Origin of the sequence: Pseudomonas sp. PKS (genome assembly GCF_051913525.1) — a bacterium.
GTDB lineage: Bacteria > Pseudomonadota > Gammaproteobacteria > Pseudomonadales > Pseudomonadaceae > Aquipseudomonas > Aquipseudomonas guariconensis_D.
Genome location: NZ_JBEGDO010000024.1, coordinates 1 through 56823, shown reverse-complemented (window position 1 = coordinate 56823; position 56823 = coordinate 1). Strand labels below are relative to the sequence as shown.

52 protein-coding genes and 2 pseudogenes (1 of these 54 only partly in view) are annotated in these 56823 nt (G+C 64.0%); 25 read left to right on the top strand and 29 right to left on the bottom strand.

Features of this window, described 5'->3' with window-relative positions:
- Positions 1-1199: the 5' portion of a sensor histidine kinase gene (locus ABOA88_RS20225; protein ID WP_196170617.1), read on the bottom strand. It extends 199 nt beyond the left edge of the window; 1199 of the gene's 1398 nt are visible here — the first part of the coding sequence; it begins with the start codon at positions 1197-1199; its stop codon lies beyond the left edge, outside the window.
- A 190-nt stretch (positions 1200-1389) separates the two neighbouring features.
- Here ABOA88_RS20225 and ABOA88_RS20220 point away from each other — a divergent pair, with 190 nt between their 5' ends.
- The 3 genes from ABOA88_RS20220 to ABOA88_RS20210 all read left to right on the top strand — a co-directional run bounded on the left by ABOA88_RS20220 (position 1390) and on the right by ABOA88_RS20210 (position 5961).
- The gene (locus ABOA88_RS20220; protein WP_043211273.1) at positions 1390-3012 is read left to right on the top strand and encodes an acyl-CoA synthetase; all 1623 of its coding nucleotides are present in this window, start codon (positions 1390-1392) and stop codon (positions 3010-3012) included.
- Positions 3013-3032: 20 nt separating this feature from the next.
- Positions 3033-4802 carry an acyl-CoA dehydrogenase C-terminal domain-containing protein gene (locus ABOA88_RS20215; protein ID WP_367852037.1) on the top strand — a complete coding sequence of 590 codons (1770 nt, stop codon included), beginning with the start codon at positions 3033-3035 and terminating at the stop codon, positions 4800-4802.
- Between the two features lie 157 nt (positions 4803-4959).
- Complete coding sequence (locus ABOA88_RS20210; protein ID WP_196170614.1) at positions 4960-5961, top strand: FecR family protein; 1002 nt, start codon at positions 4960-4962, stop codon at positions 5959-5961.
- A 75-nt stretch (positions 5962-6036) separates the two neighbouring features.
- Here the strand turns inward: ABOA88_RS20210 and ABOA88_RS20205 are convergent, their stop codons facing one another.
- Positions 6037-7356 carry a Na+/H+ antiporter family protein gene (locus ABOA88_RS20205; RefSeq protein ID WP_070574645.1) on the bottom strand — a complete coding sequence of 440 codons (1320 nt, stop codon included), beginning with the start codon at positions 7354-7356 and terminating at the stop codon, positions 6037-6039.
- A gap of 264 nt (positions 7357-7620) precedes the next feature.
- On the opposite strand from ABOA88_RS20205, the pseudogene ABOA88_RS20200 reads away from it, so the two are divergent.
- The 4 genes and pseudogenes from ABOA88_RS20200 to ABOA88_RS20185 all read left to right on the top strand — a co-directional run.
- A pseudogene (locus tag ABOA88_RS20200) lies at positions 7621-8907 on the top strand (PDC sensor domain-containing protein); the annotation flags it as partial.
- Between the two features lie 102 nt (positions 8908-9009).
- Entirely contained in the window at positions 9010-9765 is a 756-nt protein-coding gene (locus ABOA88_RS20195) for a methyl-accepting chemotaxis protein (RefSeq protein WP_371906685.1), read from the top strand.
- Positions 9766-9956: 191 nt separating this feature from the next.
- Positions 9957-10970 (top strand): ABC transporter substrate-binding protein, encoded by a 1014-nt coding sequence (locus ABOA88_RS20190; RefSeq protein ID WP_367852038.1) that lies wholly within the window; start codon positions 9957-9959, stop codon positions 10968-10970.
- On the top strand, positions 10967-11815 hold the full coding sequence (locus ABOA88_RS20185) for an ABC transporter permease (protein WP_367852039.1): 849 nt from the start codon (positions 10967-10969) through the stop codon (positions 11813-11815). Before ABOA88_RS20190 ends, ABOA88_RS20185 begins: the two co-directional genes overlap by 4 nt.
- A gap of 35 nt (positions 11816-11850) precedes the next feature.
- Here ABOA88_RS20185 and ABOA88_RS20180 read toward each other — a convergent pair whose 3' ends face one another.
- From ABOA88_RS20180 to ABOA88_RS20165, 4 genes are all read right to left on the bottom strand, one after another.
- Positions 11851-12942, bottom strand: coding sequence for a DUF1615 domain-containing protein (locus tag ABOA88_RS20180; RefSeq protein WP_419183396.1), 1092 nt, complete (start codon positions 12940-12942; stop codon positions 11851-11853).
- Complete coding sequence (locus ABOA88_RS20175; protein WP_367852040.1) at positions 12939-13490, bottom strand: hydrolase; 552 nt, start codon at positions 13488-13490, stop codon at positions 12939-12941. The genes ABOA88_RS20180 and ABOA88_RS20175 overlap by 4 nt, the downstream gene beginning before the upstream one ends.
- An 84-nt stretch (positions 13491-13574) precedes the next feature.
- Positions 13575-14294 carry a thioesterase II family protein gene (locus ABOA88_RS20170; RefSeq protein WP_367852041.1) on the bottom strand — a complete coding sequence of 240 codons (720 nt, stop codon included), beginning with the start codon at positions 14292-14294 and terminating at the stop codon, positions 13575-13577.
- A gap of 10 nt (positions 14295-14304) precedes the next feature.
- The gene (locus tag ABOA88_RS20165; RefSeq protein WP_043211294.1) at positions 14305-14526 is read right to left on the bottom strand and encodes an MbtH family protein; all 222 of its coding nucleotides are present in this window, start codon (positions 14524-14526) and stop codon (positions 14305-14307) included.
- A gap of 168 nt (positions 14527-14694) precedes the next feature.
- On the opposite strand from ABOA88_RS20165, the gene ABOA88_RS20160 reads away from it, so the two are divergent.
- Positions 14695-15312, top strand: coding sequence for a LysE family transporter (locus ABOA88_RS20160; RefSeq protein WP_367852042.1), 618 nt, complete (start codon positions 14695-14697; stop codon positions 15310-15312).
- A 3-nt stretch (positions 15313-15315) separates the two neighbouring features.
- Here the strand turns inward: ABOA88_RS20160 and ABOA88_RS20155 are convergent, their stop codons facing one another.
- A complete protein-coding gene (locus tag ABOA88_RS20155; protein ID WP_070574632.1) occupies positions 15316-15720 on the bottom strand; it encodes a hypothetical protein in 405 nt (134 codons plus the stop codon).
- Positions 15721-15938: 218 nt separating this feature from the next.
- Between ABOA88_RS20155 and ABOA88_RS20150 the strand changes: the two genes are divergently transcribed.
- On the top strand, positions 15939-16799 hold the full coding sequence (locus ABOA88_RS20150) for a CAP domain-containing protein (RefSeq protein ID WP_367852043.1): 861 nt from the start codon (positions 15939-15941) through the stop codon (positions 16797-16799).
- Between the two features lie 34 nt (positions 16800-16833).
- Here the strand turns inward: ABOA88_RS20150 and ABOA88_RS20145 are convergent, their stop codons facing one another.
- Positions 16834-17811: a GlxA family transcriptional regulator gene (locus tag ABOA88_RS20145; RefSeq protein WP_367852044.1), complete on the bottom strand. Its 978-nt coding sequence runs from the start codon at positions 17809-17811 to the stop codon at positions 16834-16836.
- Between the two features lie 100 nt (positions 17812-17911).
- On the opposite strand from ABOA88_RS20145, the gene ABOA88_RS20140 reads away from it, so the two are divergent.
- Together ABOA88_RS20140 and ABOA88_RS20135 are read left to right on the top strand one after the other, a co-directional pair.
- Entirely contained in the window at positions 17912-18523 is a 612-nt protein-coding gene (locus ABOA88_RS20140) for a LysE family translocator (protein WP_196170605.1), read from the top strand.
- A 48-nt stretch (positions 18524-18571) separates the two neighbouring features.
- Positions 18572-18901 carry a cupin gene (locus tag ABOA88_RS20135; protein WP_196170604.1) on the top strand — a complete coding sequence of 110 codons (330 nt, stop codon included), beginning with the start codon at positions 18572-18574 and terminating at the stop codon, positions 18899-18901.
- Here the strand turns inward: ABOA88_RS20135 and ABOA88_RS20130 are convergent.
- Positions 18889-20259, bottom strand: coding sequence for an MATE family efflux transporter (locus ABOA88_RS20130; protein ID WP_367852045.1), 1371 nt, complete (start codon positions 20257-20259; stop codon positions 18889-18891). The genes ABOA88_RS20135 and ABOA88_RS20130 overlap by 13 nt on opposite strands.
- 103 nt (positions 20260-20362) lie before the next feature.
- On the opposite strand from ABOA88_RS20130, the gene ABOA88_RS20125 reads away from it, so the two are divergent.
- The 3 genes from ABOA88_RS20125 to ABOA88_RS20115 all read left to right on the top strand — a co-directional run bounded on the left by ABOA88_RS20125 (position 20363) and on the right by ABOA88_RS20115 (position 24989).
- Positions 20363-20977, top strand: a complete 615-nt coding sequence (locus tag ABOA88_RS20125; RefSeq protein ID WP_196170602.1) for a TetR/AcrR family transcriptional regulator — start codon at positions 20363-20365, stop codon at positions 20975-20977.
- A 181-nt stretch (positions 20978-21158) separates the two neighbouring features.
- Complete coding sequence (locus ABOA88_RS20120; RefSeq protein ID WP_196170601.1) at positions 21159-23576, top strand: glucose/quinate/shikimate family membrane-bound PQQ-dependent dehydrogenase; 2418 nt, start codon at positions 21159-21161, stop codon at positions 23574-23576.
- 144 nt (positions 23577-23720) lie between these two features.
- Positions 23721-24989, top strand: coding sequence for a carbohydrate porin (locus ABOA88_RS20115; protein WP_367852046.1), 1269 nt, complete (start codon positions 23721-23723; stop codon positions 24987-24989).
- A 66-nt stretch (positions 24990-25055) separates the two neighbouring features.
- On the opposite strand, the gene argE is transcribed toward ABOA88_RS20115, so the two are convergent.
- Positions 25056-26219: an acetylornithine deacetylase gene (gene argE, locus ABOA88_RS20110; protein ID WP_196170599.1), complete on the bottom strand. Its 1164-nt coding sequence runs from the start codon at positions 26217-26219 to the stop codon at positions 25056-25058.
- On the bottom strand, positions 26212-26886 hold the full coding sequence (locus ABOA88_RS20105) for a DUF1028 domain-containing protein (protein WP_367852047.1): 675 nt from the start codon (positions 26884-26886) through the stop codon (positions 26212-26214). The genes argE and ABOA88_RS20105 overlap by 8 nt, the downstream gene beginning before the upstream one ends.
- Positions 26887-27186: 300 nt before the next feature.
- On the opposite strand from ABOA88_RS20105, the pseudogene ABOA88_RS20100 reads away from it, so the two are divergent.
- Positions 27187-28543 (top strand): annotated as a pseudogene (locus ABOA88_RS20100) (flavin-containing monooxygenase).
- A complete protein-coding gene (locus tag ABOA88_RS20095) occupies positions 28543-28959 on the top strand; it encodes a RidA family protein (RefSeq protein ID WP_043211317.1) in 417 nt (138 codons plus the stop codon). The pseudogene ABOA88_RS20100 and the gene ABOA88_RS20095 overlap by 1 nt, the downstream one beginning before the upstream one ends.
- A gap of 111 nt (positions 28960-29070) precedes the next feature.
- Here ABOA88_RS20095 and ABOA88_RS20090 read toward each other — a convergent pair whose 3' ends face one another.
- Positions 29071-29976, bottom strand: a complete 906-nt coding sequence (locus ABOA88_RS20090) for a LysR family transcriptional regulator (RefSeq protein ID WP_043211318.1) — start codon at positions 29974-29976, stop codon at positions 29071-29073.
- Positions 29977-30239: 263 nt separating this feature from the next.
- Positions 30240-30755 (bottom strand): superoxide dismutase family protein, encoded by a 516-nt coding sequence (sodC, locus tag ABOA88_RS20085; RefSeq protein ID WP_196170597.1) that lies wholly within the window; start codon positions 30753-30755, stop codon positions 30240-30242.
- A 182-nt stretch (positions 30756-30937) separates the two neighbouring features.
- Here sodC and ABOA88_RS20080 point away from each other — a divergent pair, with 182 nt between their 5' ends.
- Positions 30938-31249, top strand: coding sequence for a hypothetical protein (locus ABOA88_RS20080; protein ID WP_437437108.1), 312 nt, complete (start codon positions 30938-30940; stop codon positions 31247-31249).
- Positions 31250-31269: 20 nt separating this feature from the next.
- Here the strand turns inward: ABOA88_RS20080 and ABOA88_RS20075 are convergent, their stop codons facing one another.
- From ABOA88_RS20075 to ABOA88_RS20035, 9 genes are all read right to left on the bottom strand, one after another.
- A complete protein-coding gene (locus ABOA88_RS20075) occupies positions 31270-31494 on the bottom strand; it encodes a hypothetical protein (protein ID WP_196170595.1) in 225 nt (74 codons plus the stop codon).
- Between the two features lie 302 nt (positions 31495-31796).
- Positions 31797-32423, bottom strand: coding sequence for an urease accessory protein UreG (gene ureG / locus ABOA88_RS20070; protein ID WP_196170594.1), 627 nt, complete (start codon positions 32421-32423; stop codon positions 31797-31799).
- A gap of 11 nt (positions 32424-32434) precedes the next feature.
- The gene (locus ABOA88_RS20065) at positions 32435-33109 is read right to left on the bottom strand and encodes an urease accessory protein UreF (protein WP_196170593.1); all 675 of its coding nucleotides are present in this window, start codon (positions 33107-33109) and stop codon (positions 32435-32437) included.
- Complete coding sequence (locus ABOA88_RS20060; RefSeq protein WP_196170592.1) at positions 33109-33654, bottom strand: HupE/UreJ family protein; 546 nt, start codon at positions 33652-33654, stop codon at positions 33109-33111. Before ABOA88_RS20060 ends, ABOA88_RS20065 begins: the two co-directional genes overlap by 1 nt.
- A 19-nt stretch (positions 33655-33673) precedes the next feature.
- Positions 33674-34153, bottom strand: coding sequence for an urease accessory protein UreE (gene ureE / locus ABOA88_RS20055; RefSeq protein WP_367852049.1), 480 nt, complete (start codon positions 34151-34153; stop codon positions 33674-33676).
- Between the two features lie 9 nt (positions 34154-34162).
- Entirely contained in the window at positions 34163-35866 is a 1704-nt protein-coding gene (gene ureC / locus ABOA88_RS20050; RefSeq protein ID WP_196170590.1) for an urease subunit alpha, read from the bottom strand.
- Positions 35863-36180: an urease subunit beta gene (locus ABOA88_RS20045; protein ID WP_196170657.1), complete on the bottom strand. Its 318-nt coding sequence runs from the start codon at positions 36178-36180 to the stop codon at positions 35863-35865. Before ABOA88_RS20045 ends, ureC begins: the two co-directional genes overlap by 4 nt.
- 10 nt (positions 36181-36190) lie before the next feature.
- Entirely contained in the window at positions 36191-36493 is a 303-nt protein-coding gene (locus tag ABOA88_RS20040) for an urease subunit gamma (protein ID WP_043211330.1), read from the bottom strand.
- A 10-nt stretch (positions 36494-36503) separates the two neighbouring features.
- Positions 36504-37337, bottom strand: a complete 834-nt coding sequence (locus ABOA88_RS20035) for an urease accessory protein UreD (protein ID WP_196170589.1) — start codon at positions 37335-37337, stop codon at positions 36504-36506.
- A 310-nt stretch (positions 37338-37647) separates the two neighbouring features.
- On the opposite strand from ABOA88_RS20035, the gene ABOA88_RS20030 reads away from it, so the two are divergent.
- The 3 genes from ABOA88_RS20030 (at position 37648) to ABOA88_RS20020 (ending at position 40952) form a co-directional block, all read left to right on the top strand.
- On the top strand, positions 37648-38667 hold the full coding sequence (locus tag ABOA88_RS20030) for a branched-chain amino acid aminotransferase (RefSeq protein WP_070574590.1): 1020 nt from the start codon (positions 37648-37650) through the stop codon (positions 38665-38667).
- Positions 38668-38902: 235 nt separating this feature from the next.
- Positions 38903-39583, top strand: coding sequence for a response regulator transcription factor (locus tag ABOA88_RS20025; RefSeq protein WP_070091218.1), 681 nt, complete (start codon positions 38903-38905; stop codon positions 39581-39583).
- Positions 39561-40952 (top strand): sensor histidine kinase, encoded by a 1392-nt coding sequence (locus ABOA88_RS20020; protein ID WP_367852050.1) that lies wholly within the window; start codon positions 39561-39563, stop codon positions 40950-40952. The genes ABOA88_RS20025 and ABOA88_RS20020 overlap by 23 nt, the downstream gene beginning before the upstream one ends.
- Before the next feature lie 76 nt (positions 40953-41028).
- Here ABOA88_RS20020 and cysS read toward each other — a convergent pair whose 3' ends face one another.
- Both cysS and ABOA88_RS20010 read right to left on the bottom strand, forming a co-directional pair.
- A complete protein-coding gene (gene cysS / locus ABOA88_RS20015) occupies positions 41029-42411 on the bottom strand; it encodes a cysteine--tRNA ligase (RefSeq protein WP_043211339.1) in 1383 nt (460 codons plus the stop codon).
- A 9-nt stretch (positions 42412-42420) separates the two neighbouring features.
- A complete protein-coding gene (locus tag ABOA88_RS20010; protein ID WP_367852051.1) occupies positions 42421-44124 on the bottom strand; it encodes a glutamine--tRNA ligase/YqeY domain fusion protein in 1704 nt (567 codons plus the stop codon).
- 236 nt (positions 44125-44360) lie between these two features.
- On the opposite strand from ABOA88_RS20010, the gene ABOA88_RS20005 reads away from it, so the two are divergent.
- Together ABOA88_RS20005 and ABOA88_RS20000 are read left to right on the top strand one after the other, a co-directional pair.
- The gene (locus ABOA88_RS20005; protein ID WP_070574583.1) at positions 44361-44861 is read left to right on the top strand and encodes a peptidylprolyl isomerase; all 501 of its coding nucleotides are present in this window, start codon (positions 44361-44363) and stop codon (positions 44859-44861) included.
- A complete protein-coding gene (locus ABOA88_RS20000; protein ID WP_196170586.1) occupies positions 44858-45580 on the top strand; it encodes a UDP-2,3-diacylglucosamine diphosphatase in 723 nt (240 codons plus the stop codon). The genes ABOA88_RS20005 and ABOA88_RS20000 overlap by 4 nt, the downstream gene beginning before the upstream one ends.
- Positions 45581-45623: 43 nt before the next feature.
- On the opposite strand, the gene pvdQ is transcribed toward ABOA88_RS20000, so the two are convergent.
- On the bottom strand, positions 45624-47918 hold the full coding sequence (gene pvdQ, locus ABOA88_RS19995) for a bifunctional acylase PvdQ (protein ID WP_437437109.1): 2295 nt from the start codon (positions 47916-47918) through the stop codon (positions 45624-45626).
- A 219-nt stretch (positions 47919-48137) separates the two neighbouring features.
- Between pvdQ and ABOA88_RS19990 the strand changes: the two genes are divergently transcribed.
- Complete coding sequence (locus tag ABOA88_RS19990; RefSeq protein ID WP_367852053.1) at positions 48138-48506, top strand: fe2+ zn2+ uptake regulation protein; 369 nt, start codon at positions 48138-48140, stop codon at positions 48504-48506.
- A gap of 36 nt (positions 48507-48542) precedes the next feature.
- On the opposite strand, the gene ABOA88_RS19985 is transcribed toward ABOA88_RS19990, so the two are convergent.
- A complete protein-coding gene (locus tag ABOA88_RS19985; protein WP_070091226.1) occupies positions 48543-48737 on the bottom strand; it encodes a hypothetical protein in 195 nt (64 codons plus the stop codon).
- A gap of 409 nt (positions 48738-49146) precedes the next feature.
- Between ABOA88_RS19985 and ABOA88_RS19980 the strand changes: the two genes are divergently transcribed.
- Positions 49147-49527, top strand: coding sequence for a Mor transcription activator family protein (locus ABOA88_RS19980; protein ID WP_196170583.1), 381 nt, complete (start codon positions 49147-49149; stop codon positions 49525-49527).
- 124 nt (positions 49528-49651) lie between these two features.
- Here ABOA88_RS19980 and ABOA88_RS19975 read toward each other — a convergent pair whose 3' ends face one another.
- The 3 genes from ABOA88_RS19975 to ABOA88_RS19965 are packed head-to-tail and all read right to left on the bottom strand — an operon-like array spanning position 49652 to position 55768.
- A complete protein-coding gene (locus ABOA88_RS19975) occupies positions 49652-53326 on the bottom strand; it encodes a translocation/assembly module TamB domain-containing protein (RefSeq protein ID WP_367852054.1) in 3675 nt (1224 codons plus the stop codon).
- Complete coding sequence (locus ABOA88_RS19970) at positions 53323-55065, bottom strand: autotransporter assembly complex protein TamA (protein WP_196170656.1); 1743 nt, start codon at positions 55063-55065, stop codon at positions 53323-53325. The genes ABOA88_RS19975 and ABOA88_RS19970 overlap by 4 nt, the downstream gene beginning before the upstream one ends.
- Before the next feature lie 52 nt (positions 55066-55117).
- A complete protein-coding gene (locus ABOA88_RS19965) occupies positions 55118-55768 on the bottom strand; it encodes a GNAT family N-acetyltransferase (protein ID WP_196170581.1) in 651 nt (216 codons plus the stop codon).
- A gap of 162 nt (positions 55769-55930) precedes the next feature.
- Here ABOA88_RS19965 and xthA point away from each other — a divergent pair, with 162 nt between their 5' ends.
- Positions 55931-56743 carry an exodeoxyribonuclease III gene (xthA, locus tag ABOA88_RS19960; RefSeq protein ID WP_196170580.1) on the top strand — a complete coding sequence of 271 codons (813 nt, stop codon included), beginning with the start codon at positions 55931-55933 and terminating at the stop codon, positions 56741-56743.
- Positions 56744-56823: the final 80 nt, after the last annotated feature.

Below are 56823 nucleotides of genomic sequence, written 5' to 3'. Positions count from 1 at the left end.
CAGACCTCCACCAGCAGCCCGTCGCCCAGGGCCTTGGCGGTGAGCAGGATACGCGAGGCCTGCGTCCCGTGCTGCTCGCGGTTGGCGTCGATGGCATTGCGCAGCAGGTTGAGCAGCACCTGCTCGAGCAATACCCGGTCGGCGTACACCTTGGGCAACTGCGGCCCCAGGCGCTGTTCGATACGCACCTGGGCCTGCCCGGCTTCCCAGGCGCACAGGCGCAACACCTCACCCACCACATCGGCGATATCCAGCGCCTGAAGGTGACGCGGCCCCTTGCGCAGGAAGGCCCGTAGGCGACGAATCACCTGCGCGGCATGGGTGGCCTGGGCGTTGATGCGTTGCAAGCCCTGAGCGATGCGTTCACGGGCCTGGGGGTCATGGTCGAGGTTGTGCAAGTAGCGCAGGCTGGCGTTGCTGTAGTTGAGCACCGCCGCCAGCGGCTGATTGATTTCGTGGGCAATGCCCGAGGCGAGTTCGCCCAAGGTGGCGACGCGGGCGCTGTGGGCCAGGGTCTCCTGGGCTTCGATGCGCAACGTGATGTCGCGCGAGACGGCGACGACTTCCACCACCGTCCCGGTATAGGTCTCGCGGATCGCCCGACAGGCAATCTCGAACCAGCGGTAACGGCCATCGGCATGGCGCACCCGGCAGGTCAGCGTGTGGTAGCCCTCCACTTCCAGCGCCGCACCGGCCTGCAGCAGCACCTGTCGCCGCTCGCTGGGGTGCAGCAAGGTGTGCACGGCGCTGCCGCGCAGTTGTTCAGGCCACAGGCCGAGCAAGCGGAACGCCGCCGGCGTGGCATCGAGAAAACGCCCGTCCGGGCTGTGCCGGGAAATCAAGTCGGTGGTGTTTTCGGTGATCAGTCGGTACAGACGCCGGGCACGGCTGGCCTCGCGCGCCTCGCGACGTTCATCGCTGGCGTCGCGACAGCGGGCCAGTACCTGCTGGCCGTTGTCGTCGGGAATGAACGTCCAAAGCAGGATGCGCTCCCCAACCTCGGCCTCCACTTCGACGATGGCACGGCGTTGACGCAAACACGCCCGCACCAGCGCCGCCGCATTGGTGGGCAATACCTGCGTGTTCTCGCCGAACAGCGTCTGGAATGCGGGGTTGAATGCCAACGGGCGTGCGTCGGGGGCCAGCAAGAGGCTCGGTTGCGGGTCCTTGGCCAGCAAGGGCGATAGGGTCGTATTCACCGTAGAAGGCTCTTTTTATAGTAGTTTTACTATATTGCTATAGTCGATCTTCCAGCTACCATAGCGGTTCGCGTAAAAATGCGACAGGGGCAGCAGCCAACGGCCTGCTCCCCTTCCCTGATCAGAGCTAACAATCAGCCACCGGGGGCCATGCGCACAGGCTGCGTCTGCCTCCTTACAGGACCACCGCATGTCGATCTATTCCCAGGGCCTGATGCCCACTGCTGTCAATCATGTCGCCCTCACCCCCTTGAGCTTCATCGAGCGAACCGCCGCGGTGTATGGCCGCTATCCGGCGGTGATTCACGGCGCCATCCGTCGTGACTGGGCCCAGACCTACGCCCGTTGCCGACGCCTGGCCAGTGCCTTGGCCGGGCGCGGTATCGGCCGTGGCGACACCGTCGCGGTGATGTTGCCGAACATTCCGGCAATGCTCGAAGCGCACTTTGCCGTGCCGATGATCGGCGCGGTGCTCAACACCCTCAACGTACGTCTGGACGCCGAGGCCATCGCCTTCATGTTGCAGCACGGCGAAGCCAAGGTACTGATCACCGACCGCGAGTTCCACAGCGTGATCGAAGGCGCCCTGGCCCTGCTCGAACACCCTCCCCTGGTGGTCGATGTGGACGATCCTGAGTACGGTGAAGGCCGTGCTGTGAGCGATCTGGATTACGAGGCGTTGCTGGCCGAAGGCGATCCGGCGTTCGCCTGGGAATGGCCCGATGACGAATGGCAGGCGATTTCCCTGAACTACACCTCCGGCACCACCGGCAACCCCAAAGGTGTGGTGTATCACCATCGCGGCGCCTACCTCAACGCCCTGGGCAACCAGATGACCTGGTCCATGGGCCAGCACCCGGTGTACCTGTGGACCCTGCCGATGTTCCACTGCAACGGCTGGTGCTACCCCTGGACCGTCACCGCCTTGGCCGGCACCCACGTGTTCCTGCGGCGGGTCGACCCGCAGAAGATCCTCAACTTGATCCGCGAACACCGGGTCAGTCACCTGTGTGGCGCGCCCATCGTGCTCAACGCCCTGGTGAACGTGCCCGACGCCGACAAAGCCGCCATCGGCCACCCGGTGCAGGCAATGGTCGCGGGCGCTGCGCCACCGGCCAAGGTGATCGGTGCGGTCGAGCAGATGGGCATCCGCGTCACCCACACTTATGGCCTGACCGAGGTCTACGGCCCGGTCACCGTCTGCGCCTGGCACGAGGAGTGGGATGAGCAGCCGCTGGAGCAGCGGGCGCGGATCAAATCCCGCCAGGGTGTGCGTTATCCGACCCTGGATGGGCTGATGGTGGCCGATCCACAGACCCTGCAACCAGTGCCACAGGACGGCACGACCCTGGGTGAGATCTTCATGCGCGGCAACACGGTGATGAAAGGCTATCTGAAGAACCCCGAGGCCACCGCCGAGGCCTTCCGTGGTGGCTGGTTCCATACCGGCGACCTGGCCGTCTGGCATGCCGATGGCTATGTCGAGATCAAGGATCGGCTCAAGGACATCATCATCTCCGGCGGCGAGAACATCTCCACCATCGAAGTCGAAGACACCCTCTACAAGCATCCGGCAGTGCTCGAAGCCGCCGTGGTGGCCCGCCCGGATGAAAAGTGGGGCGAAACGCCCTGCGCGTTCGTCGCCCTCAAGGCAGGGCAAGCCAGTACCCGGGAGGCAGACATCATCCAGTGGTGCCGCGAGCACCTGGCCGGCTTCAAGGTGCCCAAGACCGTGGTCTTCGGCGAGTTGCCCAAGACCTCCACGGGCAAGATCCAGAAATACGTCCTGCGCGACCGGGCCAAGGCCCTCTGACTATCCACGCGAGCCTCGACATGACTGATTACAACGCGCCCCTGCGCGACATGCGTTTCGTCCTGCACGACGTCTTCGACGCGCCAGCCCTGTGGGCACGCCTGCCCGCCCTGGCCGAGCGGGTCGACGCCGACACCGCCGATGCCATCCTCGAAGAGGCGGCAAAGATCACAGGCCAGTTGATCGCCCCGCTCAGCCGTAACGGCGATGAACAAGGCGTACGCTTCGACGACGGCCAGGTGATCACCCCTGACGGCTTCCGTCAGGCCTGGCAGACCTACCGCGAAGGCGGCTGGGTCGGCCTGGGTGGCAACCCTGAACATGGCGGCATGGGCATGCCGAAGATGCTCGCCGTGCTGTTCGAAGAGATGCTCTACGCCGCCGACTGCAGCTTCAGCCTGTACTCGGCGCTGAGCGCCGGCAGTTGCCTGGCGATCGATGCCCATGCCAGCGACGACCTCAAGGCTATCTACCTGCCACCGCTTTACAGCGGCCAGTGGGCGGGCAGCATGTGCCTGACCGAGCCACACGCCGGAACTGACCTGGGGCTGATCCGCACCCGCGCCGAACCCCAGGCCAACGGCACTTACCAGGTCAGCGGCAGCAAAATCTTCATCACCGGAGGCGAACAGGACCTGACCGAGAACATCATCCACCTGGTACTGGCCAGGCTGCCGGATGCGCCGGCCGGGCCAAAGGGGATTTCGCTGTTGCTGGTGCCCAAGTTCCTGGTCAACCCGGACGGCTCGCTCGGTGCGCGCAACGCCGTGCAGTGCGGCTCGATCGAACACAAGATGGGCATCAAGGCTTCGGCGACCTGCGTGATGAACTTCGACGGCGCCACCGGCTACCTGGTTGGCGAGCCGAACAAAGGCCTGGCGGCGATGTTCACGATGATGAACTATGAGCGCCTGTCCATCGGCCTCCAAGGTATCGGTTGCGCCGAAGCCTCGTACCAAAGCGCTGCGCGCTATGCCAAGGACCGCCTGCAAAGTCGGGCCGCCACTGGCCCGCAGGCCAAGGACAAGATCGCCGACCCGATCATTCATCACGGCGACGTACGGCGCATGTTGCTGACCATGCGCGCCTTGACCGAAGGCGGGCGGGCTTTCGCCACCTACGTGGGCCAGCAACTGGACCTGGCCCGCTATGGCGAGGACGCGGGCGAACGGGAGCAGGCCGTGCGTCTGGTGGCGCTGCTGACGCCGGTGGCCAAGGCGTTCTTTACCGACAACGGCCTGGAGAGCTGCGTGCTGGGCCAGCAGGTATTCGGTGGCCATGGCTATATCCGCGAATGGGGCCAGGAACAGCGCGTGCGGGATGTGCGGATCGCGCAAATTTACGAAGGTACCAATGGCATCCAGGCACTGGATCTGCTCGGGCGCAAGGTGCTGGCTGACGATGGCCAGGCTCTGGCCGGTTTCGTGGCAGAAGTGCGGGCCTTCTGTGCCGACGCACCGGCGCACCGGGACGCCTTGCAGGACGCCCTGGACCGCCTGGAACACACCAGCCAATGGCTACGCGCCCAAGCACCCAATGATGCCAATCTGGTCAGTGCCACTGCCGTGGAATACCTGCACCTCTTTGGCCTTACCGCCTACGCCTACATGTGGGCACGCATGGCCGCCGTTTCCCTGCGCAACCTCGAACAAGACCCTACCTTCCATGGGTCCAAGCTGTCCTGTGCGCAGTTCTTCTTCCAACGCCTGCTGCCGCGCAGCCTGGCCCTGGAGGTCAGCATCAAGGCTGGCAGCGCAAGTCTGTACGGCATGACACCTGAGCAGTTCTGAACCGACAAGGGGCGCCACGCGCCCCACTTATCTGCTTATCAGCGCGAGAAGTCGGCTGATGCCGACAAAAAACCCCACAACTGATAGTCATTCGCCATTATCTCGGTTCTCGACACCCCCCCGTGGAGGGTAGAATGCCGCAAAACCGGGAGCCACGATGAACCAAGACCACCTCAACCCAGACGATGCCCTCGCCGATGCCGCCGCGCACTGGTGCATGCGCGTGCATGCCGACGACTGCACGCCAGCCGAGCGCGAGGCGTTCAGACGGTGGCTGGCGGCCGACCCAAGGCACCTGGAGGAATACGAGGCGATGCTGGAGATCTGGCAGACCGCCGAATTGCTGCCTCGCACCGCCACGGTGGTCGACTTCAATCCTGGCGCCCATCGACCGGCGCGGCCGCGCAACTGGCGCCCTCTGGCCTCGGCGGCGGCGATCGTCCTGCTGGCCCTGCCCCTGGCGGGCTGGGTCGGCTGGGAGCAAGGCTGGCTGCCCAATCGCTACCAGCACGTTCAAAGCACCGACCAGATGCGCCAGGTCACGCTCAGCGACGGCAGCGTGGTCGAGCTCAACCTGCACAGCGAACTGCGCTACCTGAATTACAAGGATCAGCGCCAGATCACCCTGGTCAAGGGCGAGGCGTTCTTCAAGGTCACACACGACAGCACCCACCCATTCATCGTTCGGGCGGGCACGGGCCAGACCCGGGTCACCGGCACCCAATTCAACGTCTGGAAGTATGAAGATCAGGTCAAGGTGACCTTGGTGGAAGGCTCGGTGCTGGTCAGCAGCAACGGCAACGATGGTGGCTACCGATTGGGCCCCGGCATGCAGGCCAGCTACCGCGCGGGCGACTTCGAGCCGGCGCTTGCCCAGAGCAACGACTCAGGCAACAGCCTGGCCTGGCGCAGCGGCAAGTTGATTCTCGACAACCTGAGCCTCGCCCAGGCCCTGCCGGTGATCAACCGCTACCTGGACACCCCCCTGCAATTGGCTGACGAGAGCACCGGCACCATTCGCGTCAGTGGCGTCTACAGCATCCATGAGGTCAAGCGATTGGTGGACAGCCTACCCAAGGTTCTGCCGATCTACCTGACCCGCAGCGAGGACGGCAGCACCGTCCTCAATCGTATTTCCCCGCCGCCTGGACGCGGCTGACGCTGCAGCGAGCCAGCGTAGCCCTGTAGGCGCTGGCCAAGCCTGCGATGGGCTGCAAAGCAGCCCCGGGGTTCTTCAAAGCACCATCGCCGCCAGCCAGCCAAAGGCCAGCAACGGCAGGTTGTAATGGATGAAGGTCGGCACCACGGTGTCCCAGATATGGTGATGCTGGCCATCCACGTTGAGGCCCGAGGTCGGGCCCAAAGTCGAGTCCGATGCGGGCGAACCGGCATCGCCCAGCGCACCGGCAGTACCGACGATGCACACCGTGGCGACCGGGTCGAAGCCCAACTGCACGCACAGCGGCACGAAGATCGCTGCCAGGATCGGCACCGTGGAAAACGACGAGCCGATGCCCATGGTCACCAGCAGCCCCACCAACAGCATGAGCAAGGCACCGATGCCCTTGCTGTGGTCGATCCACTGCGCCGAGGTCTCCACCAGGCTCTTCACCTCACCGGTCGCCTTCATCACCTCGGCAAACCCCGAGGCGGCAATCATGATGAAGCCGATCATGGCCATCATCTTCATGCCTTCGGTGAACAGGTCGTCGGTGTCCTTCCAGCGCACGATGCCCGAGAGCGAGAAAATCAAAAAGCCCACCATCGCCCCGATGATCATCGAGTCCAGCCACAGCTGGATGATGAATGCCGCGGCGATGGCCGCACCTGCCACCAGCAAGGTCAAGGGGTTGTAGCTGACGCTGACCTGCTCGACCTGTTCGATACGGTCCAGGTCATAGTCGCGCTTCTTGCGGTAGCTGAAGAACACGGCCAGCAGCAATCCGGCCAGCATGCCGGCGGCCGGGATGGCCATGGCATGGGTGACATTCACCCCACTGACGTCCACCCCCGCACGGCTGACGTTGGCCAGCAGGATCTCGTTGAGGAAGATGTTGCCAAAGCCGACCGGCAGGAACATGTACGGGGTGATCAGGCCAAACGTGATCACACAAGCGATCAACCGGCGGTCGATGCGCAAGCGGGTCAGCACATAGAGCAGCGGCGGCACCAGCAGCGGGATGAAGGCGATATGGATAGGCAGTATGTTCTGCGACGATATCGCCACCACCAGCATCAGGCCGATCAGCAGCCACTTGAGCCCACCAGCGTTGCCATGCCCCTGGCGATCGACCATCGCCAGGGCGCGATCGGCCAGGGCGTGGGCCAGACCGGACTTGGCGATGGCGACGGCGAAGGCCCCCAGCAGCGCGTAGGACAGCGCCACCGTGGCGCCACCGCCCAGGCCACTGTTGAAAGCCTTGAGCGTGCCTTCGGTGCCCAGGCCTCCGACCAGGCCACCGGCCAGGGCACCAATGATCAGGGCGATGACCACATGCACGCGGGACAGGCTCAGGATCAGCATGATGCCGACCGCGGCAATGACAGCATTCATTGTGTGGGTTACCTCGTAACGACGGACAAATAGCGGACGCGCCGGCGACAGGCTGCCTCAAGGCAGTGGCCGGGCCAGGGGATATTGTTATGAAGGGCGCACACTCTGAAGCACGCCCGGTCGCTTGTCAAAGCGCTCAAGGTCGCGCCCTGCGCCAAACGCCTCAGGCAATACGACTTTTTATTGAACGCTTGAATAAAGAAAGCCTGCGAGGCGCCGACACAGAAGGCAGACCCCGATTTATAACAAGGGATTCGCCCGAAAATGCCTCTGCGACAACTCTCCATCCAGTGGAAGATCACCCTGCTGGCCGGGCTCTGCCTGGCAACCATCGTCACGGTACTGATCGGCCTTTCGCTTTACCGCATGGACCATAGCTCGGACCTGGTCAAAGCCAGCAGCATGCAGATGCTCACCGAGTCGGCCCAGGCGCGCATCGAGTCGCAAGGCGAGGTCCAGGCCTTGAACATCCGCCGCCAGTTCATGGACGCGTACCAGTACGGGGCAGGGTTTGCCCGTCAGGTGCTGTTCCTGCGCGAGCAGGCCGAAAAGCGCTTCCTGGACGCCTACGACCTGCGCGAAGACATGACCCGCCAGGTGCGCGCTGCCCTTCAGGCCAACCCCGACCTGCTGGGCCTGTCGCTGGTGTTCGAGCCTGACGCGCTGGATGGCAAGGACAAACTGTTCACCGGTCAGGCCGAACTGGGCAGCAACGAAACCGGCCGCTTCGCCCTGTACTGGTCGCAACCGCGTGCCGGCCAGCTGACCTCCATGGCCCTGCCCGAACAGGACATGGCCAACACCGAGATCGGCCCAAGCGGCGAGCCGAACAACACCTGGTGGGTCTGCCCGCGCAGCACCGGCAAGGTGTGCGTGAGCGAGCCGTACTTCTACACCATCGAAGGCCAGCAGGTGCTGATGACCAGCATCGTGTTCCCGCTGATCGTCGCCAACAAGGTGATCGCCACCTTGTCCATCGACATCAACCTCAACAGCCTGCAGGCCCTCAGCCAGGATGCCAGTCGCAACCTCTATGAAGGCCGCACCACGGTCGGCATTCTGAGCCCTGCGGGCCTGCTGGCCGGCTACAGTGCCGATGCCAGCAAACTGGCCCACCGCTTCGACCAGGTCGACACCGCCCAAGGCGCCAGCCTCGTGGGCAAGCTGCCCGAAGGCAAGCTGCAGATTCTGCGCAACGAGCAGCGTCTGAAGGTGCTGGCCGCGTTCGAACCGATCCCTGGCGGCAAACCTTGGGGCGTGTTGCTCGATGTGCCGGAAAGCGCCCTGACAGGCCCGGCCGAGGCGCTCAAGCAGGAGCTCGACAGCCTCAACACCAGCGGCACCCTGCTGGAGCTGGGCCTGGGCCTGGCCGTGGCGATTGCCGGGCTGTTGCTGGTGTGGCTGATGGCCCGGGGAGTCACCCGGCCGATCCTGGGCGTGGCCGCCATGCTCAAGGACATCGCCAGCGGTGAAGGCGACCTCACCCGTCGCCTGACCTACGACAAACGCGATGAACTGGGCGAGCTGGCCGGCTGGTTCAACCGTTTCCTCGACAAGCTGCAACCTACGATTGCCGACGTCAAAGCATCGGTCCAGGCTGCCCGTGGCACCGCCGACCAGTCCGCGGCCATCGCCGCCGAAACCAGCTCCGGCATGGAACAGCAGTACCGCCAGGTCGACCAGGTGGCCACTGCCTCCCACGAGATGAGCGCCACCGCCCAGGACGTCGCCCGCAGCGCGGCCCAGGCGGCCCAGGCCGCACGCGAGGCCGACCAGGCGACCCGCGAAGGCTTGGCGGTGATCGACCGCACCACCACCAGCATCGACGCCTTGGCCGCCGACATGAGCGGCGCCATGGCCCAGGTCCAGGGCCTTGCGCAGAACAGCGAGAAGATCGGCTCGGTGCTGGAGGTGATCCGCTCGATCGCCGAACAGACCAACCTGCTGGCCCTCAACGCCGCCATCGAGGCGGCCCGTGCCGGCGAGGCCGGGCGTGGCTTTGCCGTGGTCGCCGACGAAGTGCGCAACCTGGCACGCCGCACCCAGGAGTCGGTGGAAGAAACCCGCCAGGTGATCGAAGCCCTGCAGGCCGGGACCCAGGAGGTCGTCGGCGCCATGGACAACAGCCATCGCCAGGCCCAGGGCGGCGTCGAACAGGTCGGCCAGGCAGTCACCGCCTTGCAGCGCATCGGCCAGGCCGTGACCGTGATCACCGACATGAACCTGCAGATCGCCTCGGCGGCTGAGGAGCAAAGCGCGGTGGCCGAAGAGATCAACAACAATGTCGCGACCATTCGCGATGTCACCGAGTCGCTGTCCGGCCAGGCCAACGAGTCGGCGCGGGTGAGCCAGTCGCTCAATGACCTGGCCAACCAGCAGCAGCGACTGATGGACCAGTTCCGCGTCTGAATCCTGCATCGCCGGGGCCGTTTAGCGGCCCCTCGCGAGGCAGCCGCGCCCCGTAACCGCCCTGCTGACTTGCAGGGCCCCGCTGTACCTGTGGGCACGGGTTTACCCGCGAAAAGGCTAGCCACAGGCCCTGGCAACCTCGTCGTCTACACTTGCCCCAAACCCAAGGACCGGCAACCGACGAGGCGCTAATGAAACGAATTCCAACGCTGCTGGCCGGCCTGCTGCTGGCCGTGGGCCTGGCCAGCACAGACAGCGCAGCCGCCGAGGAGCGCGCGCCGATTCACTTCGGCGCCATTGGCTGGGAAAGCGGCGCCCTGACCACCGAGATCCTGCGGCTGATCGTCGAACACGGCTTCGGCTACCCCACCGATACCCTCCCCGGCAGCACCGTCAGCATGGAAGTGGCCTTGGCGCGCAACGACCTGCAGGTAATCGCCGAGGAATGGGCCGGACGCAGCCCCGCCTGGGTCAAGGCCGAACAGGCCGGCCAGGTGTTCGCCCTGGGCGACACGGTGAAAAATGCCGAAGAAGGCTGGTGGGTACCGGCCTATGTGATCAAGGGCGACCCGGCCCGCAACCTGAAGGCACTGGCCCCGGATCTGCGTAGCGTCGAAGACCTCAAACGCTACCCCCAGGTGTTTCGCGATCCGGAAACACCGGAAAAAGGCCGCTTTCTCAACAGCCCCAGCGGCTGGACTTCCGAAACAGTCAACAGCCAGAAGCTCAAGGCCTATGGCCTGGACACCCTCTACAACAATTTCCGCAGTGGCTCCGGCGCCGCCCTGGATGCCGAGATAGGCTCGGCGATCCGTCGCGGCCAACCTGTGCTCTTCTATTACTGGAGCCCTACGCCGCTGATGGGCCGCTATGACCTGGTCCGACTCGAGGAGCCGCCGTTCGACGCCGCAGCCTGGGCGACCCTCACCGACGCGAAAAACCCACACCCCAAAGGCAGCCGTTCGCTGCCCGCCAAATTGTCGATCGGTGTCTCGGCGCCTTTTCGCGAGCACTACCCGGACCTGGTGGCGGTGTTCGAGAAAGTCGACCTGCCCATCGACCGCCTGAACAAAGCCCTGGCCCACATGAGCGAAACCCGTCAGCCGCCGCGTGACGCTGCCTTGATGTTCCTGCGCGACAACCCGGCGGTCTGGAAGGCCTGGCTGCCCGCCGAGGTCGCCGCCAAGGTCGAGGGCGCGCTGTGAGCGCTGGGTTTCCCGACGCCCTGCAATTCTCCTTCGCCGAATGGGTCAACCACCTGGTCGACTGGCTGGTGCTGCGCTATGGCGATCAACTGCGCAACTTGTCCGACCATTTGCTGCAATTGCTGGTGGGCCTGGAAAGCCTGTTGCGCTTGCTGCCCTGGTGGCTGCTGCTCCTGCTGGTCGGCCTGCTCGCCTGGCACGCCAGCCGCAGCCTGACACGCGCGCTGGCGCTCAGCGCCCTGCTGGCGCTGATCGGCATGCTCGGGTTATGGGACAAGCTGCTGCAAACCCTGGCCCTGGTGCTGGTCAGTACCGGTTTGTGCGTGCTGATCGGGGTCCCTCTCGGGGTCGTCCTGGCGACCCGCCCCTTGGCGCGGCGCCTGGTGCTGCCGGTGCTCGACGTGATGCAGACCCTGCCGGCTTTCGTGTACCTGATCCCGGTATTGATGCTGTTCGGCCTGGGCAAGGTCCCGGCCGTGTTCGCCACCTTGGTCTACGCCCTGCCCCCCTTGGTACGCCTGACTGAGCTGGGCCTGGCGCAGATCGACCCAACACTGCTGCAAGCGGCCCACGGCCTGGGCGCCAACCGCTGGCAGCGCCTGCGCCGCATCGCCCTGCCCTTGGCGTTGCCGAGCATCATGGCCGGGCTCAACCAGTCGGTGATGATGGCGCTGTCGATGGTGGTAGTGGCCTCGATGATCGGCGCCCGAGGCCTGGGCGAGGATGTGCTGTCCGGGATCCAGACACTCAATGTAGGCCAAGGTGTTGAGGCAGGGCTTGCGATCGTCGCACTGGCCATGGTCATCGACCGCATCAGCCAGGCCTACGGGCAACCACGGCGTTGAGCAATGAGGCCGCGAGCGGCCCCAAGGCGTGAAACTCAACGCTTCATGCAGCGCTGGTAACGCTCATCGACCCTTCCTGCGAACCATGCAGTGGTCAGCTTGCGAGTGATCTTCGGGCTCTTGAGTTCGATACCCGGCAGCACCGCACGCGGTAACGGCTTGCCCGCCTTGGCATCCGCCAGGGCGAACACGCCTTGGTACAGGTCGGTGTCCTCGAACGCCAGGCTGTCACCCTTCTCCAGCTGGCTGCGGATCTGCGGGTTGCGCAGCCCAAGCTTGACGCCCAGCTTGCGCGCCGCCTGCTCCGTGGTGCCCGGCATGATCGAGCCCGGCGCAATCAGGTCGCCATCGAGCGCCAGCGTCACACCACTCGCCCGGCTGAGCGCCGCTTGGAACGCCGCGTTGCGGCTGGCGTACCAGCCCGCGTTGAAATCCGCGAAGCGATACAACTGGCGTTGATAGTGGCTCGGATACCCCAGCAGGTGGGCGATACCGAAGTACAGGCCGCCACGGCGGGTGAACACTTCCTGGCGAATCGTGCCCTCGTAGCTGTAGGGATAATCCTTGGCATGGCGCTCGGCGAAATCGATGCTGACCTGCATCGGCCCACCGGTACGGACCGGATTCAGACCGCCCAGCAGCGTACGCCCCAGCGGCAGGCCGGCGATGAAGTCATCGAACAGGCCGCTCAGCTGCTTTTCGCTGCGCACGGCCATCAAGCGCTGCTGGTAGGTCTTGCCATTGCCCGACGGGGTTTTCAACGCCCCATCGACCAGCAATTTGGGAATGTGCAGCCGCGCGGCACGCCGATCGATCTCTTCGCGGGCGATGCGGCCCAGGTTCGGCACCTGAGGATCGGCATTGAACGTCGACTCCTGCTCGGTCACCGCCAGCACTGCGCACAGGTTGCTCTTGCTCGGATTAATGCGCTGGGCAGCGAAGGCGGTCTGGATATCCCGGGCCCAGCCGTCCCTGTCCTTGATCGATGCCGGCAGCAGGCGCTTGACCTGAGCCTGCACCTGGGCCGGATCGGCCTCGGAAACTTCAGGCGAGGTCGTACACCCCTGCAATACCCCCAGGACCACCAAGCCCAGTGCGGCCAGCCTGCCGCTCGTCCTGGCAGTCAAGGCTGTTCGCCCACCAGGTAGGTCTTGCTGAGGTGGCGGAACAACGGATGACCGGCACTGCCCATCAACTCGAACAACACCATCTCGCGGGTCACCACCTGCGCGCCGGCATCGCGCATACGGGCCAGGCCCGCCGCCTTGCTGGCGGGGGTTCGGCTGTCGCAGGCATCCTCGACCACGAACACCTGCTTGCCCAGGCCCAAAAGGCCTAGCACGGTCTGCAACACACAGACGTGGGTTTCCATGCCACAGACGATCACCTGCTCACGCGCCATCAGGCTGGCCGGCAGGCACTCGGCGGCCACACAGGAGAAATGCTGTTTTTCCACGATCTGCGCCGCCGGCGATGCGGCCTTGAGTTCGGCCAAGGTCGGGCCAAGGCCCTTGGGGTACTGTTCGGAAATCACCGTCGGCAGCTCCAGCTCGGCGGTCGCCGCCAACAGCCAGCGCGCCCGGGCACGGGTGCCTTCGGGGTCGCTCATGGCGTTGATGAGTTTTTCCTGGATATCGACGACCAGCAGCGTGGCCTTGCGAGGATCGATCAGCATTGTCTGCCCCTAGCCTGGGAAAGTGGGCAGCCCGGCGTGGGCTGCAAAGCCCACTAGGCTGGCCGAGGCAAAGGGCGACGTCAATCAGGCACAGCGTCGAAGCGGCGCCAAGGCATCGGCCAAGAGGCCAAGTACCCGGTCTTCGTGCTGATGAATGAAGAAATGGCCACCAGGGAAGATATCAAGGGTAAACGCGCCCTGCGTCTCTCGCCCCCAGGCCTGCAATTGCTCCTGGCTCGCCCGGTCGTCTTCGCCTCCCAGCACATGCAGCGGGCAGCTCAAGGCCGGACGCTGGCGGTAGACATAGCGCCCACACAGCAGAAAATCCGCACGCAAGATCGGCAAGGTGAGGCTCATCAGTTCCTGGTTGGCCAGCACCTCTTCGGGCGTGCCCTGCAGCTTGCGCAGTTCTTCGATCAGTTCGTCGTCGCGCCGAGGTTCACGCCATTGCACACCGTCATAGTCCTCACGGCGGCTCGGCGCCGCGGTACCGCAGGCAAACAACGCGAGCGGCGGCGGGCAACCCTGGGCCTGCAGCGCATGGGCAAGCTCGAAGGCCAGCAAGGCGCCAAGGCTGTGGCCCAACAAGGCATAGGGGGCACGGGCCGATGCGCAGTGTTCAGCGGCCAGTTGCCGGGCCAGGGCCTGCATGTCAGTCTGCAAGGGCTCGCCCAGGCGCATGCCGCGACCGGGCAGCTCTACCGGGCACACCTGCAGCCAGGCCGGCACCTTGCGACGCCAACGGCTGTAGACCATGGCGCTGGCGCCGGAGTATGGCAAGCACAGCAGATTCACTGCATCCACAGGCAACGCCTCATTGAACCTGGGCTTGGGCCATCTTCTGGCGCAGGCTCAGCGGCCGCATGTCGGTCCAGACTTCATCGATGTAGGCCAGGCAGTCTTTTTTCAGGCCGCTCTTGCCCACCGCACGCCAGCCGTTAGGGATCGCCTTGTAATCAGGCCAGATGGAGTATTGCTCTTCGTGGTTGACCACTACCTGGAACACGATATCGTCGCGGTCGAATACGGACGTCATTGCCTATCTCCTTGAATGATGAAGGCCGCTGCGCGTTACGCAGGGCGGCTATCCATCAGACGAAGGGTCGACTGCGAAAATTAGTCGCTGTCCGTGCTTTGCAAGCAGCGCGCAGGGTGGCATAAATCCAGATCCCCCTTTGGCGATGCCTATTTCGGAGACTCCCCCATGCTAGGCGTGACCGACTACGGTGCTTTCGTTGTTGCGTTCCTCATCCTCCTGGCCATCCCTGGGCCTGGCAACTTCGCGCTGATCACCGCCACCGGCAAGGGCGGCATCAAGGGTGGGCTGACCGCGACCCTGGGCGTGATCCTGGGTGACCAGGTCTTGATGTGGTTGGCGGTGGCCGGCGTCGCCACGCTGCTGGCGGCCTACCCTGCGGCCTTCCATGTGGTGCAGTGGGCGGGGGCGGCCTACCTGGCCTGGCTCGGCCTGCGCATGGTGCTGAGCAAGCCGGGAAGCGCCCCGCGCGAGAGCCGCATGGCCAGCGGGCACTATCTGCGCCAGACGATGATGATCACCCTGCTCAATCCCAAGGCGATCATGTTCTACATGGCGTTCTTCCCGTTGTTTGTCGACCCGGTGCACCACCAAGGCGTGGTGACCTTTGCCTTCATGGCGGTGACCGTAGCCGCGCTGACCTTCCTGTATGGCCTGATCGCGGTGCTGTTGACCCATCACCTGGCCGAGCGCATGCGCGCCAACCCACGGGTGTCCAATCTGCTGGAGCGTCTGGCCGGCGCCTGCCTGGTGGGGTTCGGGATCAAGTTGGCGGCGATGCGCTGAGGATCAGGCGTCGCGCAGCAGGTCGTGGGCATCGAGCAGACGGAAGGCCACCTGCGGGTTGCGCTCAAGGCCTCGGCGGATGGCGGCCGGAATGGCCTGGCGGGTCTTGCGACACAGCCCGGGCTGTTCCTCCAGTTCGATACTGATACCGCGCATGGTGCGGACCTCGTTGTAGCCTGGGGCGATGCGCACGCGGATCCCCAGTTGCTCGTACAGGCGCACCTGTAGACGCTCCAGATCGTCCAGGTCCTTGAGGTGCTCCAAGCGCTCAAGAAGGCGCTTTTCTTCCTGGCGGGTCAACAGCAGGATCCGCTGGGCCTGGGGTGGGCTTTCGTGCAGCCGCTCGCGCCCGCAATCGCAGAGGCCCGGCGGGCAGGGTTGGCGAAGGGGAAGCTCGGTGATGGTCATGGAGCAAGCATAGATCTTTCCCTGTCCAACTTCATGAGTGCGTTGCAATCGGCGGGTCGCACCGACACCGCACTTTTCGGGCAGCCAGGGGTCTACCCCCTCTTTTGCCGTACGCAATCGATTGCCGGCCGTTTTCCCGCCCTGCACAAAGCGGGGCCAAACGCCGTGTGCTTGTGTAGGATGGGCAGCTAGGCGCTGCCAGTCATAGGGAGATTTTCATGCGCGTCCTGTCATCCGTTGCCCGCTTTGCCGCCCTGACGCTGGGCCTTGTCGCCTCCACCGGTGCCTTGGCCTTTACCGGTGAAGAAGGTCAACTGATCGAGTCGATCAATGCCTATCGCAGCCAAGCCCAGCGCTGCGGCGGCGAGGCTTCGCTGGAACTGCCGCCGCTCAACAGCGACACCCGCCTTGCCCTTTCGCCGGAAGGCACCCGCGACCTGCAACAGGCCATGAGCCGCGCCGCCTATCCCATGGTCAACGTCCAGGCCATCAGCCTGTCCGGCCCACGCGATGCCCGGGCGGCGATGAATGCCATCGAGGAAAGCTTCTGCCAGGTGGTCCTTGACCCACAGTTCGTCGACATCGGTGTCAGCCAGGAAGGCCGTGACTGGCGCATCGTCCTGGCCCGCCCCCTGCTCAGCGGACGCCTGGGTGACTGGCAGGCCGAAGGCCAGAAACTGCTGCAGGCGATCAACGCTGCACGCAAGGCGCCGCGCCAATGCGGTGGCCAACCCTTCGCCGCAGCCCCTGCCCTGAGCTGGAACAACACCTTGGCCGGCGTTGCCGCCAACCACACCCGGGCCATGGCCAACCAGAACTTCTTCGACCATATCGACCGCGACGGCCGCACCCCCGGCGACCGGGCGGAACTGGCCGGCTACCTGTACCGGCAGATCGGCGAGAACATCGCCGCCGGCCGTGACACGGCAAACAAGGTGGTCGATGGCTGGATGGCCAGCCCCGGCCACTGCGCTACCCTGATGAACCCCGACTTCACCGAGCTGGGTGCAGCCTATGCGGTGGACCCCAAGAGCGATGCGGGGATCTACTGGACCGGGTTGTTCGGGTCGCCGCAATGATTGCCGTGGGTGTGCTTGCAACGCCGGGGGAGACTCACTCCCCTAGCCTTCCCGAGGCGCGCAGCGCCAACGCGGTACAGCCAAACCTGCGGCGTACACACTTGCCCAGGTAACTGACATCCCCCAACCCCACCTCATCGGCGATCTGCGCCAAGCCGTGACTCGAGTTGAGCAACCGCCAGCGCGCCTGCTGCAGGCGCATCTCGAGCCACCAGGCCTTGGCCGTCATGCCGTGGCTGGCCTGGAACTGGCGGTCCAGCTGACGCCGACTGATGCCCAGTTCTGCCGCCAGTTGGTCAAGGGTCAGGCTCGAACCCAGGTGATGACGCATCAACGCGGTAGCACGCTGCACCGCACGCCCCTGCCCAGGCCCCTGCTCCAGCGAGCGCAAGGCATGGCGACTGTCGCGGGTCTCGTCCACGAGCATGTCAGCCAAGCCCTTGAGTGCCCGCGCCCGGCCACAGGCACGCGACAACAGCTCCACCGCCAGGTCGATGGCCGCCGTGCCCCCAGCACAGGAGATCCGCGCGCCATCGAAGCAATACAGCTGCTCGGGCAGCACCTGCACGGACGGGAACGAGGCGCGAAACTCCGCCTCGTGGCGCCAGTGCACCACCACCTTGTGGTCATCGAGCAAACCACAGGCCGCCAGTAGAAACACCGCATTGTCGACGCCTACCAGCTTCACCCCCGCCCGGACAGCGCGCTTGAGCAAAGCCTGGTAACGCGGAGCCAGCGCGGCCGTCGCCGCGGCGTTGCGCCCGCCGAACAGCACCAGGTAGTCATGGCCCTTGAAGTCCACCGATTGCGCCGTGGCCTGCACCTGAACCACCGCGCCGCTGCTCGAGGGCACGGGATCGGCGGTCAAGCCCAGCAAAGTCCAACTGCAGTAGCGCTGGCGACTGTAGTCCTCGTCGTCGGCGCTAAAGCGCAGTTTGTCGAGGAAGGCCCCGAATGGCAGCAAGGCGAATTCCGGCAGGGGAACGATCAACAGGCGAATGTCAGGGGTCATGCACATACGTCCAGATATAACTTCAGAAAGTCCAGATATTACCTTAGGAATCCCGGCGCTTACCCTAGACTGGCGCTCTTCACACCCAAAGGCTTCCTCCATGGCACTGGATACTTGGCTCATCTACCTGCTGGCCAGCATCGGCTTGTCTCTGACCCCAGGTCCGAACAGCCTGCTGGCCCTGACCCACGGCGCGCTCTATGGCGCCCGTCGCACCCTGTTCACCATCGTGGGAGGCGTGTTCGGTTTCAGCGCACTGATTGCCTTGGCAATGTTCGGCCTCAGTGCTCTGCTGCACACCTCGGCCTCGCTGCTGCAGGTGCTCAAATGGGTGGGTGGGGCCTATCTGCTGTGGCTGGGCATTCAGCTCTGGCGTAGCCCGGCGATGCGCCTGGAGCTTGCCGAGGGCGCCACGCGTCTGGGCAACCGCGGGCTGTTCCGCCAGGGCTTTCTGTCGGCCATGGCCAACCCCAAGGTGTTGTTGTTCTATGGCGCCTTTTTGCCGCAGTTCATCGACCCTCAACGCGGGCTGGCGATGCAGTTCGTGATCATGGCGGCGACCTTTGCCAGCGTGGAGTTCGTGGTCGAATACCTGCTGGCGCGCCTGGCCTTCCGCGTGCGCCCTTGGCTGGCGAAGGGGGGGCGTGGTTTCAATCGCTGCTGCGGGACGCTGTTCGCGCTGATCGGCGTGGCGCTGCCGCTGGGGCGCTGAGCCGATCTACACTCAGGGGCCTCACTGGCTTAGCACGCGAGGCCCCCAATGCCCGACAACCTGTTCACCGCCCTTCCCCCGCTCGCCCCCCAGGCCAGCGAGCAATTCGACGAGCTTCTGCACCGGCCGGGCCTGCGCATCGAGCGCATCGTCTCCAGTGGCCAGGCCAGCCCGCCTGGCTTCTGGTACGACCAGGCCGAAGGTGAATGGGTAGTGTTGCTCAGCGGCAGCGCCGGGCTCAGGCTTGAGCATGAGCCCCACGAGCGGGTGCTACGCCCCGGCGATCACCTGGACCTCCCGCCCCATTGCCGGCACCGGGTAGAGTGGACCGAGGCCGGCGTGGCGACGGTCTGGCTGGCAGTGTTCTACGGCAGTTGAGACTGAACCACACCTGTCGGGCCACCCTGCAACTGGTAGAAGCGCCAAGGCAGCAACACCGCTGCCACCGCCAGGCCGCAGGCAAAACCGACCCAGACCCCGACCGGCCCCAACGGCGAGTGGAACGCCAGGCCATAGCTGAGCGGCAATGCCAGCAGCCAGTAGCTGACCAAGGTCACGCCCACCGGCCAGCGATAATCCTGCAATCCGCGCAAGGCCCCCAGGGCTGTGGACTGCAAACCATCGGCGATCTGCATGGTCGCGACCACCACGAACATCGGCACGGCAATGGCGATCACCTGAGGGTCGTCACTCATGGCCTCGGCGATCGCCCGGCCAAACACCACCAGCAGCAAGGTACTGGCCACCATCCAGGCACTGACACTGATGAAGGTGGCGCTGCCAATGGCCTTGATTCGCGCACGCTCGCCCCGGCCCTGGGCCTGGCTGATGCGGATGCTCACCGCCGCAGCCATGCCCAACGGCAGCATGTACAGCAACGAGCCGATCGACTGCACCACCTGGTTGGCGGCCAGCGCCGCAGTGCCCAGCCAGCCAAGCATCCAGGCCGCAATCACCACGGCGCCAGCCTCGGCCAGGTAGCCCAGCCCCAGCGGCCAGCCCTCTCCCATGAGCGTGCGCCAGGCCAATCGTGGGCCCAGGGAGGCTCGCCGGTAGACCGACAGCGAAGGCGCCAGACGCCAATAGGCAAATGCCAGCAGCACGGCCAGGGACTCGGCCAGCACGCTGGCGATACCGGCGCCCAACAAGCCCAGGGGCGGCAGGCCGAAGTGGCCGTGGATCAGGCCATAGCTCAAGGGAACGTTGAACACGACTGCACTCATCACCACCAGCACCGCAACCCACGGGCGACCGATGGCTTCCAGCACGTCCTTGAACACCACGGCCAGACAGAACGGGATCAAGAACACCGCCATCGCCTGCCAGTACGGTGCCAGCAACTCTACGTCCGGCAACGGCACGCCGGCCCATTGCAGCACCGGCAGGATGCCCAGCATTGCCGAGCAGCCAAGGGTGCCGACCAACAGGCCGTAACCCAGCCCCGCACGCAGTGTGCGCCCCACGGCCTCGGCATCGCCGGCACCGAAGGCATGGCCCACCCGCACACTGAGGGTGGCGAGCATCCCGTAGAGCCCGGCATGGAAGATCAACCCGGCACTGGCCGTGAGCGACACGCAGGCCAGCACCAGCGTCCCCAGCGAGGCCAGCATCAGGGTGTCGGTCAGGCTGATCAGCTCACTGGCCGAGAGCCCCAGCACCAGCGGCAAAGCCAGGCGCAACAAGCCCGGCAGCTCGGCAAACCACGTGCGTTGAGGGTACGGCAGGGACGCGGACATGAGACAAATCTCCATTTAGCATACGCCGCGTATGCTAATACCCCTTATTGACATACGCAACGTATGCTAATTTGCATCCATCGTTATTTCCCAGGAGTTGCCGATGCCCGCCCCTCGTCGAACCCGAGCCGCCATGAGCGCCGAAACCACCGAGCGATTGATCGCTGTCGCCCGCCGCCAGTTCGCGGAGAAAGGCTTCACCGCCGTGGTCATGGACGAACTGTGCGCCGAGGCTGACCTCACCCGGGGCGCCTTGCATCACCATTTCGGCGGCAAGGCCGGACTGTTCACCGCCGTGGTGACACACCTGCTCGACGAGATCAACCAAGCGCTCGATGTGCGTTTCGCCACCCACACCGATCCTTGGGAGGGCTACCTGGACACCTGTCTGCACTACTACGACCTGCTCCATGACCCCGCCCTGCGCCGCATCCTGCTGCAGGATGCCCCGGCCGTGCTCGGCCCCCGCCTGCGCGAACTCGAGGAAGAAAGCTACATCGGCCCCATGGCTGCCGGATTGATGGAGTTGCAGCACGCTGGGGTGCTGCGTGAATTCGACCCGGTGGCGATGGCGCACCTGATCAACGGCGCCATGGGCGACAGCGGCATGTGGGTGATTGCCCAGGACGACCCGCAAACGGCGGCAGAACGGGTCAAGACAGCCCTCAAATGCCTGCTGGAAGGGCTTCGCCGCCCCGAACCAACGGTTTCACAATGAGCAGCCGATACGCCGGAGCAGGTCTTTTTTTAGCGATCTTTGCCTCATGATCTAAGCTTTTCAGCGTTATTGGAGTGTTCAGGCCCTGCGACAATCTGCCCTGAAAAACTATGTACTAACTTGTTAATTAGCTTGCTAAGGGCCTAAACTGCGCGCAGTCCCACCTGCGAGATCCCTGGCAATGACACAAACACCTCGCGCCTCTGGCGCCTCAACCTTCATCCTGGTCGGGCTCGGCGTGATCATCGCCCTGCTCGGCCTGCTCCTGGCCGGCGGCGGCATCAAGCTGGCCATCCTTGGCGGCTCCTGGTACTTCCTGCTCGGCGGCCTGGCCATGGCCATCGCCGGCGGGCTCATCGCCCGGCGCAAGCCCGCCGGCGCCTGGCTGTTCGCCGCTTTCCTGGTCGGTACGGCGATCTGGGCCGTGCTCGATGCGGGCCTGACGTTCTGGCCGCTGTTCTCGCGGTTGTTCATGTTCTCGGCCATCGGTCTGGTGGTGACACTGGTCTATCCGATGCTGGTACGCGCCAGCGGTGGCAGCACCGGTCGTGGCGCCTACGCCGTGGCCGGCGTGCTGGCACTCGCCTTGGCGATTGGCGTTGGCAACATGTTCGTCGCCCACCCCGGCGTCGCCCCTACCGGCAAAGGCCCAGGCATGACCCCGGTCGAACCCGACCAGGCACAGAAGGACTGGGCCCACTACGGCAATACCGAAGGCGGCAGCCGCTTCGCCGCGCTGGACCAGATCAATCGTGACAACGTGAACAAGCTCAAGGTCGCCTGGACCTATCACACCGGCGATGTGGCGCTGAGCGACGGCAACGGTGCCGAAGACCAACTGACCCCGCTGCAGGTCGGCGACAAGGTGTTCATCTGCACCCCGCACAACAATCTCATCGCGCTGGACGCGGACACCGGCAAGGAGCTCTGGAAGAACGCGATCAACGCCCAATCCAAGGTCTGGCAGCGTTGCCGCGGCATGGCCTACTTCGATGCCACTGCCCAGATCGCCCAGCCGACCCAACCCAACAGCTCGCCGATCGCCGCCGTCAAACTGCCCGCAGGCGCCAACTGCCAGCGCCGTCTGCTGACCAACACCATCGATGGCCGCTTGATCGCTGTCGATGCCGACACCGGCGCGTTCTGCGAAGGCTTTGGCAACAATGGCCAAGTCGACCTCAAGGCCGGCCTGGGCGATGTCCCGGATTCCTACTACCAGCTGTCCTCCGCTCCACTGATGGCCGGTACCACCGTGGTGGTCGGCGGTCGAGTGGCCGACAACGTCCAGACCGACATGCCAGGCGGCGTGATCCGTGGCTTCGACGTGATCACCGGGCAAATGCGCTGGGCCTTCGACCCAGGCAATCCAGAGGACCGCAACGCTCCGCAAGGCAACAGCACCTACGTGCGCAGCACCCCCAACAGCTGGGCGCCGATGTCTTATGACCCGGCGATGAACACGGTCTTCCTGCCGATGGGCAGCTCCTCCACCGACATCTATGGTGTCGAGCGCAGCGAACTGGACCACACCTATGGCGCGTCGGTATTGGCCCTGGACGCAACCACCGGCAACCAGAAGTGGGTGTTCCAGACCGTGCACAACGACCTTTGGGACTTCGACCTGCCCATGCAGCCGAGCCTGATCGACTTCACGCGGGACGATGGCAAGACCGTCCCGGCTGTGGTGATCGGCACCAAGGCCGGGCAGATCTACGTGCTCGACCGTGCTACCGGCAAGCCACTGACCCAGGTCGACGAGGTGCCGGTCAAACCGAGCAACATCCCTCACGAGCCGTACTCCCCGACCCAACCCAAATCAGTGGGCATGCCACAGATCGGCGCACAGACCCTGACCGAATCGGATATGTGGGGCGCCACCCCGTATGACCAGCTGCTGTGCCGCATCGACTTCAAGAAAATGCGCTATGACGGCCTGTACACCGCGCCAGGCACCGACCTGTCGCTGAGCTTCCCAGGCTCGCTCGGGGGCATGAACTGGGGCAGCATCTCCACCGATCCAGTGCATGGCTTTATCTTCGTCAACGACATGCGTCTGGGCCTGTGGATTCAGATGATCCCCTCGCAGAACAAGGGCCAGGCCACCTCCGGCGGTGAAGCGCTGAACACGGGCATGGGCGCCGTTCCCCTCAAGGGCACACCCTATGCTGTGAACAAGAACCGCTTCCTGTCCGTGGCCGGCATTCCGTGCCAGGCGCCGCCCTTCGGTACCCTGACCGCCATCGACATGAAGACCCGGCAGATCGCCTGGCAAGTGCCGGTCGGCACCGTCGAGGACACCGGCCCACTCGGTATCCGCATGCACCTGCCGATCAAGATTGGCCTGCCGACCCTGGGCGGCACGCTGTCCACCCAAGGCGGCCTGGTGTTCATCGCCGGTACCCAGGACTTCTACCTGCGCGCCTACGACAGCGGCAACGGCCACGAGATCTGGAAGGCTCGCCTGCCCGTCGGCAGCCAGGGCGGCCCGATGACCTACGTCTCGCCCAAGACTGGCAAGCAGTATGTGGTGGTCACTGCCGGCGGTGCACGGCAATCCCCTGACCGTGGCGACTACGTGATGGCCTATGCCCTGCCGTAAACCGCGCCGTCTTCTTCACGGGTAAACCCGCTCCTACAGAGACCGCGTCGCCCCCTTCGCGGGCCACCGACTCCCACAAAGACTCCGCGCAGCCTTTGTGGGAGCCCGCGAACGGGCCCTCACAGACAACCCCGAGACTTCGTAATGCCCCGCGTTATTCGCATCACCCCCGCTCTTGCGCTGGCCCTGGCCAGCACCACCGCCCTGGCCGACGGCGACCTGATGACCCGCAACACCCTGACCGGCGACTGGGGCGGGTTGCGCCACCAGCTTGAGGAGGATGGCATCAGGTTCACCGGCGACTACAGCGGCGAAACGGCCTACAACGCCCACGGCGGCCTGCACCGTTCGGCACGCTATTCGCAGAACCTCAAGCTCGGCGTGCAGTTCGATCTCTCGAAGCTGTACGGCCTGGACAATGCTGGCAAGGTCCAGCTGACGGTCAACGACCGCCGCGGCAACAGCGCCTCCGAGGACCTGGTAGGCAACCGCCTGCCGATCCAGGAAAACTACGGCGGCCTCTACACCCGCCTGACCGAGCTCAGCTACGAGCGCACCCTGTTCACGCCGGCACTCAACGTCAAGCTGGGCTACATGGCAATGGGCAACGACCTGGGTGGGCTCGACAGCGGCATCCTGTGCAACTTCATGAACGCCGGTTTCTGCGGCCACCCGCTGAACATGTCCGGCGGCAGTGGTTGGACCAACTACCCCAACGCGCATCTGGGCGTGAGGGTCAAATATGACTTGTCGCCAGCCTGGCAGGTGCGTGTGGCAGCGTTCAACGTCGACCCCGAGAGCAACGGCAACGCCAGCCGCGCCTGGCACCTGGGGCCCAAGCACACCACCGGCACCGTGGTCCCGGTCGAGCTGGTGTACAAACTGCAAGGCCAGCTGCCTGGCGAGTACAAGCTCGGCTACTACTACGACAGCTCCGACGCCAAACGCATCGGCCGTAATGACGAAGTGTCCGGGCGCGGCGGCCATTACCTGCTGGTCGACCAGGCGGTGTGGAAGGACCCTGCCCTGCCGGGCCGAAGCTTGCACGCCTTCGGCCAGTACTCGGCCTCGAGCAAAGCGGCCTCGCCATTCACCCAGTGGTATGGCGCAGGCGTCGTGCTGTACAAGCCGTTCGAAGGGCGCCCGCGCGACACCCTGGCGCTGGGCTACGGCCGCGCCGTGCCAAACCCGCGCAGCCGCGATGTACTCGAAGACGCCGCCCAGACTGCCGGCCAGGAGTTCCCAAGCCTGGACAGCGCCGAACAGCTGGTCGAGCTGAGCTACGGCTACCAGGCCACGCCCTGGCTGAACCTGCGACCGGATGTGCAGTACATCATCGAGCCGGGCGCATTCTCCGGGCAACGCATCGACAATGCGTTGGTGGTGGGACTGCAGGTCAAGGCGAGCTTCTGATCGCTTGCTCCTCGGCCCGCAGCAGACACTTGTGTCGCGAAAAGGGGCGCAATGCGCCCCCAGGCTCTATCGAGTCTCGCTCAAGTGCGCCACCAGGCGAAGCAACATGGCATCGCAGGCCTTCAACTGCTCGACACTGACGAACTCATCGGGCTTGTGCCCCTGATCCATGCTGCCAGGCCCACAAACCACTGTCGGAATGCCCGCCTGATCGAACAGCCCACCCTCGGTACCGAAGGCCACGGTGCCAAAATCGTCCGAGCCGCTGAGCATCGCAACCAGCTGCGCCGCCTCGCTGTCGGCCGGGGTCGCCAATCCAGGGTAGGCACTGAGCGGCTGCAGGCGAATGTCGCTGCCTGCGCTGACCGCACGCATGCGTGGCAACAGTTCGGCCTCGGCGTAGGTCTGCAACTGGTCGGCCACGGCCTGGGCCTCGAAGCCCGGCAAGGCGCGCACCTCGAAGTCGAACTCGCACTCGGCCGGGACGATGTTCAGCGCCCGCCCCCCTTTGATCACACCGGTCTGCACCGTGGAAAACGGCGGGTCGAAGCGCTCATCGTGGTGCTCGGGGCGCGCCAGGCCATCGCCGATCTCGCCGAGCTTGCCGATCAGGCGCGCGGCGTATTCGATCGCATTGACCCCATAGGGCGCGTACGCCGAATGGCACGCGGCGCCGTGCACCTGGCAACGCATGGCCAACTTGCCTTTGTGGCCCAGCACTGGCTTGAGCTCGGTAGGCTCGCCGATCAGGCACAGGCGCGGTTTGTGGGGACGTTGCTCAAGGGCAGCCAGCATAGAGCGCACGCCTAGGCAGCCGACCTCCTCATCGTAGGAAAACGCCAGATGCACCGGCCATTTCAACGGCTGCGCGAGAAACGCCGGCACCGCCGCCAGCACCGAAGCGATGAAGCCTTTCATGTCCGCCGTACCGCGCCCGTAAAGACGCCCGTCACGTTCGCTTAACGCGAAAGGCTCGACGGTCCAGGCCTGGCCATCGACCGGCACCACGTCGGTGTGGCCGGACAACACCACCCCACCACGGTCCGAGGGACCAATGGTGGCGAACAGGTTGGCCTTGGTGCCCTCTTCGTTGTGGAACAGCTCAGAGTCCACACCCAGCCCGGCCAGGTAATCACGAATGAAGCCGATCAGCTCCAGGTTGGACTCGCGGCTAACGGTGGCAAACCCCACCAGCCGGGCCAGCAGTTCACGACTGCTCGACTCACTCATCGCCAGGCACCCCATAACTTGGCGCGGCGGTTGGGTTCAACGCGCGCGTCACGTAGTCCTGCATCTGGGGGCGGTAGTCCTGCCACAGTTTATCCAGGGCGCCGATAGGATCCTCGTCCGCCCAGTCCACCCGCAGGTCCACCAGCGGCCAGGTCAGCTCACCGGCAATCTTCATCGCAGCCGAATGCACAGGCCCCGCCTCGCCACCGGCGGCCATGGCCGCGTGCATCGCCGCCAGCAGACGATCAGCCAAGTGCCCGGCCGTTTGCTCGAAGGCCGCGACCATGGCCTCGATCACCTGGATCGAGGACAACAGGTTGCCTGCTGCCGCGCACTGCTCGCCAGCCACTGCGTTGTGCACGCCAAGTGCTTCCTTGCCAGTGAACAATGCCACCTGCCCCTTGCTGTCGATCACCGTCACCTGGCGGTACTCGCTCCAGCCATTGGCCGTGAGCACACGATCCAGCGCCGCCGCCGGCAGTTGCCCTTGCTCCAGGGCATCGAGTATTTGCGGGCCCAACGCGGGCAAGGTGATGTTCTGCGTGGCCACCGCGCCGACACCTGCACGTACCCAAGGACAACGCGCGCCTACCGCGATGCTGGATGAACTGATGGCGATACCGAGCTGGCCGGTTTCCTGGCAACGGCCGATGATGGAAAAGGTCATGTTCTGTGGCTCCTGAGGGTCTGTCCAATGCACAGCGAAAACAACTTTTCGCGCGAATGGGAGCATTCTGGGCAGAAGCCATTGACCCACGAAACCAACTTTTTCCTAGGACCAGAAAAGGAAAAAACTAAGGCCATAAAACATCAATAAAAATGGCACTTAAATAAACAGAAAACATAGCTCAACGCCGCGCCGATCAAGGCCTTCGGTAATTTATAGGCAATCATTAGCTAAATAATATTTTCGCGTTGCAAAGCACATCCCTAGTCTGGCCCCAGGCAAAGGCGGTACCCCACCGACCTGAATAAAACCGCCTTCCAAGAAGGGCTCAGACATGACATTGAACAACATCGAAATCGACACTCTCGTGGTCGGCGCCGGCCAGGCTGGCGTGGCCATGAGCGAACACCTGAGCAAACTCGGCGTGCCGCACCTGGTGCTGGAGCGCAAGCGCATCGCCGAGGCCTGGCGCACCGGACGCTGGGATTCGTTGGTGGCCAACGGCCCGGTCTGGCACGACCGCTTCCCGGGCTTGGAATTCGACCTCGACCCGGATGCCTTCGCCGGCAAGGACCAGGTCGCCGACTACTTCGAGACCTACGTGCGCAAGTACAACCTGCCCGTACGGACCGGCATTGAAGTGAAGAAGGTAGTACGCAACGCCGACTGCCCAGGCTTCACCATCGAAACCAACGAAGGCGTGATCCGCGCCAACCGCGTAGTGGCCGCCACCGGTCCTTTCCAGCGTCCGGTAATTCCGGCCATCGCCCCGAAGGACGAACGCCTGCACCAGATTCACTCGGCCGCCTACTACAACCCCGAGCAACTGCCCGAAGGCGCTGTGCTGGTGGTGGGCGCCGGCTCCTCCGGCGTGCAGATCGCCGAAGAGCTGATGCGCGCCGGGCGCCAGGTGTACCTTTCGGTCGGCGCCCATGACCGTCCGCCACGGGCCTACCGCAACCGCGACTTCTGCTGGTGGCTGGGTGTGCTGGGCGAATGGGACGCCGAGATCGCCAAACCGGGCCGCGAACACGTGACCATCGCCGTCAGTGGTGCCCGCGGTGGCCATACCGTGGACTTCCGCGCCCTCGCCCACCAAGGCATGACCCTGGTCGGCCTGACCCAGTCGTTCGAGAACGGTGTGGTGCGCTTCCAGGACGACCTTGCCGACAACATCCGCCGTGGCGACGAGAACTACCTGGCCCTGCTGGATGCCGCCGATGCCTACATCGAGCGCAACGGCCTGGACCTGCCGCAGGAGCCAGAAGCCCGCAAGCGCCTGCCTGACCCTGAGTGCGTCAGCCATCCGCTGCGCGAGCTCGACCTGGCCAAAGCCGGCGTCAACACCATCATCTGGGCCACCGGCTACGGCGTGGATTTCAGCTGGCTGCAGGTCGACACCTTCGATGCCAACGGCAAGCCGCAGCACCAACGCGGTGTGTCCCGCGAGCCAGGTGTGTACTTCCTCGGCCTCCCTTGGCTGTCGCGCCGCGGCTCGTCGTTCATCTGGGGCGTCTGGCACGACGCCAAGCATGTGGCCGGCCATATCGCCACCCAACGCACTTACCTGGCCTACCGTGATCGCGAGCAGCGTGAAGCGGATGCCGAGCAGTCCCCCACCTCGATCCAGAAAGTCAGCACCCTCGGAGCGCACTGATGCCTACCCATACCCGTATCCGCATGTTCAACACCAAGGCGACCTACCCCAATCAGTCGCTGGACAACGACCTCTGCCAGGCAGTACGCGCCGGCAACACGATCTATGTGCGCGGCCAGGTCGGTACCGACTTCGAAGGTCGCCTCGTAGGCCTGGGCGATCCTCGTGCCCAAGCCGAGCAGGCAATGAAGAACGTCAAGCAGTTGCTTGAGGAAGCCGGTTCGGACATGTCGCACATCGTCAAGACCACCACCTACATCACCGACCCCCGCTTCCGTGAGCCGGTGTATCAGGAAGTCGGCAAATGGCTCAAGGGCGTATTCCCGATCTCCACCGGGCTGGTGGTGGCGGGCCTGGCCCAGGCTGAATGGCTGATGGAGATCGATGTGATCGCCGTGGTGCCTGACCAGGCGTAACATCCTGGCGTTTGCGGGGTTGCTTTGCAGCCCCTTCGCGGGCAAGCCCGCTCCCACTTGGGCGACAAGGCCTTGGGGGAGCGGGCTTGCCCGTTCAGGGCTCATGGAAGTTCATAGCTTGGCCAGCTCCTCCCGGCAGAATTCGACGAACAACTGTGCAGGTTTGGTGAGTTGGACCCGCTTCAACCGCGCCGCCGCCAGCCCCGACAGGGCCACCGGCTCGGCGATGTCCAGCGTCACCAGCCGCTGTCCATCGTAGGTGTATTCGGAATGTGGCCGGGTCACCAGCAACGAAAACCCGAAACCCTGCCCAACCATCCCCCGCACCATCTCGATCGATGGCGAACTGAAGACAATGTTCGGTGTCAGGCCCATCTCATTGAACAGGCTGACGAAATAGGTGCGGCTCGGCGCGACGTCGAGCAGGATCATCGGCTCCGGGCACAAGTCACGCAGTGACACCTGAGCCTGACCTGCGAAGCGGTGCTTCTCAGGAAGCAACACGTAGGGCTTTTGCGGCGGCATCAAGGGTTCGGCCTCGATGGTGCCGTCCAGGTCATGGTCGTAGAGAAAGGCCAGATCGAATGTGCCGGCGGTCAGGCCCTGGATCAGGTCCTGCTGCTCGCCATCGCGCAGACGGATGTCAACGCCCGGATAACGCTCACGAAAGCCTGCGATCAACCTGGGCAAGTACAGCGGCGCCACCGTCTCGAAGCAGCCGATATCGATCTGCCCGGCCACGGTGTCGTTGTCGGCCAAAGCGTTCTGTTCGAACTCGTGGGTCATCTGCAGCAAGGCCTTGGTCTTGGCATAGAAGCGCTTGCCACTGGGGGTCAGCGAAACACCCTGAGCATGATGGCGGATGAACAGCTGGACGCCGAAGCTCTCTTCCAGACTTTTGATGGCCGTGGAGATTGAGGGCTGCGCGATATACAACTGGCGCGATGCCTCGGCAACACTACCGGCCTCCACCGTGGTGACGAAATACTTGAGTTGACGCAAGGTATAGGAAGCCACAGGCACCTCTCTGACGCCGCGCGCGGCGCACCGGATTTTTCCTGCCACCTTACCTTAGCGCTGGCCCCACAGGCGCCTCGGTAAGCAAGGATTTGCCTATGGGCTGAAGATATTTTTCATGGCACGAGCGCAGCCGTGAGTTTCAGCGCTGTGCCTGTGGAAGCCGGTTTACACGCGAAAGGGCCGCATAGCGGCCCCGGCATCCGAACGCCCTGACTGTTCAAGGCGGTTGCGATGTCACATTGCGTACACCCGGAATGTGCTTACTGCACCACCCCGCACGCGACCCGGGCTCCGCCACCGCCCAGTTTTTCAGGATGGTCGCTGTGGTTGTCGCCCCCGGCATGCACCATCAGGGCATGCCCCTTGAAATCCTCCACCTTGAGCCGGGGCGCCAGCACCGGAGTCGTGGCCTGGCCGTCGGCACCGACGTACAACGCCGGCAGGTCGCCGCGATGGCCGCCTGCGTCATACGGGCCCTTGTGAGCGTTGGTCGCCGCCGGGTCCCAGTGGCCTCCAGCGGCGCCGGCCGGCACGGGCTTGCCGTGCTCCTCGACCGGGTCGCACGACGGGCGCTGGTGCAGGTGGAAGCCGTGCACACCGGGCGGCAGGTCGGCAAGATCCGGGGTGAGCAGCGCCCCATAAGGGGTCTGCGCGAAGGTGACCATCCCGATCGACTTGCCGGGGCCATCCGGGCCGGCAAGCTTCAATTCCACCTTTTGGTCGGCCTGGACAAGGCCGGCAGTGACCAGCAAGGCGGTCATTACCAGTGCTTTCATGCGATTTCTCCTTGGTTTGGAACAACGGGCGTCGTACATGCAGGACGCGCCACCTGACAGGTGGACTGCATACGCTGCCAGCGATTCCATCCGATCACAGTCAGAAGTGCTTCTGTCTTGTGTAAGGAACCTCTACGGGGCTTGCGTTTTCTACCCTGCATCCACTCAAGGAGGGCCGCACCATGCTCGATCCTGCAACCGGCATGCAACCGGGCGAACGCTATACCGTCGACAACGAGGAGCGCACCTGGCAATTCTCAGGTTTCTTCCTCGATGGCAAGTACTATCTCGACACCGACCTCAACATCGCGGTCGGCTGGTTGGAGGGTATCCGGTTCTATTACGACGACGTCGACCCGGATGGCCAGCCGATCTTTGCGGATCAACTGGCCGGCACCATCGAGGATCTGGTGTTGACCCTGGTCGATGGCGCGACGCTCAAGCTCGAAGGCTCATTGCAGGGTCATCCGAGCGACGCACGCAAAGGCCTCTGAGCCGCTTGAGGTCTGGAGGATCAGTCGAAGTCCCAGTAAGGCTGGCAGTGCCCGACTTCGGTCCAGCCCGTGCCCTCCGGGCACTCGGGTTGAAACTCCCAGTAGCTGAGCAGGGTATCGCCGACGATGGCGCCGGTCTGGGCAAATGGAGACGGCGCAGAAGCCCTGGAAGCGGACTCGGTGCTGTGGGCGAACTGGGCCAGGCCGGCGGTGAACAACAGCGCGATTAGAGCATTTTTTTTCATATCGTTTTCTCGAGTATTTCTGGCTTGAATGGAGCAGGTGAATCGTTTCAACCCCCTGCAGACCGGTGAGGGACCTTGTCCGCCACGCCCTCACTTTCGCCCGGCAATGATCCGTCCACCATCGGGAAATACTCCCGGTCATCCTGCTGGATTGAGGGTGCGCTCGAACTCCGCCCTACGGCTGCCTTCAAGATATCGCTCAGATTTTTCATACCACCGACTGCACCGAATCGGCGAATTAGCCACGAGATCAGTTGGAGCATTCATCCTTCACCCAGCCTCGTTCGACCGTTGAGCCCCACTCAAGGCGCATCACCTCCCAACATCCCACGCTCTACGATGAAATCGACCACCGCCTGCAACCCCTCCCCCTTCTTAAGATTGCTGAAAGTCCACGGCCGCTCGGGGCGCATGCGTCGGGTATCGCGCTCCATCACCTCCAGCGAGGCGCCGACATAAGGCGCCAGATCAGTCTTGTTGATCACCAGAAAATCCGACTTGGTGATGCCTGGTCCCCCTTTGCGGGGAATCTTCTCGCCTTCAGCGACATCGATGACATAAATCGTCAGGTCAGCGAGCTCGGGACTGAACGTCGCACTGAGGTTGTCGCCTCCGCTTTCGACGAAAATCACATCGAGGTTGCCAAACTTGCGCGCCAGTGCTTCCACGGCAGCCAGGTTCATCGAGGCGTCTTCGCGAATCGCCGTATGCGGACAGCCACCGGTTTCCACCCCGACGATACGCTCAGGCTCCAGGGCGCCGGCCTCGGTGAGAATGCGCTGATCCTCCTTGGTGTAGATGTCGTTGGTCACGACCGCGAGTTGGTAGTGATCGCGCATGGCTTTGCATAGGGCTTCGAGCAATGCGGTCTTGCCAGAGCCGACCGGCCCGCCGACGCCGACGCGCAGGGGGTTTTGATGATTTTGCATGAAGGTCTCCCTCAAGAACGGAACAAACGGGTGTATTGGGTTTCGTGACGGGACGAGGCAATGGCGAGCAAAGGCAGGCTGCCGCCGAGCTGGTCATCGTCCAGCGCCAGTGCGCGGTCGAGCACAGCAGGCAGCGCCGCCCCCAGGTCACGCAGCAGCGTCTGGGCGGCCTGCTGGCCGAACGGCACCAGCTTGACACCGGCCATCACCGCGCTTTCGAGCCAGGCAAAGCCGTGGCCCAAGGCCAACTGACGCAACGGGATGGACCAATGCGCGCCAAGCCAGGCCATGCCGCTCAGTTGGCTCAGTTCGAGGCTGCCCCGCCAGTCCGGGGCCTGCCCCAGCTGCCAGCCATCGAGCAGACGCGCCAGCGCACTGCCACGCTGCTGTTCTTCCAGCCGCAACTCGGCAGTCTCGCGGTTGGCCAGCACGAAGCGGCTCCAACGCGCGAACGCGCCGGCATCATCGGCCTGGCAGGCGTGATAGAGCCGTGCCAATACTGGCCAATCGAGGTAGCCGAGGGTGTCGTTCAATTGCTCGCGCTGCCAGGCCGCGAAGGTTGCAACGTCGCGCACCCAACCGGCCTCCACGGCCCATTCCAACCCCTGGGAGTAGGTGAAACCGCCCACGGGCAGGCCTGGACTGGCCAGTTGCAGTAAGCGCAGCAGCGCCAGGTCGACGTCCATCAACCGGCCAGCACCAAGGCCGCCCCCGCCAGCATCCCGCCACCGACGGCCTTCTGCAGGCCCGAGTGACGACGCAGCAGGCAACCCACGGCAAAGCCCACTGCCAGCAGCAGCGCACTGACAAGGACGAAACCTGAACCGAACAGCCAGAACGCGCTGGGAGTCGCCTCCACGCCATGGGCCCAGCCATGGAACAGCGCGAACATCGGCATGATCACTGCCAGCAGCCTTTGCCGACTGGGCAGCAGCAAGGCGCCCGCGATCACCCCTATCGACACGACGATCATCGCCTCCATGCCCGGCACGTCACCGAACAGATGCCCGCACACCGCACCACCGACCATCGCCGTCAAGGTAGCCAGCGGCAGGGCCAGGCTTCGGCGCGTCAAGGCCGCCAGCACACCGGTCCCCAGCAACATCAGCAAATGATCGAGGCCGGTCAGTGGATGCAACAGGCCGTCGCGCAAAGGGCTGCCGTCGTGGCCAGGGTGGGCGAAGGCCGGCAGGGCCACCAGCAGCAGGACAACGGCTAACGTCTTTTTCATTGAAAACTCCCAGGATGGCTCAGCAATGGGCAGGCAGGCGCACGAACTGATGGTCGTGGCCGTGATGATGGGGCGCGCTCTGGTAGGCCCCGGCTTCGGGTTCGAAAGGTGCCCGCTCGGTCACCACGCTCAAGCCCAGGCCGCGTAGCATCTCGTCCAGGACATGGTCGTGCTGGAAACGCAGCAGGCCAGGTTCGATCTGCAACGGCACATGGCGGTTGCCCAGGTGGTAGGCCGCGCGGGCCAGCAGCAGCGGGTCGGAGCAACGCACCGTAGATACCTGCTCGGGCGCGGCAAGCACCCGCACCACATGGCGACCTTCGGCATCACCGAGCAGCTCGCCGCCTCGCAGCAGGTGACCGCGCTCAAGCATCAGGCCTGCCTCACGGCCGTCGTCCAAGGTGATACGCAGGCGGCTTTTGATGCGGCTATCCACGTCCAGGGTAACGGTGCCGGTCACAACGCCGGCTTCGTTGAGTCGACGGGTCAGGACAATCATGGGTTTTCCTCAGAACAGAAAATAACGCTGGGCCAACGGGAGTTCGCGGGCCGGTTCGCACACCAGCAGCTCGCCGTCGGCGCGCACCTGATAGGTCTGGGCATCCACCTCGATAAGCGGTTGCAGGCTGTTGTGGACCATGTCGGCCTTGCGTACCCGCCGACAGCCGCGGGCCACACCGATCAGACTGCGCAGGCCAAGCGTCTCGGCCAAGCCCCCGTCCATGGCCAATTGCGGCAGGAAGGTCATGCGTGTGGCGTGCCGGGCCGCACCGAGGGCGCCGAACATCGGCCGGTAATGCACAGGTTGCGGCGTGGGAATCGAGCCATTGATATCGCCCATGGGCGCCGTGACGATCATTCCGCCCTTGAGCACCAGGGCTGGCTTGACGGCGAAGAAGGCCGGCGACCAGAGCACCAAGTCAGCAAGCTTGCCCACCTCCACCGATCCCACCTCATGGGCGATACCATGGGTCAGGGCCGGGTTGAGGGTGTACTTGGCGATGTAGCGTTTGACCCGGAAGTTGTCGCTGTAATCGCTGTCAGGCGACAGCGGCCCGCGGCGTAGCTTCATCTGGTGCGCCACCTGCCAGGTGCGCAGCACCACCTCGCCCACCCGCCCCATGGCCTGGGAGTCCGAAGAGGTCATCGCGAAAGCCCCCATGTCGTGGAGGATATCCTCGGCGGCAATGGTCTCGCGGCGTATGCGCGACTCGGCGAAGGCCACGTCCTCGGCAATGCTCGGGTCCAGGTGATGGCAGACCATGAGCATGTCCAGGTGTTCGTCGACGGTGTTCACTGTATAGGGCAGCGTCGGGTTGGTCGAAGATGGCAATACATTGGCCTGCCCGGCTGCGCGGATGATGTCCGGCGCATGACCGCCACCGGCACCTTCGGTGTGGAAGGTGTGGATAGTGCGATCACCGATGGCGGCCAGGGTGTCTTCGATACACCCGGACTCATTGAGCGTGTCGGTGTGGATCGCCACCTGGATGTCCAGCGCCTCGGCCACGCCCAGGCAGCAGTCGATGGCAGCCGGCGTGGAGCCCCAGTCTTCGTGCAGCTTCAGGCCCACCGCTCCGGCGGCGATCTGCTCCTGCAAGGCTTCGGGCCGCGAAGCATTGCCTTTGCCCAGCAGGCCGATGTTGATCGGCAGGCTGTCGGCGGCCTGGAGCATGCGCGCCAAGTACCAGGGGCCGGGCGTGCAGGTGGTGGCATTGGTGCCGGTGGCCGGCCCGGTGCCGCCCCCAATGAACGTGGTGACGCCGCTGGTCAAGGCCTCCTCCACCTGTTGCGGGCAGATGAAGTGGATGTGCGAGTCGATGCCGCCGGCAGTGACGATCTTGCCCTCGGCGGCAATCACTTCAGTGCCCGGCCCGACGGGGACGGTGACCCCCGGCTGGACATCAGGATTGCCCGCCTTGCCGATCGCGGCGATACGCCCATGACGCACGCCGATATCGGCCTTGACGATGCCCCAGTGGTCGATGATCAAGGCGTTGGTCAGCACCAGGTCCATCGCCTCGGCGGCGAGCATCTGGCCCTGGCCCATGCCGTCGCGGATCACCTTGCCGCCACCGAACTTGACCTCCTCGCCATAGACCGTGAAGTCTTTTTCCACCTCGACCCACAGGGCGGTATCGGCCAGGCGTACACGGTCGCCGACCGTCGGACCGAACATGTCGGCATAGGCCTGCCGGGATATCCGACTCATGCCCTACCCTCCAGTGCGCCCATGACCTTGCCCTGGAAGCCGTACACCTCCCGCTTGCCGGCATAGGCCACCAACTGCACGGTGCGGGCCTGCCCGGGTTCGAAGCGCACCGCAGTGCCGGCCGGAATGTCCAAGCGATAGCCCCGGGCCACCTCACGCTCGAAGACCAGGCAATCGTTGACCTCGTAGAAGTGATAGTGCGATCCGACCTGCACCGGGCGGTCGCCGTGGTTGGCCACACTGACGCTGACAGTCGGGCGGCCCTTGTTGAGTTCGATGTCGCCGTCGGCGACCTGGATTTCTCCGGGGATCATGCTCGGCTCCTCAGACGATGGGGTCATGCACGGTCACCAGCTTGGTGCCGTCGGGAAAGGTCGCCTCGACCTGAACGTCATGGAGCATCTCGGCCACGCCCTCCATCACCTGCGCTCGTCCCAGTACCTCACGTCCCAGGCTCATCAGCTCGGCGACACTGCGCCCATCACGGGCACCTTCGAGCACAGCGGCGCTGATCAGCGCCACCGCCTCCGGGTAGTTGAGCCTCAAGCCACGGGCCAGCCGCCGCTCGGCCAGCAACGCTGCGGTGAACAACAGCAGTTTGTCTTTCTCTCTTGGGGTCAGCTCCATGGCCTCTCTCTCAGGTGGCCCAGATGCGCGGCGGGCACGGCGCCAGGCCCAGGACAGCCGGACGCAGCAGGTGCCAGAGGCGCTGCAGGGTGGATTGCAGGTGTTGGTTGTCATGGTCGAGCAGGCGGATCACCAGCAAGGGCCCCAGCAAGGTAGCGCCAGCAGGATTGCCCAAGCCCTCCAGTGCCTGGCGCACGCGCTCGAGCAGGGCCGGGTCGGCGGGTGCTGCGCAAAACGTGGCGACAAGGGGGTGGCCGCCAAGCTTGTCCAAGCCCCCGCCTTCGATGCGCAAACGCTCCTGCAGCCCAGGGTCGTCTGCCAGCTCGATGCGCAGGCTGCTGTCGAGTGCGCCTTGATCGAAGCGTTCGCCCATGACCGGTCGCCCCAGGCACAGGGTCTCCCAGGCCAACAACCGGGCACCGGGCTCGAGCGTGAAGCGGCTGTCCAGCCTGGCACGCGCGCCGTTGAAGAAGATGCTGTCCTGGGGCAGCCATTCCAGCGTGCTGCCCGCCGCGAGGTGGAACCGCTGCGTGAGCCGTGCTGTAGGCCCGATGCTGCGGTAGAACTTGCTCGCCCCCGGCATGGTCAGCAGTGCGTGGCTGCCAGGCTCTAGATGAACCTCCAACTCCAGCCGGTCACCGGCGACGATGCCACCTGGCGGATGCAGGACATAGACATGACAGGGTGCACCTTCGGGATGGAACGGACGCTGCACCAAAAGAGGACCGAAGTGCCGTCGCGCACCAAGGCGGGTCACCCCTTCGCACTGGGTGAAGCGCAGTTGAAGGCAGGCGCTCCAGCCGGGTTGCTGTTCGAGTTGTTCCTTGCGCTGCGCCAACGACATCCACCAGCCCCCGAAAACACACGGCCTTGTGGCCGCGACGCGGGTCAGATGCAGCGCTGGGCGCCCTGCAGGCCTGACCACTTGATCAAATTCTTTGGCAGGGACATAGCAGGTAACGGGCCAACTCTTCGCTTGAGGCTGAATGAAAAGATTCAGCGCACCGCGTCTTCGCAAGGGCTGACCAGCCGGTCGCCCGTCTGGGCAATTCATGACTGGACGTTTCGGATCCGCGGCGGATGTATTATCGTGGCGAGGTGCGCATATAAAAGCAGCCTGAGCGATCAGGCCCTAGGCATTACAAGAGGGTGTCATGAGTAACGAGAGCATTAACTGGGACAAGCTGGGCTTCGACTATATCAAGACCGACAAGCGCTACCTGTCCGTATGGCGCAACGGCGAGTGGGACAAAGGCACCCTGACCGAAGACAACGTGCTGCACATCAGTGAAGGCTCCACCGCCCTGCACTATGGCCAGCAATGCTTCGAAGGCCTGAAGGCCTATCGTTGCAAGGACGGCTCGATCAATCTGTTCCGCCCTGACCAGAACGCCGCCCGCATGCAGCGCAGCTGCGCCCGCCTGCTGATGCCGCAAGTGCCGACCGATGTGTTCATCGAGGCCTGCAAGCAAGTGGTCAAGGCCAACGAGCGCTTCGTGCCTCCGCACGGCAAAGGCGCCCTTTACCTGCGTCCGTTCGTCATCGGCACCGGCGACAACATCGGCGTGCGCACCGCGCCGGAGTTCATCTTCTCGATCTTCGCCATCCCGGTCGGCTCGTACTTCAAGGGCGGCATGAAACCGCACAACTTCACGATCTCCAGCTATGACCGCGCCGCCCCGCAAGGCACCGGCGCCGCCAAAGTCGGTGGCAACTATGCGGCCAGCCTGATGCCAGGCGCCGAAGCGAAGAAGAACAACTTCGCCGATGCCATCTACCTGGACCCGCTGACCCACAGCAAGATCGAGGAAGTCGGTTCGGCCAACTTCTTCGGCATCACCAAGGACAACGAGTTCGTCACCCCGAAATCGGCCTCCGTCCTGCCGGGCATCACCCGTCTGTCGCTGATGGAACTGGCCGCCTCGCGCCTGGGCCTGAAAGTGGTCGAAGGTGACGTCGAGATCAACAACCTCGATCGCTTCGTCGAAGCCGGCGCCTGCGGTACCGCCGCTGTCATCACGCCGATCGGCGGCATCGAGTACAACGGCAAGCTGCACGTCTTCCATGACCTGGAGAAGGTCGGCCCGGTCACCCAGAAGCTCTACAACGAGCTGACCGGCATCCAGAGCGGCGACGTCGAAGCGCCAGCCGGCTGGATCGTCAAGGTCGCCTGAGGCTCCGTCCTCCCCTGAAAACGGGGCATGCCAGCAATGGCATGCCCCGTTTTTCATTGGCCATTCCCTTGTTTACCCGCGAATGCACCCGCCCATTCACCGAAGGTCCAAGGGTGATCTCGGCCCCGTAGACACAGGCCGATCAGGTCTTGATGCAGCAGATGAATTTTTCTTAAATCGCGCAGTGTCTATTCTTTGGCACAATCAAGTCTCCAATCGCTGCCCAGGTACTAGCATGCCCCGCGTACTGACCATCGAAGACGACGCCGTCACCGCCCAGGAGATCGTCGCCGAACTGTCCAGCCATGGCCTGGAAGTGGACTGGGCCGACAATGGCCGGGAAGGCCTGTCCAAGGCCATCGGTGGTGGCTACGACCTGATCACCCTCGATCGCATGTTGCCCGAGGTCGATGGTTTGACCATCGTCACCACCCTGCGCAACCTCAAGATCGCCACCCCCATCCTGATGATCAGCGCCCTCTCCGATGTCGATGAGCGCGTGCGCGGCTTGCGCGCCGGCGGCGACGACTACCTGACCAAGCCGTTCGCCTCCGACGAGATGGCCGCACGGGTCGAGGTGCTGCTGCGCCGCAACAGCGTGCCTATGACCCAGACCCGCCTGCAGGTCGCCGACCTCGAGCTGGACCTGATCAGCCACGAAGCACGCCGCGGCGAGCAGACCCTCAACCTGCTACCGACTGAATACAAGCTGCTGGAATACCTGATGCGCCATGCCGGACAGGTCATCACCCGGATGATGATCTTCGAAGAAGTCTGGGGCTACCACTTCGACCCTGGCACCAACCTGATCGACGTGCACATCGGTCGCCTGCGCAAGAAGATCGACCCGCCTGGCCAGAACCCGCTCATCCGTACCGTGCGGGGCTCCGGCTATGCCATTGCCGAACCCGTCTAAGGGCTGGAGTTCCTCGACCAGCCGCCTGCTGGCGCTGTACAGCTTCCTGTTCGTGGCCTGGAGCAGCATCCTCATGGGGGTGCTGTACTTCGAGGTCTCCAGCTACCTGAACAAGCTCACCCGCCATTCCATGCTGCAACGCCAGCACCTGTTCTCCCACATGAGCGGCAAACAGCTCGACGACGCGCTGATCGCAAGCCAGGCGTTCGAGGAGCGCGGTTTCGACGCCTACGGCCTGTTCGACGCCCAGCTCAACCCCATTGGCGGACGCGTGCGCTTCATCCCGCCGGAGCTCGGGCTCGATGGCGAAGTCCACGAACTCAAGCGATGCCTGGATGCCGACGACCCACTCCTGCCCCGCGACAGCTGCGACGCCGTGGCGATCCACATCAAGGATGGTCGCTGGCTGGTGCTGGTCCGCGACAACGGCTCGCTATTCGTGGTCACACGGATCATCCTGCATGCCTTGCTCTGGGGCATCTCCCTGACCTTGATCCCCGGTTTCGCAGGTTGGTACCTGCTGCGCAGGCGGCCACTCAAGCGTATCCGGGCAATCCAGGCCCAAGCCGAGTTGATTGTTGCGGGCGACCTCACCCATCGCCTGCCGCTTTCGGCGCGGCGTGACGAGCTGGACATGCTGGCGGCCATCGTCAATGCCATGCTCGACCGCATCGAACGGCTGATGCACGAGGTCAAAGGCGTCTGTGACAACATCGCCCATGACCTGCGCACGCCCCTCACTCGCCTGCGTGCGCAGCTTTACCGGATCCGCCAGCAAGGCGGTGACAACGCGCCCGAGGCCCAGGCCCTGGAGCAGGCGATTGCCGAGACCGACACGCTGATGGCGCGCTTTCGCGGCCTTTTGCGCATCAGCGAGCTGGAGGACCGTCAGCGCCGCGCCGGGTTCGTCGAGCTCGATCCCCACGCCTTGCTGCTGGAGCTGTACGACTTCTACCTGCCGCTGGCCGAAGATGGTGGCATCCGCCTGACCCTGGAACAGCCCGCGCAGCTGCCAGCGCTGCACGGGGACCGGGAACTGCTGTTCGAGGCGCTGGCCAATCTGGTGGGTAACGGCATCAAGTTCACACCGGAGGGTGGGCAGGTACGGATCCAGGCGCGTGAGTATGCCAGCGGCCTGTACATCGCCGTCGAGGACAGCGGGCCGGGGATTCCGGAGCAAGAGCGTGCGGCGGTGTTGAAGCGTTTCTATCGCAGCGAGGAAGGCCATCGCCATCCGGGGTTCGGACTGGGGCTGTCGATCGTCGCGGCGATCGTCGACCTGCATGGGTTCCGGCTGGAGGTGGGAAGCAGCGAGCTGGGAGGGGCGAAGCTGATGCTGCATTGCCCATTGGCGGGGCTAGCCAAGTAACAACTGGGGCCGCCTTGCGGCCCTTCGCGGGTTGACTCGCGAAAGGCTGCAAAAGCAGCCCCAATCAGCACATCGATCAGTCGGCCAAGCGCCAGGTGGTACCACCCTTGCCGTCTTCCAGGACCACGCCCATGGCGGTCAGCTGGTCACGGATACGGTCGGACTCGGCCCAGTTCTTGTCCGCACGCGCCTGCAAGCGCGCCTGGATCAGCGCTTCCACTTCAGCGGCGTCGACCTTGCCCTCGGCACCGGCACGCAGGAAATCGTCGGCGTCCAGTTGCAGTACACCCAGCACATCTCCCAGCTCACGCAGACGACCCGCAAGACCGGCAGCGGCCTCAGGGTCGCTGTCACGCAGGCGGTTGATCTCGCGCACCAGGTCGAACAGCACGGCGCAGGCCTCCGGCGTACCGAAATCGTCGTTCATCGCCACGCTGAAACGCTCGACGAACTCCTCGCCCCCCTTGGCTTCGACACGCGGCAGACCGCGCAGCGCGTGGTAGAAGCGTTCCAAGGCACCCTTGGACTCACGCAGGCTGTCCTCGGAGTAGTTGATGGCACTGCGATAGTGGCTGGCCACCAGCAGGTAGCGCACCACCTCAGGGTGATACTTGTCGAGCACATCGCGGATGGTGAAGAAGTTGTTCAACGACTTGGACATTTTCTCGCCGTTGATACGGATCATGCCGCAGTGCATCCAGGCATTGGCGTAAGGCTTGCCGGTGGCCGCCTCGCTCTGGGCGATCTCGTTCTCGTGGTGCGGGAACTCCAGGTCGCTGCCGCCGCCGTGGATGTCGAAGCTCTCGCCCAGGCAGCAAGTGGACATCACCGAGCACTCGATGTGCCAGCCCGGACGGCCCGGGCCCCATGGCGACTCCCAGCTCGGCTCGCCCGGTTTGGCGGCTTTCCACAGGACGAAGTCCAGCGGGTCCTGCTTGGCCTCGCCCACTTCGATCCGCGCGCCGATGCGCAGGTCTTCGATCTTGCGCCGCGACAGCTTGCCGTAGCCGACGAACTTGCCGACCCGGTAGTACACGTCGCCATTGCCCGGTGCGTAGGCATAGCCCTTGTCGATCAGGGTCTGGATCATCGCGTGCATGCCAGGGATATGGTCGGTGGCACGGGGCTCCTGATCCGGTGGCAGGATGTTCAGACGGCGCTCGTCTTCGTGCATGGCATCGATCATGCGCGCGGTTAGCTCATCGAAGCGCTCGCCGTTGTCATTGGCGCGGTTGATGATCTTGTCGTCGATGTCGGTAATGTTGCGCACATAGGTCAGCTCGTAGCCGCTCTTGCGCAGCCAACGGGTGATCAGGTCGAAGGCGACCATGCTGCGGCCGTGGCCCAGGTGGCAATAGTCGTACACGGTCATGCCGCACACGTACATGCGCACCTTGTTGCCGTCCAGGGGCTTGAAGGCTTCCTTGGTCTTGCTCAGGGTGTTGTAGATGGTAAGCACGGCGATTCCTTAGCTGCCCCAGGAGTCACGCAGGGTGACGGTGCGGTTGAACACCGGACGGCCCGGCTGGCTGTCCTTGAGGTCGGCGCAGAAGTAGCCTTCGCGCTCGAACTGGAAGCGGTCCTCAGGCGCGGCCTGGGCCAACGACGGCTCGGCACGGCAGCCGGTCAGCACCTGCAGCGAATCCGGGTTGATGTTGTCCAGGAAGCTGCCACCCTCATCGGTCTTCTCCGGGTTCGGCGAACGGAACAGACGGTCGTACAGGCGCACTTCGCATTCCACACTGCCTTCGGCCGGCACCCAGTGGATCACGCCCTTGACCTTGCGGCCTTCGGGGTTCTTGCCCAGGGTGTCCGGATCATACGAGCAGCGCAGCTCGACGACATTGCCGTCCGAATCCTTGATGGCCTCGTCGGCACGGATCACGTAGCTGCCGCGCAGGCGCACCTCGCCAGCAGGCTCCAGGCGCTTGTAGCCCTTGGGCGGCTCTTCCATGAAGTCGTCGCGGTCGATGTACAGCTCACGGGAGAACGGCAGCACGCGCACGCCCATGTCTTCTTTCGGATGGCGCGGCAGCTCGAGTTGCTCGACCTTGCCTTCCGGGTAGTTGGTGATGACCACCTTCAGCGGACGCAGCACGCACATGGCTCGCGGCGCGGTGCGGTCGAGGTCGTCACGGATGCTGAACTCGAGCATGGACATGTCGACCACGCCGTCGGAGCGGTTGGTGCCGATCATCTCGCAGAAGTTGCGGATCGAGGCCGGCGTGTAGCCGCGGCGGCGGAAGCCCGACAGGGTCGACATGCGCGGGTCGTCCCAGGCGTCGACATGCTTTTCGTCAACCAGTTGCTTGAGCTTGCGCTTGGAAGTGATGGTGTAGTTGAGATTCAGGCGGCTGAACTCGTACTGGCGCGGACGCGCTGGAACCGGCAGTTTGTCCAGGAACCAGTCGTACAACGGACGGTGGCTTTCGAACTCCAGGGTGCAGATCGAATGGGTGATGCCCTCGATGGCGTCCGACTGACCGTGGGTGAAGTCGTAGTTGGGGTAGATGCACCACTTGTCGCCGGTCTGGTGATGGTGGGCATGACGGATGCGGTACAGGATCGGGTCGCGCAGGTTCATGTTAGGCGACGCCATGTCGATCTTGGCGCGCAGCACACGCTCGCCATCCTTGAACTCACCGGCCTTCATACGCGCGAACAGGTCGAGGTTTTCCTCGACGCTGCGGTCGCGGAACGGGCTGTTGCGGCCTGGCTCGGTCAGGCTGCCGCGGTATTCCTTGGCCTGCTCGGGGGTGAGGTCACAGACATAGGCGTTGCCCGACTTGATCAGGTCCACGGCCCAGTCGTGCAATTGGTCGAAGTAATCCGAAGCGTAGCGCACCGGGCCTGCCCACTCGAAGCCCAGCCATTTGACGTCACGCTGGATGGAGTCGATGTACTCCTGGTCTTCCTTGGCCGGGTTGGTGTCGTCGAAACGCAGGTGGCAGACACCACCGAACTCCTGGGCCAGCCCGAAGTTCACGCAAATCGACTTGGCGTGGCCGATGTGCAGGTAACCATTGGGCTCCGGCGGGAAACGGGTGACGATGCTGCTGTGCTTGCCCGAGTCCAGGTCGGCCTGGACGATCGGCCGCAGGAAGTTTGCAGGGACGGCGGGGGCGCCTTTGGCAGCGGCGTTGGGCGCGTTTTCGGCAGTGGGCTTGCTCATAGGATCCTTGAATGCTGGTATCCGGCCTGGGTAGGCCGATTGAATCAAAGGGCCTATCATAGCCGAAGCAGTCAAGCTGCTGACAGCCGGGCACCGACAAACTGGCGCGATTTGTCGCAAGCCATGCAAAATGGCCGACGCGCGCCTTGTGTCGCGGTCGCCCGATCCTGCGTCAGGTGACAGTACGCGCCCTGCGCAGCCCATTTCCCGAATGCCTTTTAAAGAGCGAATTCAGCATGTCCAAAGTCAAACTGAGCACCAACCACGGCGACATCGTCCTGCAACTGGATGGCGAAAAGGCACCGAAAACCGTCGAAAACTTCGTTCAGTACGTCAAGGACGGTCACTACAACGGCACCGTGTTCCACCGCGTTATCAACAACTTCATGATCCAGGGCGGCGGTTTCGAAGCGGGCATGAAGCAAAAGCCAACCCGTTCCCCGATCCAGAACGAAGCCGACAACGGCCTGAAGAACGCCAAGTACAGCATTGCCATGGCCCGCACCATGGAGCCACACTCCGCCTCGGCGCAGTTCTTCATCAACGTCGCCGACAACGATTTCCTCAACCACAGCGGCAAGAACGTCCAAGGCTGGGGCTACGCCGTATTCGGCGAAGTGATCGAAGGCCGTGACGTGGTCGACGCGATCAAAGGCGTCTCCACCGGTTCCAAGGCCGGCCACCAGGACGTGCCGAAGGACGACGTGATCATCGAGAAAGCCGAGATCATTGAGTGATCCTGCTGATCTCCGATCTGCACCTGCAAGAAGAACGCCCGGACATAACCCGGGCGTTTCTTGATCTGCTCGACGGCCGTGCCCGGCATGCCAAGGCGCTGTACATCCTCGGCGACTTCTTCGAAGCCTGGATCGGCGACGATGCCATGACGCCTTTCCAGCAGTCGATCTGCCAAGCCCTGCGCCGGCTGAGCGACAGCGGCACGGCGATCTACCTGATGCACGGCAACCGCGACTTCCTCATCGGCCAGGCCTTCTGCGAAGCGGCAGGCTGCACCCTGCTGGCCGACCCCAGCGTGGTGCAACTCGGTGGCGAGCCGGTGCTGTTGATGCATGGCGACACCCTGTGTACCCGCGACCTGGCCTACATGAAGTTGCGTCGCTACCTGCGCAACCCGCTGAGCCTGTGGATCCTGCGTCATCTGCCGCTGTCCACCCGGCAGAAGCTGGCACGCAAGCTGCGCAGCGAAAGCCGGTCGCAGACACGCATGAAGTCCACCGAGATCGTCGACGTCACGCCCGAGGAAGTCCCCAAGGTGATGGCAGCCCATGACGTGCGCACCTTGGTGCACGGCCATACCCACCGGCCAGCGCTTCACAAACTGGTGGTCGAGGGTCAGCCGGCCCGACGCATCGTGCTGGGTGACTGGGACCGCCGTGGCTGGGCATTGCAGGTCGACGAACAGGGCTTCCAACTGGCCCCGTTCGACTTCCCTTGATTCGGGGCTGCCTTGATTGGGGCGCAAAGCGCCCCTTCTTGGCTCAATGACCTGTGCCGGCCACCACCGCCTTGTCCCCCTCGCGGATCACATACTGCCGATACTGCGGATCAGCCTTGATCTGCGCCTCGGTGAACGGGATCGGCGCCAGTTGCTTTGCAGAGAACGCACGGGTCTGGTCACTGGCATAGGGCGATGCGGCCTCGCTTGACTGCGAAAACGCCAGCAACCCAAACGCCTGCGGCCCCTGCCGGGTGAAGCTGACCAACTGCAGATAGCTGGTGCCACTGACTACCTGCTGTCTGCCCGCACCCGCAGGGACGCTGTACATCGCGTTGTACACCCCAAGCTCCTGAGGCCCGCCCGGCACGGGTGTGCCATCGGCCGCCTGCTGGATCTGTCCCCACTGGCGATCGGCACTCACACCCGCCTCGCCCATCCTTGCCAGCGAAGCCAGCGCTGCTTCATGTACACGCTTGCTCACAGACGCCTGCTCCACCGCCAACCCGCGCGGCGTATGCTGCGGATCAGCCGGGTCGAAGGCCACACGCCAGCTTTCAGGGTGGTCGGCCATCGCCTCGACAATATTGGCAAAGTGCAGCAGGCCCACGCCGCTTTCCAGGTCGGCCTTGCCATTCCAGGCGCCCAGACTTGCGCATACGTCGTGCACATCGGCCGGCGCCGCCTGGCACCAGGCCAGCAGGTCCGGGAGCACGAGGCTTGCGGCGTACACCTCATCATCCAGCACCATGCGTTGCAGCTCGGCCATCCCGAGTTTGCCGGGCCCTTGCAGGCGTTGCAGGGCAAAACGGCTGCGCAGGCCCAGCGGCAGGCCGTCGCGGCTGACCAACGGTGAGTAACCAGTCAACGGTTGCGCAGGGTTGGCCAGCCAGGCCGGGTCGTTGGAGTTCTGCACGAAGTCGCGGCGCTCCAGGCTTGGCAGACGCCGCGCCGGGAAGATACCCGGCTGAGCCGCTTGCGTATCGCTCTTCCATTGGCACACGCTGCGCGAGCCATCCAGCACCACCAGTGGCTCGGTTGCCGCCGGATCGCCACAGTGGGTCAGCAGCGCCTGGTCCACATAGGGCACCACTGACTGGTTCAAATACGCGGCACGCCCTGCGGCATCGACCGCCAGGGTGTTGACCCACGGAATGCCCTGAATCTGCCCCACTGCCTGCTTGAGGCTGTCCAGGCTGTCGGCACGGTTGATCGCATCCCACTGCTGCAACACCCGGGTGTTCTCCAGGTTCGCATCGCGCAGGCTGTAGGCGTGTTGCCGGTCCCAGTCCAGCCGGCCAGGCCACTGCACCACCGGGCCGAAGCTCGAGGCATAGACCTGTCGCTGGACGCGCTGCAGCTGGCCATCTTCACCCTTGACCGTCACGCTCAGGGTCTGGCGGGTCAGCGGCACGGACTTGCCATCGAGCAGATAGCGAGTGGGGTCCTTCGGGTCGAGTTGCAAGCGGTACAAGGTGAAGTGCTTGGAGGTATCGACCGTGTGAGTCCAGGCCAGGCGGCGGTTGAAGCCGATGTTGATCAGTGGCAAGCCCGGCAGCGCGGCTCCCATGACATCCAACTGCCCCGGGATGGTCAGTTGCATCTGATAAAAGCGCATGCCCCCCTCCCACGGGAAGTGTGGATTGGCCAGCAACAGGCCACCGCCAGTGGAGGAACGCTCGGAGCCGACCGCTACCGCATTGCTGCCTCGGGCCGAGGCGAACTGCGCCTGGCGCGCCACAGCGGCGCTGAAGTCCCGCCCCTCCACCCGAGCGGCCGCCTGCGGTGGTGTGGCCGCCACCAGCGCCTCGACAAATTGACCGATGCCCCCCTCTACCAACAGCCGACGGGTGAGCTTGGCCAGGTCCTGGCTGGTGATCGGCCGCACCCAGTCACCATCGCCGCATTCAACCGGCAGCCCCTGGGCCTTGCGCTCGGCAAGGGCGCGGTTGTAGCCCACGGCATACCCCTCCAGCCGTTGGCGCACCGGCGCGGGCTGGGCCTGGAGGAAGGCGTTGACCGCCGAGTCGGTATTGAGCCAGGCGAAGAACGTATCGCTGTCGAGGTTCTCACGCTGCTCGATCGTCTTGCCCTGAGTACCGAAGTAGCGCGCACGCTCACCATTGACGGTAAGCACTTCGTTGGCCAGCAGGCAAAGGTTGTCCTGGGCATAGGCATAGCCGATGCCATACCCCAGGCCTCGTTCGTCCTTGGCCAGGATATGCGGGACGCCAAAAGTGGTCCGGCGGATTTGCGCCGACGCCTCGCCAGTGGCTTCGAGGGCTTGCGCGGCAAGGCCTGAGCTGAGCAGCACGGCTGCCAGACCAAGGTGGGTCAGGTGACGCAGAGGTATGGACACGGGCACTCCTGGGATTGGAAGGGTCATCCCGGTCAGACGAACAGCCCGATGGAAATTTTACGCAAGGCAACCCAGTGCGACGTCTTCAACACAAAGCAGCGATTTTTTTCGCCAAGGGCTGCGGTTTTGCCCGCCTCATTCGTCCTATCAAGTGAGGCACTCATGATTTCGGGACAGCCCACGAAAAGGAGCATTCACATGTACAACCCACAACCTGCGTTGCAGAGCGGCCCTCGCCTGGCCGCGGCCAGAGCGGTTGCCGGCGCCGAGGTGCGTGCCGGCAACGAGCAGATCCGCGAATTGCTGCGAACCTTTGGCCTGCGTACCAGCCTGATCCGCCTCAAAGTCATCGATGCCCTGCACACCGCCGATCGCGACGGACGCAGCATCGGGGTGCGCGGCATCCATGCGCAGCTGGAGCAGTTGGACATCCCTCTGTCGTTTCTCAGTGTGCGCGAGGTGCTCAAGCGGCTGTGCGCCGAAGGCGTGATCAGCCTGGGCAACGACAAGTGCTACAGCCTCACCCCCGAGGCCCGGGCCGTGCTGGAGCAAGCCACCGCCCGTTGAATCCATGGCCGGCCTGAGCTGGCCGGCCCACCTGCTTCAAGGCTTGGGCCCCACCTTGCGACGCAGGATTGCGTTGATCACCACCACGATTACGGCAATGGCGATGGCGATGTACTGGAAGGTCTGCTCGGTAATGGTTCCCTGCTTTTGCAGGTAGGACAGGCCCAGCATGATGCCCAGCACCACCAGGATGATCAGGATCGAGTATTTCAAGCGTTGCACATGTGTCATCGAAGGTTCCTTGCGACATCAGGGACATAAGGCTCGCGACGAGCCGAGGCCATGATACAACGTCCCCCCTCACAGGCGGCGCTTTTGCTTCTGGCCCTTCCCCGGCACCTGCCTTATGGGGCGAAGGTAGGGTCACCCTCCGATGCGCCAAGCAGACCAGAAAACGAGTCATCAAGGCTTCCAGGGCTTTGTTGACGCTACATCCTACGTGATCGACCCTCGCTGCCTGCAAAACCTCGCGCCAGAAGGCTACACCCGCCGATCCGCTTGGCGCCTAGCGACCCCACTTGCGACTGCCGGAGAATCAAGGTCAGGCCGACGACGACTTCGCCCAATGAGGCAAAGCCCGCCCGCCATTCGCCATGGAGCACCATGCCCTGCGCCTGCTTATTTCTTCGAGGAATCACCAATGGAACTGCCAGACCTCAATCGCATCGATATTTCCCAACTGCCCCACTCCCTGCAATCGCTGATCGAATGCATCGGTATAGAGAGCGCCTACCGACTGACATGCGCCTACGGCGGACGCCCCAAATACATCCCCAAACACCTGGAGCGCACCAAACTTGCCGATGTGTTGCCCCCGGAGGCCCTGCAAAGCCTGATCAAACGTTTTGCCGGTGTCGCCCTGGAAATCCCGAAGCCAGATCACTTCCTGCGCCAACTGCGAAACCTGCAGATCAAACAGGAAAGTGCTGATGGTCTTTCGCGTAGTTTGTTGGCGGACAAGTACGGCTTGAGCTTGCGCCAGATCGGCAATATCCGCCGGCAGGAAGATCACGCACGCTGAGACCTGCTGGCGAAAGTGCCACAGCAGCACGAGGCCCAATTGTTTGAGCGCCTCTCCAACGCAAAGCGCCCCACCCCTTGAGGGGATGAGGCACTCGAAACGTTTGCTGAAGGCTGCGAAGCGTTCAGAAATCGCGCTTGTAGAAGATGTCCAGGGAACTGGCCAAGCCGCTGGCCGCTTCCAGGAAAACCTTTCTGCTCAACTTGTAGCGCAACGCGATGGTATTGGCCGGCTCGAACACCCCGACGCCGTAGCGCAAGCTCAGCCGCTCGGTGATGTTACCGCTGGCCACCACGCTGGTGCTGTTGCCCGAGCCTTCGGAGCCTAGTTGGAAATCCTCGATGCCGAGACTCGAGGCCAGGCCACCTGTCAATTCCTCCCCGCCCAGCAGGCCAAGCCCGAGGGCCGCCTGGGCCAGCATGTTGTTGTCCTCGCCCGTGGCAGTCAGAGGCCGGCCCAGTACCAGGTAGGACAGTGCCTGTTCCTGGCTCATGGCGGGCTCGGAAAACACCTTGGTGGTCGGCTGCTCGGCATTGCCACTGAGGCGAATGCCAGCGATGACATCGTCGACCCGACGGATCGCTTCGATATCCAGGTACGGCTGGTCGATCGGACCGGCGAACAGCAGCCGCGCCCGACGGATGATCAAGTTCTGGCCATATTTGCGGTAGCGACCGTCGGCCAGACTGAGTTCACCGCGAGTATCCATGTTGTTGCCGATGTGCACATGCCCGAGCAGGTTGGCTGTCAGACCAAAGCCTTTGAACGACAGTTTGTCCTGCCCCACGTCCACATCGACGTCCATGGCGATCGCCATGGGCGGTGCACCTTCTTCGGTCTGGTGGCCGACGATCACCGTGTCATCCGAAACCTTGACGGTCGATGGCGGCAACTCACGCACAGTGATCTTGCCCTTGGGCACCTTCACCTTGCCAGCGATCGCCAGCTTGTCATCGACCAGCCGGATGGTCAGGTCTGGCGCAACTTCAAGAGCCGCATAGGGCTCGACGTTGACGGGCAATTGTTGGCCCCTCAAACGCAAATCCATGGCTAGGGCCTGGCCCCAGGTCAGGTTGCCCTCCAATTGGCCACGGCCGGCCTCGCCGCTTTGCCAATTGCCGTTCAGCTGTACCTGCTCACCGGCGATCAGCGCCTGCAGCGAAAGGTTCTTGAGGCTGACCGGCAACTGCGCACCACTGACTTCGCCGCCACTGAGCGCCAGGTTGCCATTGACCTGTGGGCTCAACAGGGTGCCGGACAAACGACCGCTGCCATTGAGCTGACCGGTGAGGCGCTCGACCATCGGCACGAAGGGACGCGCCACGGACAAGTCCAGGCCCGTCAGGCGGAAATCCCCTGACAGCGGCTTGTGCTTGCCCAGCGGGTCGATTCGGGTGCTCAGACTCAGCTCGCCCAGGCGCTCGCCACGAAAATCCAGGCGGGTGTCGACCCGACGTGGTGCAAGGGTACTGTCCAGACGCAGCACCTGGTAGGGGAAGTCGATCCAGCGGTCCTGGTCGCGAACCCGCAGGGTGCCGCCACTGGCATCGACGCGAATGTTGCCCTTGGGCCCGGCGTCGGGAATGTCCAGGTTGATGTCTGCATTGAGCAGGCCCTGCCAGGCGAAGTCCTTCGGCAACCACTGGGCCAGGCTGTCCAGCGGAAACTGCTTGAGGTGATAGCGCAGCCGCGGCTCGGGCATCAACCGCTGGTCCTCGCCACACAGGCTCGCCTGCCCGGCGCGCCAGCAATGGGCACCCAGATCAAGCTGACCACTGGCCAGGCGCTGCAGTTTCGCCGGAGCCTGCAAGCGCCAATCCTGGCCACCGGCCTGGATACGCCCCTCTGCCAGACGGCCGCGCCAGTCACCCTTGGCCAGTTGACCGTCCAATGCCAGATTCAGCTTGAGCTGCGGTCCGTCGAGCGCGAGGGTGGCTGCCTGTTGGCGGATATCCCCTTTGCCACTGATGTCGAGATTGCCCAAGGCCGTTTCGTCCAGGCGGATATTGCCAACCTTCAGGTTAACCAGGGCGCGTTGGGCGCTGTCCAGCTTGGCGTCAAGGTCCAGGCGCTGGACCCGGTTCTGCGCCTGGCCAAGTTGCTGGCCTTGCAGGGTCAACGTCCCTTGCGGCGCTTGCAATGTACCGGCGACATCCAGACGGCCATTCACCCGCCCCTGAAGTTGCGGCCAGAGCTGGCCCAGGCGTGGCAGATCGAGATCGATGCGACCGGCCAAGCGTTGTTGCAGGCTACCACTGCCATTGATGCGGTTGTCGCCCAGTTGCACGGCGAGACTTGCGAGCGTCCAGCGCTCGCCCGCGCCGTCGGCCTCCACCTTGAGCACGGCGGGCTGCCCCCGCAAGCGTCCCTTGAGATCCAGCTGAGCCTGCACCTGCAAGCGCTCATTCTTCAACTCGCCTTTGCTGCGCAGGGGCCCGGCCAGGGTACCTGGCATCTCCGCCAGCCAGAACGCAGGGTCCAGCGCTGACAGTTGCAAATCCACATCCCAGGCCAGCGTGTCGGCGAAACGAACGGCAACACTACCGGCGGCTTTGCCCTGCCCGGCCGTCAAGGCCAGCTGTGGCAAGCGCACCTGGCTCAGGTCGCCCTCGAAAGGGCTGGCCACGTTGAACGCCCCGGCGGGGCCGTCGAGGTCGCCCTTGAAGTCACCTTTGTAGTTGCCGTCTCGGTACTGCACCTGGGCGTTGAAGCGTTTGAGGGTAACCTGGGGAGGCTCCCCCAAGGGATAGAGGCGCAGCCAGGGAAAATCCAGCCAGTCAATGCGGGCACCGGCCTCAAGCCCCTTTTGCCAGTCGGCGCTGGCCTGCAGCTTGACCCGTTGGGTCTCGCTGGCGTTGAGGTCCAGCGCATCCAGGCGAGCGCCCTTGGCATCCACTTGCCCGCCCAGTACCAGCCCAATGGGGCCTTGCTCGGCAGGCAGGCTGGCGGAACCTGCCAGACGGTAGCCCTTGAGCAGATCGCCCGAGGCGTCGAGGCGCAGTTGGTTGAGTTGAAGGGTGTCGGGCAATGATGCCGAAGGCTTGAAGCCATCGGCGCGAAGGCTCAGGGTGGCCGGCAGGTGCTCGGCCAGTGCCTGCAACTCGCCGCTAAGCTGGGCATCGAGGTAGCCACTGCTGGTGGCTTCGAGCGTCAAGGTCTTCTGCAATTCGCCCTTGACCGTCAGCGCCAGCTGCCAGGGCTTACCGTCCACGTCGGGCAATTGCACGGTACCGGCCACGTGCAACGGCCAATCGCCTTCAGGCTGCAGATCGCCCTGCAGGTTCAGGTGCAGGTCATCCCGTTTCAGTTGCAAGGTGTCGATGCGCAAGCCACCGACGGTCCAGTGCGCAGCCAGTTGCAGGTCACCCAGCAAGTCGTTGCCGTCCAGGCGCAACTGCCCGACCTTGACCTCACCCAGCTCGATGGCAATCGGCAGGCGCAAGGTGGGCAGTTGCAATGGCCCGCTCTCGGCCGGTGCCTCTGCTGGCGCAAAGGCCATGTCGATACGCTCGGCCTGCAGGCGGTCCACGCACAGGGTGGCGCGCAACAGGCAGGCTGGCGACCACGTCAACCGTGGCGCCTGCAACTCGACCCGGTTGTCGCCGTCGGCCCAGACCAATCGGCTGGCCTGCCAGCGGGTGCCCAGGCGCCCCTCGAAATCGCTGACCTCAAGACCCGGCACACGCCCCAGTGCCCAGCGGCTGCCCATCTCGGAGCCCAACAGCAGGCCAAGGACCAGGGCAATCAGCAGCAGCAACCCCAGCAATGTCAGAAGAATGGGTTTGAACACACGTGTCACAGCTCAGGCCCCATGGAGAAATGCAAGCGCAAACCACCGTCCTCATCCAGCGCCCGGGCCAGGTCCAGGCGCAACGGCCCGACCGGCGAAACCCAGCGCACGCCGATGCCGACGCCTGTCTTGAGGCTGGGCAGTTCCAGCGTATTGAATGAATTGCCTTGGTCGATGAACGTCGCCACGCGCCACTTTTCGGCTACCGAGTATTGGTACTCGGCACTGCCAGCCACCAGGTAGCGGCCGCCAATACGGTCGCCATCGCTGTTTTTCGGAGACAAGCTCTGGTAGTCGTAGCCGCGCACGCTCTGGTCGCCACCTGCGAAAAAGCGCAACGAAGGCGGGATGTTCTGTTTGTAGCCATTGGTGGCGCTACCACCGAACTGCACACGGCCAAGCAGGCGGTGGCGCTGACCGAGGGTGGTCAAGCCCTTGAGCTGCACATTGCCGTGCAGCAGGTTGGTGTCGGACACCAGCCCTTCCTTCGCCCCTTGCAGGTCGAACTGCAGCCGGTAGCCATTGTGCGGATCGATGCGGTTGTCGCTACGCAGGTAGGAAAAACTGACCCCGGGCATCAACAGGTTGCTCAACCCCGAGTCGTCGCCCAGACGGTACTCTTCGCGCTGGTACTTGAGCGAGACCACTCGCTGCCAACCGCTGGGCAGTTTGCTGTGCCACTCCGGCCCCACGGTCAGCAGTTTACTTAAGGTATCGGTACCGGCGATCTCCTCGTTCTGGTAACCGCCGGCAAAGCGCAGCTTGTCGGTCAGCGGTGGGTCCAGAGGCATGTCGTACCACAGGCCGACGTTTTGCCTAGGCGCGGACAGTTCGGTCTCCCAGCCATAGCTGTGCCCTTGGGCATTGACCCAATGGCGAGTCCAGTTGGCCTTGCCGCGTGGCCCGACGTCGGTCGAGAACCCCACGCCCAGACCCATGGTGCGAGGCTTGCGGGTTTGCAGGTGAACGTCCACCGGGATTTCCTCATTGACCGCCGCGGTCGGCGCCGCGTCGACGCGTACGCCTTCGAAATAGCCACTCGACTGGAGGTCGTTGTTGAGCTCGGCGATCAGCTCGGAGTCATAGGGTGTGCCGGGTTTGAAGGAGACCATGCGCTGCAGCAGGTCGTTGTCCAGGGGCGTATCGCCGCCGAACGTGACAGCCCCCATGCGGTAGCGGGGACCACTTTGGTAGATGAGTTCGATATCGGCCACGCCCGCCTGGGGGTCAACCGACAGGCGCTGTCGGGTGAAATGGCCACTGAAGAAACCATAACGCGATGCCTGGTTCTGGATCAGCCGCTTGGCGTCTTCATAGAGGCCGTGATTGAGTGGTTCACCTGGGCGCAAGGCCTTGCTTTGGGGAATGCGAAATGCCTTGAGTTCGCTGGCCGGGCCTTCGATACGCACGGTCACGTTGCGCAAGTGCACAGGCTCGCCGGGCTCGATGCTGATGATCAGTTGCGGGGGATGGTCCTTGTCACTTGGCGGCTTGACCTCGGTGTCGATCTGCGCCTGGTAGTAGCCCAGGGCCTGGGCGGCCTTGCGCGCCTGCTCCTGGGCACCACGACTGAAGCGTAGCAAGGCTTCCTCGTCACGGCTGCCGAGGCTGCCAATGTAGTTTTCGATATTGCTCTTGAGCGCTTTGTTGGCCGGTTTCACCTGCACCTTCAATTCGCTCTGGGCCCATGCTGCGGTACTGGCGGCCCAAAAAATCAGGCCCCAGGTAAGTCTTCCTGAATACGTCATGCGGCGAATGCTACCAGAGGCGACCCGTTCAGGGTGCCGCTTGTCGAACGTCTTACCCAATCGCAGTCTCCGTAGACATCGGATTGGGACGCATGAAAACGCGCTCTCGGATCGGCCCTACCGCGATTTCACCCACCTCCTGATAGCCCACACGCTGGTAGAACGCCAGAAAATGTGCATTTCCAGTATTGAGCACCACACCTTGGCTCTGCGGGTCTTCGCCGCACCAGTCATGTACAGCTTGTAACAATTGTTCACCATAACGTTGCCTCTGATACCGAGGATGCACGCCCACCAGCGACAGCACGTGCACCCTACCCGGAGGCAAGGCACTGGATAGGGCTGCTTGATAATCCAAGTAACGACGGGTGCAGCGTATGCCCGTACCGAGGATCATGCGCAGGCGCCAGGCCCAACTGTCGGTCACCCCCAGGCGCCGCAGCGAGGGCACGATCAGCGCCAGACCGACCAAGCGGTCGTCCATCAGCAAACCGATGGCTGGCAGTTGAAGGTAGAAGTGCTGTCGCACCCATTCACGCAGCATCATTCGAAGGCGCCGCTCATATCCTGGGCGCTGGGCCTCGAAGACATAGGCAAGCGTGGGGTCGTGACGATAAGCGTGATAAAGGAGCGAGCGCACCTCGCGGTGGTATCCATCATCGAGCAGACAGACACGGGCCGAGGCGGCAGTGACGTCGGACATTGCAGGTGATCCTCCTGGAACGGACTTGACGGGCCGGGAAACGTCTTGACGTGTATCGTTTCAGCTGCCTTGGCACGTTAGCAGCCTGGGCCATAGGGTGCCATGCTGGTGATGGTCGCCGATGTCAGCTAGCATCCCTGCTTTTATCAGGATTATCTTTCAATGAAGATCGTCTCGTTCAACATCAATGGCTTGCGTGCTCGCCCCCATCAACTGGCGGCGCTGATCGACAAGCACCAGCCGGACGTCATCGGCCTGCAGGAAACCAAAGTCAGCGACGATCAGTTCCCGTTGGCCGAGGTACAGGCCCTGGGCTATCACGTGCACTATCACGGCCAGAAAGGCCACTATGGCGTCGCCCTGCTCTCGCGTCGTGAGCCTCTGTCGTTGTTCAAAGGCTTCGCCAGCGACGAGGAGGATGCGCAGCGCCGTTTCATCTGGGGCACCTTTGCCGATGCACAGGGCACCCCCATCACTGTCATGAACGGATACTTCCCGCAGGGAGAAAGCCGAGACCACCCCACCAAGTTTCCGGCCAAGCAACGATTCTACGGTGACCTGCAGGCATTGCTCGAAGGCCAGTTCAGCAGCGAGCAACCCTTGTTGGTGATGGGCGACATGAACATTTCGCCCCAAGATTGCGATATCGGCATCGGGCCGGACAACGCCAAGCGCTGGTTGCGCACGGGCAAGTGCAGTTTCCTGCCTGAGGAGCGCGAATGGATGGAACGGCTGAAGGGCTGGGGATTGGTCGACAGCTTCCGGCACTTGCATCCTGAGGTGGATGACCGGTTCAGTTGGTTCGACTATCGCAGCCGGGGGTTCGAGGATGAGCCCAAGCGGGGGCTGCGCATCGACTTGATCATGGCGTCGCAGGGGTTGGTGTCGCGGCTCAAGGCGGCTGGGGTCGATTATGAGTTGCGGGGGATGGAGAAGCCTTCGGATCATGCGCCTATTTGGTTGGAGTTGGGGTGAGGGGCTTGGGCTTGGGCTTGGGCTTGGGCTTGGGCTTTCAGATTGGGTGAATATCCGGTGTTGGCGGTGGCGCCACCGGC

Bases quoted from the DNA above. Each gene is read 5' to 3' on its own strand.
- ABOA88_RS19985 (WP_070091226.1), bottom strand. From the start codon at position 48,737: ATGACACATGTGCAACGCTTGAAATACTCGATCCTGATCATCCTGGTG.
- ABOA88_RS20060 (WP_196170592.1), bottom strand. From the start codon at position 33,654: ATGAAAAAGACGTTAGCCGTTGTCCTGCTGCTGGTGGCCCTGCCGGCC.
- ABOA88_RS20165 (WP_043211294.1), bottom strand. From the start codon at position 14,526: ATGACGTCCGTATTCGACCGCGACGATATCGTGTTCCAGGTAGTGGTC.
- ABOA88_RS20045 (WP_196170657.1), bottom strand. From the start codon at position 36,180: ATGATCCCCGGAGAAATCCAGGTCGCCGACGGCGACATCGAACTCAAC.
- ureC (WP_196170590.1), bottom strand. From the start codon at position 35,866: ATGAGTCGGATATCCCGGCAGGCCTATGCCGACATGTTCGGTCCGACG.
- ABOA88_RS20005 (WP_070574583.1), top strand. From the start codon at position 44,361: ATGTCCAAAGTCAAACTGAGCACCAACCACGGCGACATCGTCCTGCAA.
- ABOA88_RS20175 (WP_367852040.1), bottom strand. From the start codon at position 13,490: ATGCTGATCGATCCTCGCAAGGCCACGCTGCTGGTCGTCGATATCCAG.
- ABOA88_RS20210 (WP_196170614.1), top strand. From the start codon at position 4,960: ATGAACCAAGACCACCTCAACCCAGACGATGCCCTCGCCGATGCCGCC.
- ABOA88_RS20115 (WP_367852046.1), top strand. From the start codon at position 23,721: ATGCCCCGCGTTATTCGCATCACCCCCGCTCTTGCGCTGGCCCTGGCC.
- ABOA88_RS20205 (WP_070574645.1), bottom strand. From the start codon at position 7,356: ATGAATGCTGTCATTGCCGCGGTCGGCATCATGCTGATCCTGAGCCTG.
- ABOA88_RS20095 (WP_043211317.1), top strand. From the start codon at position 28,543: ATGCCTACCCATACCCGTATCCGCATGTTCAACACCAAGGCGACCTAC.
- ABOA88_RS20215 (WP_367852037.1), top strand. From the start codon at position 3,033: ATGACTGATTACAACGCGCCCCTGCGCGACATGCGTTTCGTCCTGCAC.
- ABOA88_RS20155 (WP_070574632.1), bottom strand. From the start codon at position 15,720: ATGACCATCACCGAGCTTCCCCTTCGCCAACCCTGCCCGCCGGGCCTC.
- ABOA88_RS20065 (WP_196170593.1), bottom strand. From the start codon at position 33,109: ATGGACGTCGACCTGGCGCTGCTGCGCTTACTGCAACTGGCCAGTCCA.
- ureG (WP_196170594.1), bottom strand. From the start codon at position 32,423: ATGCAAAATCATCAAAACCCCCTGCGCGTCGGCGTCGGCGGGCCGGTC.
- ABOA88_RS20040 (WP_043211330.1), bottom strand. From the start codon at position 36,493: ATGGAGCTGACCCCAAGAGAGAAAGACAAACTGCTGTTGTTCACCGCA.
- ABOA88_RS20030 (WP_070574590.1), top strand. From the start codon at position 37,648: ATGAGTAACGAGAGCATTAACTGGGACAAGCTGGGCTTCGACTATATC.
- ABOA88_RS20120 (WP_196170601.1), top strand. From the start codon at position 21,159: ATGACACAAACACCTCGCGCCTCTGGCGCCTCAACCTTCATCCTGGTC.
- ABOA88_RS20125 (WP_196170602.1), top strand. From the start codon at position 20,363: ATGCCCGCCCCTCGTCGAACCCGAGCCGCCATGAGCGCCGAAACCACC.
- ABOA88_RS20190 (WP_367852038.1), top strand. From the start codon at position 9,957: ATGAAACGAATTCCAACGCTGCTGGCCGGCCTGCTGCTGGCCGTGGGC.
- ABOA88_RS20220 (WP_043211273.1), top strand. From the start codon at position 1,390: ATGTCGATCTATTCCCAGGGCCTGATGCCCACTGCTGTCAATCATGTC.
- ABOA88_RS19990 (WP_367852053.1), top strand. From the start codon at position 48,138: ATGTACAACCCACAACCTGCGTTGCAGAGCGGCCCTCGCCTGGCCGCG.
- ABOA88_RS20075 (WP_196170595.1), bottom strand. From the start codon at position 31,494: ATGAAAAAAAATGCTCTAATCGCGCTGTTGTTCACCGCCGGCCTGGCC.
- ABOA88_RS20035 (WP_196170589.1), bottom strand. From the start codon at position 37,337: ATGTCGTTGGCGCAGCGCAAGGAACAACTCGAACAGCAACCCGGCTGG.
- sodC (WP_196170597.1), bottom strand. From the start codon at position 30,755: ATGAAAGCACTGGTAATGACCGCCTTGCTGGTCACTGCCGGCCTTGTC.
- ureE (WP_367852049.1), bottom strand. From the start codon at position 34,153: ATGATTGTCCTGACCCGTCGACTCAACGAAGCCGGCGTTGTGACCGGC.
- ABOA88_RS19965 (WP_196170581.1), bottom strand. From the start codon at position 55,768: ATGTCCGACGTCACTGCCGCCTCGGCCCGTGTCTGTCTGCTCGATGAT.
- ABOA88_RS20135 (WP_196170604.1), top strand. From the start codon at position 18,572: ATGCCCGACAACCTGTTCACCGCCCTTCCCCCGCTCGCCCCCCAGGCC.
- ABOA88_RS20080 (WP_437437108.1), top strand. From the start codon at position 30,938: ATGCTCGATCCTGCAACCGGCATGCAACCGGGCGAACGCTATACCGTC.
- ABOA88_RS20160 (WP_367852042.1), top strand. From the start codon at position 14,695: ATGCTAGGCGTGACCGACTACGGTGCTTTCGTTGTTGCGTTCCTCATC.
- ABOA88_RS20195 (WP_371906685.1), top strand. From the start codon at position 9,010: ATGGAACAGCAGTACCGCCAGGTCGACCAGGTGGCCACTGCCTCCCAC.
- ABOA88_RS20150 (WP_367852043.1), top strand. From the start codon at position 15,939: ATGCGCGTCCTGTCATCCGTTGCCCGCTTTGCCGCCCTGACGCTGGGC.
- ABOA88_RS20025 (WP_070091218.1), top strand. From the start codon at position 38,903: ATGCCCCGCGTACTGACCATCGAAGACGACGCCGTCACCGCCCAGGAG.
- ABOA88_RS20105 (WP_367852047.1), bottom strand. From the start codon at position 26,886: ATGACCTTTTCCATCATCGGCCGTTGCCAGGAAACCGGCCAGCTCGGT.
- xthA (WP_196170580.1), top strand. From the start codon at position 55,931: ATGAAGATCGTCTCGTTCAACATCAATGGCTTGCGTGCTCGCCCCCAT.
- ABOA88_RS19980 (WP_196170583.1), top strand. From the start codon at position 49,147: ATGGAACTGCCAGACCTCAATCGCATCGATATTTCCCAACTGCCCCAC.
- ABOA88_RS20140 (WP_196170605.1), top strand. From the start codon at position 17,912: ATGGCACTGGATACTTGGCTCATCTACCTGCTGGCCAGCATCGGCTTG.
- argE (WP_196170599.1), bottom strand. From the start codon at position 26,219: ATGAGTGAGTCGAGCAGTCGTGAACTGCTGGCCCGGCTGGTGGGGTTT.
- ABOA88_RS20020 (WP_367852050.1), top strand. From the start codon at position 39,561: ATGCCATTGCCGAACCCGTCTAAGGGCTGGAGTTCCTCGACCAGCCGC.
- ABOA88_RS20130 (WP_367852045.1), bottom strand. From the start codon at position 20,259: ATGTCCGCGTCCCTGCCGTACCCTCAACGCACGTGGTTTGCCGAGCTG.
- ABOA88_RS20010 (WP_367852051.1), bottom strand. From the start codon at position 44,124: ATGAGCAAGCCCACTGCCGAAAACGCGCCCAACGCCGCTGCCAAAGGC.
- ABOA88_RS20145 (WP_367852044.1), bottom strand. From the start codon at position 17,811: ATGACCCCTGACATTCGCCTGTTGATCGTTCCCCTGCCGGAATTCGCC.
- ABOA88_RS19970 (WP_196170656.1), bottom strand. From the start codon at position 55,065: ATGACGTATTCAGGAAGACTTACCTGGGGCCTGATTTTTTGGGCCGCC.